The organism is Xanthomonas sp. NCPPB 2864, from assembly GCF_056675615.1.
The window spans coordinates 457,220-514,890 of the sequence record NZ_JBWWVS010000001.1; the positions used below are offsets into that span (position 1 = coordinate 457,220).

Annotated in this window: 45 protein-coding genes, 1 other RNA gene and 1 pseudogene (2 of these 47 running past the window's edge); 25 read left to right on the forward strand and 22 right to left on the reverse strand. The window is 66.6% G+C overall.

What is annotated here, in order from left to right; genetic code table 11:
• Both AC1KVE_RS01885 and AC1KVE_RS01890 read right to left on the reverse strand, forming a co-directional pair.
• Positions 1–136 carry the 5' portion of a YbdD/YjiX family protein gene (locus tag AC1KVE_RS01885; protein ID WP_016904074.1) on the reverse strand. 89 nt of this gene lie to the left of the window's left edge, so only the first 136 of its 225 coding nucleotides appear in the window; its start codon is at positions 134–136; the stop codon falls past the left edge of the window.
• Entirely contained in the window at positions 136–2,208 is a 2,073-nt protein-coding gene (locus AC1KVE_RS01890) for a carbon starvation CstA family protein (RefSeq protein WP_481091985.1), read from the reverse strand. Before AC1KVE_RS01890 ends, AC1KVE_RS01885 begins: the two co-directional genes overlap by 1 nt.
• A gap of 229 nt (positions 2,209–2,437) precedes the next feature.
• Here AC1KVE_RS01890 and AC1KVE_RS01895 point away from each other — a divergent pair, with 229 nt between their 5' ends.
• Together AC1KVE_RS01895 and AC1KVE_RS01900 are read left to right on the forward strand one after the other, a co-directional pair.
• Complete coding sequence (locus tag AC1KVE_RS01895; RefSeq protein WP_184613420.1) at positions 2,438–3,295, forward strand: pirin family protein; 858 nt, start codon at positions 2,438–2,440, stop codon at positions 3,293–3,295.
• A 34-nt stretch (positions 3,296–3,329) separates the two neighbouring features.
• Positions 3,330–3,761 (forward strand): OsmC family protein, encoded by a 432-nt coding sequence (locus tag AC1KVE_RS01900; protein ID WP_046343562.1) that lies wholly within the window; start codon positions 3,330–3,332, stop codon positions 3,759–3,761.
• Between the two features lie 90 nt (positions 3,762–3,851).
• Here AC1KVE_RS01900 and AC1KVE_RS01905 read toward each other — a convergent pair whose 3' ends face one another.
• From AC1KVE_RS01905 to nfi, 3 genes are all read right to left on the reverse strand, one after another.
• A complete protein-coding gene (locus AC1KVE_RS01905; RefSeq protein ID WP_054592994.1) occupies positions 3,852–4,313 on the reverse strand; it encodes a hypothetical protein in 462 nt (153 codons plus the stop codon).
• Between the two features lie 252 nt (positions 4,314–4,565).
• Positions 4,566–5,456 carry a pirin family protein gene (locus AC1KVE_RS01910; RefSeq protein ID WP_104609054.1) on the reverse strand — a complete coding sequence of 297 codons (891 nt, stop codon included), beginning with the start codon at positions 5,454–5,456 and terminating at the stop codon, positions 4,566–4,568.
• 424 nt (positions 5,457–5,880) lie between these two features.
• Entirely contained in the window at positions 5,881–6,594 is a 714-nt protein-coding gene (nfi, locus tag AC1KVE_RS01915) for a deoxyribonuclease V (protein WP_046343556.1), read from the reverse strand.
• Positions 6,595–6,697: 103 nt separating this feature from the next.
• Here nfi and gpmA point away from each other — a divergent pair, with 103 nt between their 5' ends.
• The 4 genes from gpmA to AC1KVE_RS01935 all read left to right on the forward strand — a co-directional run bounded on the left by gpmA (position 6,698) and on the right by AC1KVE_RS01935 (position 11,993).
• On the forward strand, positions 6,698–7,447 hold the full coding sequence (gpmA, locus tag AC1KVE_RS01920; RefSeq protein ID WP_016904068.1) for a 2,3-diphosphoglycerate-dependent phosphoglycerate mutase: 750 nt from the start codon (positions 6,698–6,700) through the stop codon (positions 7,445–7,447).
• Between the two features lie 165 nt (positions 7,448–7,612).
• On the forward strand, positions 7,613–7,930 hold the full coding sequence (locus AC1KVE_RS01925) for a hypothetical protein (RefSeq protein WP_104577166.1): 318 nt from the start codon (positions 7,613–7,615) through the stop codon (positions 7,928–7,930).
• Positions 7,931–8,179: 249 nt separating this feature from the next.
• Positions 8,180–10,279: a M13 family metallopeptidase gene (locus tag AC1KVE_RS01930; protein WP_481091984.1), complete on the forward strand. Its 2,100-nt coding sequence runs from the start codon at positions 8,180–8,182 to the stop codon at positions 10,277–10,279.
• Between the two features lie 151 nt (positions 10,280–10,430).
• The gene (locus AC1KVE_RS01935; protein WP_481091983.1) at positions 10,431–11,993 is read left to right on the forward strand and encodes a phospholipase D family protein; all 1,563 of its coding nucleotides are present in this window, start codon (positions 10,431–10,433) and stop codon (positions 11,991–11,993) included.
• A 25-nt stretch (positions 11,994–12,018) separates the two neighbouring features.
• On the opposite strand, the gene AC1KVE_RS01940 is transcribed toward AC1KVE_RS01935, so the two are convergent.
• From AC1KVE_RS01940 to AC1KVE_RS01985, 10 genes are all read right to left on the reverse strand, one after another.
• Positions 12,019–13,146 carry a protein-glutamate methylesterase/protein-glutamine glutaminase gene (locus AC1KVE_RS01940; RefSeq protein ID WP_026064711.1) on the reverse strand — a complete coding sequence of 376 codons (1,128 nt, stop codon included), beginning with the start codon at positions 13,144–13,146 and terminating at the stop codon, positions 12,019–12,021.
• On the reverse strand, positions 13,143–13,949 hold the full coding sequence (locus tag AC1KVE_RS01945; RefSeq protein ID WP_016904063.1) for a CheR family methyltransferase: 807 nt from the start codon (positions 13,947–13,949) through the stop codon (positions 13,143–13,145). The genes AC1KVE_RS01940 and AC1KVE_RS01945 overlap by 4 nt, the downstream gene beginning before the upstream one ends.
• 1 nt (position 13,950) lies before the next feature.
• Positions 13,951–15,234, reverse strand: a complete 1,284-nt coding sequence (locus AC1KVE_RS01950) for an EAL domain-containing response regulator (protein ID WP_046343551.1) — start codon at positions 15,232–15,234, stop codon at positions 13,951–13,953.
• Between the two features lie 28 nt (positions 15,235–15,262).
• Positions 15,263–15,790, reverse strand: a complete 528-nt coding sequence (locus tag AC1KVE_RS01955; RefSeq protein ID WP_211914085.1) for a chemotaxis protein CheW — start codon at positions 15,788–15,790, stop codon at positions 15,263–15,265.
• Positions 15,791–15,800: 10 nt separating this feature from the next.
• Positions 15,801–17,957, reverse strand: a complete 2,157-nt coding sequence (locus tag AC1KVE_RS01960; RefSeq protein ID WP_481091982.1) for a methyl-accepting chemotaxis protein — start codon at positions 17,955–17,957, stop codon at positions 15,801–15,803.
• A 68-nt stretch (positions 17,958–18,025) separates the two neighbouring features.
• Entirely contained in the window at positions 18,026–20,032 is a 2,007-nt protein-coding gene (locus AC1KVE_RS01965; protein WP_349778044.1) for a chemotaxis protein CheA, read from the reverse strand.
• A 16-nt stretch (positions 20,033–20,048) separates the two neighbouring features.
• A complete protein-coding gene (locus tag AC1KVE_RS01970) occupies positions 20,049–20,378 on the reverse strand; it encodes an STAS domain-containing protein (RefSeq protein ID WP_016905011.1) in 330 nt (109 codons plus the stop codon).
• A 505-nt stretch (positions 20,379–20,883) separates the two neighbouring features.
• Entirely contained in the window at positions 20,884–24,354 is a 3,471-nt protein-coding gene (gene mfd, locus AC1KVE_RS01975; protein ID WP_184456941.1) for a transcription-repair coupling factor, read from the reverse strand.
• 1,477 nt (positions 24,355–25,831) lie between these two features.
• A complete protein-coding gene (locus tag AC1KVE_RS01980; protein WP_039526258.1) occupies positions 25,832–26,374 on the reverse strand; it encodes a GNAT family N-acetyltransferase in 543 nt (180 codons plus the stop codon).
• Between the two features lie 192 nt (positions 26,375–26,566).
• A complete protein-coding gene (locus tag AC1KVE_RS01985; RefSeq protein WP_016902309.1) occupies positions 26,567–27,475 on the reverse strand; it encodes a 23S rRNA (adenine(2030)-N(6))-methyltransferase RlmJ in 909 nt (302 codons plus the stop codon).
• 34 nt (positions 27,476–27,509) lie between these two features.
• On the opposite strand from AC1KVE_RS01985, the gene creB reads away from it, so the two are divergent.
• Together creB and creC are read left to right on the forward strand one after the other, a co-directional pair.
• A complete protein-coding gene (gene creB / locus AC1KVE_RS01990) occupies positions 27,510–28,214 on the forward strand; it encodes a two-component system response regulator CreB (protein WP_181142508.1) in 705 nt (234 codons plus the stop codon).
• Positions 28,215–28,262: 48 nt separating this feature from the next.
• On the forward strand, positions 28,263–29,711 hold the full coding sequence (creC, locus tag AC1KVE_RS01995; protein WP_435003038.1) for a two-component system sensor histidine kinase CreC: 1,449 nt from the start codon (positions 28,263–28,265) through the stop codon (positions 29,709–29,711).
• Between the two features lie 4 nt (positions 29,712–29,715).
• Here the strand turns inward: creC and AC1KVE_RS02000 are convergent.
• Positions 29,716–29,791, reverse strand: a non-coding RNA gene (locus AC1KVE_RS02000) — sX9 sRNA.
• Between the two features lie 196 nt (positions 29,792–29,987).
• Positions 29,988–30,800 (reverse strand): C1 family peptidase, encoded by an 813-nt coding sequence (locus AC1KVE_RS02005; protein ID WP_481091981.1) that lies wholly within the window; start codon positions 30,798–30,800, stop codon positions 29,988–29,990.
• Positions 30,801–31,235: 435 nt separating this feature from the next.
• Between AC1KVE_RS02005 and creD the strand changes: the two genes are divergently transcribed.
• The 7 genes from creD to AC1KVE_RS02040 all read left to right on the forward strand — a co-directional run bounded on the left by creD (position 31,236) and on the right by AC1KVE_RS02040 (position 37,808).
• Positions 31,236–32,555, forward strand: coding sequence for a cell envelope integrity protein CreD (gene creD / locus AC1KVE_RS02010; RefSeq protein WP_104568207.1), 1,320 nt, complete (start codon positions 31,236–31,238; stop codon positions 32,553–32,555).
• Between the two features lie 7 nt (positions 32,556–32,562).
• A complete protein-coding gene (locus AC1KVE_RS02015; RefSeq protein WP_349778049.1) occupies positions 32,563–32,985 on the forward strand; it encodes a hypothetical protein in 423 nt (140 codons plus the stop codon).
• Positions 32,982–33,632 carry a GNAT family N-acetyltransferase gene (locus tag AC1KVE_RS02020; RefSeq protein ID WP_481092055.1) on the forward strand — a complete coding sequence of 217 codons (651 nt, stop codon included), beginning with the start codon at positions 32,982–32,984 and terminating at the stop codon, positions 33,630–33,632. Before AC1KVE_RS02015 ends, AC1KVE_RS02020 begins: the two co-directional genes overlap by 4 nt.
• A gap of 46 nt (positions 33,633–33,678) precedes the next feature.
• Positions 33,679–34,563 (forward strand): carbon-nitrogen hydrolase family protein, encoded by an 885-nt coding sequence (locus AC1KVE_RS02025; RefSeq protein ID WP_481091980.1) that lies wholly within the window; start codon positions 33,679–33,681, stop codon positions 34,561–34,563.
• 172 nt (positions 34,564–34,735) lie between these two features.
• The gene (locus tag AC1KVE_RS02030) at positions 34,736–35,827 is read left to right on the forward strand and encodes a DUF3616 domain-containing protein (RefSeq protein ID WP_054592982.1); all 1,092 of its coding nucleotides are present in this window, start codon (positions 34,736–34,738) and stop codon (positions 35,825–35,827) included.
• A gap of 67 nt (positions 35,828–35,894) precedes the next feature.
• On the forward strand, positions 35,895–37,298 hold the full coding sequence (gltX, locus tag AC1KVE_RS02035) for a glutamate--tRNA ligase (protein ID WP_024939898.1): 1,404 nt from the start codon (positions 35,895–35,897) through the stop codon (positions 37,296–37,298).
• Positions 37,299–37,313: 15 nt separating this feature from the next.
• Complete coding sequence (locus AC1KVE_RS02040; protein WP_167763960.1) at positions 37,314–37,808, forward strand: Fur family transcriptional regulator; 495 nt, start codon at positions 37,314–37,316, stop codon at positions 37,806–37,808.
• 208 nt (positions 37,809–38,016) lie between these two features.
• On the opposite strand, the gene rtcR is transcribed toward AC1KVE_RS02040, so the two are convergent.
• Positions 38,017–39,627 (reverse strand): RNA repair transcriptional activator RtcR, encoded by a 1,611-nt coding sequence (rtcR, locus tag AC1KVE_RS02045; RefSeq protein WP_481091979.1) that lies wholly within the window; start codon positions 39,625–39,627, stop codon positions 38,017–38,019.
• Between the two features lie 187 nt (positions 39,628–39,814).
• Here rtcR and AC1KVE_RS02050 point away from each other — a divergent pair, with 187 nt between their 5' ends.
• The 3 genes from AC1KVE_RS02050 (at position 39,815) to rtcA (ending at position 44,353) form a co-directional block, all read left to right on the forward strand.
• Complete coding sequence (locus AC1KVE_RS02050) at positions 39,815–41,365, forward strand: RNA-binding protein (RefSeq protein ID WP_481091978.1); 1,551 nt, start codon at positions 39,815–39,817, stop codon at positions 41,363–41,365.
• Positions 41,366–41,926: 561 nt separating this feature from the next.
• The gene (locus AC1KVE_RS02055; RefSeq protein WP_481091977.1) at positions 41,927–43,147 is read left to right on the forward strand and encodes an RtcB family protein; all 1,221 of its coding nucleotides are present in this window, start codon (positions 41,927–41,929) and stop codon (positions 43,145–43,147) included.
• Positions 43,148–43,177: 30 nt separating this feature from the next.
• Positions 43,178–44,353 carry an RNA 3'-terminal phosphate cyclase gene (gene rtcA / locus AC1KVE_RS02060; protein WP_481091976.1) on the forward strand — a complete coding sequence of 392 codons (1,176 nt, stop codon included), beginning with the start codon at positions 43,178–43,180 and terminating at the stop codon, positions 44,351–44,353.
• Between the two features lie 158 nt (positions 44,354–44,511).
• Here rtcA and AC1KVE_RS02065 read toward each other — a convergent pair whose 3' ends face one another.
• Positions 44,512–45,129: a TetR/AcrR family transcriptional regulator gene (locus AC1KVE_RS02065; protein ID WP_039526278.1), complete on the reverse strand. Its 618-nt coding sequence runs from the start codon at positions 45,127–45,129 to the stop codon at positions 44,512–44,514.
• Positions 45,130–45,259: 130 nt separating this feature from the next.
• Here AC1KVE_RS02065 and AC1KVE_RS02070 point away from each other — a divergent pair, with 130 nt between their 5' ends.
• Genes AC1KVE_RS02070 through AC1KVE_RS02085 form a run of 4 tightly spaced genes read left to right on the forward strand, consistent with a single transcriptional unit; the run spans position 45,260 to position 51,820 of the window.
• On the forward strand, positions 45,260–46,486 hold the full coding sequence (locus AC1KVE_RS02070; RefSeq protein ID WP_102256436.1) for an efflux RND transporter periplasmic adaptor subunit: 1,227 nt from the start codon (positions 45,260–45,262) through the stop codon (positions 46,484–46,486).
• Between the two features lie 16 nt (positions 46,487–46,502).
• On the forward strand, positions 46,503–49,646 hold the full coding sequence (locus AC1KVE_RS02075; protein ID WP_481091975.1) for an efflux RND transporter permease subunit: 3,144 nt from the start codon (positions 46,503–46,505) through the stop codon (positions 49,644–49,646).
• A gap of 1 nt (position 49,647) precedes the next feature.
• Positions 49,648–51,144 carry an efflux transporter outer membrane subunit gene (locus AC1KVE_RS02080; RefSeq protein WP_184456412.1) on the forward strand — a complete coding sequence of 499 codons (1,497 nt, stop codon included), beginning with the start codon at positions 49,648–49,650 and terminating at the stop codon, positions 51,142–51,144.
• Positions 51,137–51,820, forward strand: coding sequence for a TetR/AcrR family transcriptional regulator (locus AC1KVE_RS02085; protein WP_104607823.1), 684 nt, complete (start codon positions 51,137–51,139; stop codon positions 51,818–51,820). The genes AC1KVE_RS02080 and AC1KVE_RS02085 overlap by 8 nt, the downstream gene beginning before the upstream one ends.
• A gap of 510 nt (positions 51,821–52,330) precedes the next feature.
• Here AC1KVE_RS02085 and AC1KVE_RS02090 read toward each other — a convergent pair.
• Positions 52,331–52,980 (reverse strand): annotated as a pseudogene (locus AC1KVE_RS02090) (LysR substrate-binding domain-containing protein); the annotation flags it as partial.
• Positions 52,981–53,149: 169 nt separating this feature from the next.
• Between AC1KVE_RS02090 and AC1KVE_RS02095 the strand changes: the two are divergent.
• Positions 53,150–53,623, forward strand: coding sequence for a (R)-mandelonitrile lyase (locus tag AC1KVE_RS02095; RefSeq protein ID WP_024939905.1), 474 nt, complete (start codon positions 53,150–53,152; stop codon positions 53,621–53,623).
• Between the two features lie 113 nt (positions 53,624–53,736).
• On the opposite strand, the gene AC1KVE_RS02100 is transcribed toward AC1KVE_RS02095, so the two are convergent.
• A complete protein-coding gene (locus tag AC1KVE_RS02100; protein WP_043088272.1) occupies positions 53,737–54,645 on the reverse strand; it encodes an AraC family transcriptional regulator in 909 nt (302 codons plus the stop codon).
• Between the two features lie 223 nt (positions 54,646–54,868).
• Here AC1KVE_RS02100 and AC1KVE_RS02105 point away from each other — a divergent pair, with 223 nt between their 5' ends.
• Positions 54,869–55,072, forward strand: a complete 204-nt coding sequence (locus tag AC1KVE_RS02105; protein ID WP_126965909.1) for a hypothetical protein — start codon at positions 54,869–54,871, stop codon at positions 55,070–55,072.
• Positions 55,073–55,903: 831 nt separating this feature from the next.
• Here AC1KVE_RS02105 and AC1KVE_RS02110 read toward each other — a convergent pair.
• A complete protein-coding gene (locus AC1KVE_RS02110) occupies positions 55,904–56,818 on the reverse strand; it encodes a LysR family transcriptional regulator (RefSeq protein ID WP_104543398.1) in 915 nt (304 codons plus the stop codon).
• Between the two features lie 100 nt (positions 56,819–56,918).
• Between AC1KVE_RS02110 and AC1KVE_RS02115 the strand changes: the two genes are divergently transcribed.
• Positions 56,919–57,671, forward strand: partial view of an MFS transporter gene (locus AC1KVE_RS02115; protein WP_102251656.1) — the 5' portion only. The gene runs 459 nt beyond the window's last position; only the first 753 of its 1,212 coding nucleotides appear in the window; the start codon lies at positions 56,919–56,921; its stop codon lies beyond the right edge, outside the window.

Consider the following 57,671-nt stretch of genomic DNA (forward strand, 5'->3'; position numbering starts at 1 on the left):
GGTGTTTTTCCAGCATGTGGCGCACGTAGTTGTCGTAATCGGGAATGCCGCAGCACAGGCGTGCGGTCTGGATCAGCCGCCGCCAGATGCGGCGATGCACCTGGTATTGGCTGGCGAGAACGAGTTGGGTGCCCATTACAGATCCGCCATCTGGTGTGGCTGCAAGGCCACGTACGGGGTTTCGCGATCGCTACGCTGCGGATTGCGGCGCGCAATCACGATGGTCTTGATTGCGTAGATCAGGATCGAACCCACCACGAACAGGAACAGCACGGTCAGCCCGGTATTGACGTAGGCATTGGTGACGATCTGCTGCATCTGCGCCACCGTCTTGGCCGGCGCGGTGACGGTGTTGCTGGCGATGGCGTCCTGGTACTTGTGCGCCTGCGCCAGGAAGCCCTGCGCCGGGTTGCTGTCGAAGATCTTAATCAGCCCCGCATAGGTGGTGCAGATCAGCAGCCACACCGCCGGCACCAGGGTGACCCAGGCGTAGCGGTCGCGCTTCATCTTGAACAGCACCACCGTGCCCAGCATCAGTGCGATCCCGGCCAGCATCTGGTTGGAGATGCCGAACAACGGCCACAGGGTCTGGATGCCGCCGAACGGGTCGATCACGCCGGTGTACAGCAGGTAGCCCCACAACGCCACGCAACCGGCGGTGGCGATGATGTTGGCCGCCCACGATTCGGTCTTCTTCAACGCCGGGATGAAGTTGCCCAGCAGGTCCTGCAGCATGAAGCGGCCCGCACGCGTCCCCGCATCCACGGCGGTCAGGATGAACAGTGCTTCGAACAGGATCGCGAAGTGGTACCAGAATGCCATGGTGTCTTCGCCCGGCAGTAGCTGGTGCAGGATCTGCGCGATGCCCACCGCCAGGGTGGGCGCACCACCGGCGCGTGCCAGGATGCTGTGCTCGCCGATGTCGCGCGCCGTGGCTTCCAGCACCTCCGGCGTGATCGCAAAGCCCCATTCGGACACCTTGGCCGCCACCGCCACGGTGTCGCTGCCGACCAGTGAGGCCGGGCTGTTCATGGCGAAGTAGATGCCCGGCTCGATGATCGATGCGGCTACCAGCGCCATCACCGCCACGAACGATTCCATCAACATGCCGCCGTAGCCGATGTAGCGCATGTGGCCTTCATTGGCGAGCAGCTTGGGCGTGGTGCCCGAGGCAATCAGCGCATGGAAACCGGAAACCGCGCCGCAGGCGATGGTGATGAACAGGAATGGGAAGATACCGCCCTTCCAGACCGGGCCGTCACCGGTGGAAGCGAACTGGGTCAGTGCCGGCATCTTCAGATCCGGCATGACCACCAGGATGCCGATCGCCAGCGCCAGGATCGTGCCGATCTTGAGGAAGGTGGACAGGTAATCGCGCGGCGCCAGCAGCAGCCATACCGGCAACACCGACGCGACGAAACCGTAGCCGATCAGCATCCAGGTGATCTGCTTGGCGGTGAAGGTGAATGCCGGGCCCCAGCTCGGATCCGCCGCGACCTTGCCGCCCAGCCAGATCGCGCCCAGCAGCAGGATCAGGCCGACCACCGAGATCTCGCCGATCTTGCCGACCCGGATGTAGCGCATGTACACGCCCATCATCAGCGCGATCGGCATCGTGGCGATGACGGTGAACATGCCCCACGGGCTTTCCGCCAGCGCCTTGACCACCACCATCGCCAGCACCGCCAGGATGATGATCATGATCAGGAAGGCGCCGAACAGGGCGATGGTGCCGGGCACCTGGCCCATTTCCTCGCGTACCAGATCGCCAAGCGAGCGGCCGTTGCGGCGGCTGGACAGGAACAGCACCACGAAGTCCTGCACCGCGCCGGCAAACACCACGCCGACCACCAGCCACAGCAGGCCGGGCAGGTAGCCCATCTGTGCGGCAAGCACCGGGCCGACCAGGGGCCCGGCACCGGCGATCGCGGCAAAATGATGGCCGAACAGCACGTGCTTGTTGGTGGGCACGTAGTCCAGGCCGTCGTTGTTGGCCACCGCGGGCGTGGCGCGGGTGACGTCCAGCTGCATCACCTTGTCGGCGATGAACAGGCTGTAGAACCGGTAGGCGATCAGATAGATCGACACCGCCGCCACCACGATCCACAACGCGTTGATGTGTTCGCCGCGGCGTAGCGCCACGGTGCCCAGACAGAACGCGGCCAGCAGCGCCAGCGCGCCCCAGGCCAGCTTCGAGAACCCTTTCATGCATGCCCCTCAGGAACGATTCACCCAAGGGTCACCCTCTGCCCGCCCGGGGTCAATGGCGCCGTTCCGGGCCGGGGTAAAACTTTAGTTGTAGAGCGTCGTGGCGCCGCCTGCCGGATCGCGCGGCGGTGCCGGCGGGTTTTGGAACGATCGGTTGCGCCGGTCGCGGTTGGGCCGCGTGCCGGCTGCATCCATTATTCGAGCCAGTCATTCACGCAGGGAGAGGTCGATGAGCACCACCACCACCGCAGCGGCGCACGTGCTGCGCACCATCCGTGGCATGCCCGCCTCCGACGGTGCCGGAGTCAAGCTGACCCGCGTGATCGGCACCCAGCAGCTGCCGGACCTGGACCCGTTCCTGATGCTGGACGAGTTCGGCACCGACAAGGCCGAAGACTATCTGGCCGGGTTTCCCAGCCATCCGCACCGCGGCTTCGAGACGGTGACCTACATGCTGGACGGGCGCATGCGCCACAAGGACAACCACGGCAACGAGGGGCTGCTGACCCCGGGCAGCGTGCAGTGGATGACCGCCGGGCGCGGGCTGATCCATTCGGAAATGCCCGAGCAGGAATCCGGGCGCATGCGCGGCTTCCAGCTGTGGGTGAACCTGCCGGCGCGCGACAAGATGACCGAGCCCAAATACCAGGAGTACGCCCCGGAACGCATTCCGGTCGCCCAGCCGGCGCCTGGCGTCACGGTCAAGGTGATCGCCGGCGCGGTGGGCGAGGTGCGTGGCCCGATCGTGCAACCGGCCACCGAACCGGTGTACCTGGATATCGCACTGGCACCGGATGCGGCCTGGGACTATGTAATGCCCAGCGGCCACAACGCGTTTGCCTACGCATTCGAAGGCGCGGTGACGGTGGGCGAGGGCAATGCCGCGCGTGTGCTGCCGGCGCAGGAACTGGCGGTGCTCGGTGGCGGCGAGCGCCTGACGCTGCGGGCCGGTGCAGACGGTGCGCAGCTGATCCTGGTGGCGGGCCGCCCGCTCAACGAGCCGGTGATGCGGCACGGCCCGTTCGTGATGAACACCAAGCAGGAACTGATGCAGGCCTTCGTCGATTTCCAGGAAGGCCGGTTTTGAGCCGGCGCGCTACAGCCACCGCGGGGTTAGCGGCATGAGTGACCGGCCTGTCAGTGTCAGCACCGGCGCGGTGCCGTACACCGTGAGCATCCATGATGGTCGGCATAGCTGGAGCGGCGACACCCAGCCGGCCAATGGCGGCGCCGACGCCGGGCCGGATCCGGAGTCGCAGGTGCTGGGCGCCCTGGGTGCCTGCACCGCGATCACGGTGTCGATGGTGGCCGCGCGCAAGCAGTGGCCGTTGACGGCGGTGCATGTGCATCTGCATTACACCCAGCGCGGCGCTGCGGGCACGCGGATCACGCGGCAGGTCGAGCTGGAAGGCACGCTGGACGATGCGCAGCGTGCGCGCCTGCTGGAGGTGGCCGACAAGTGCCCGATCCATCGCCTGCTCACCGGCGAGGTGCGGATCGAGACGGCATTGCAGGGCGACGGCGACGCGTCAGCTGCGGCGGCAGGCGTCTGAAGCGCAGGCGAGCCGCATGCGGGTGCTCCGCCGGCTCGCCTGAAAGACCGCGTCAGGCGAGCCGGCCCTGGCGCGTCACGACCGCTTGCCTCAGCGCTGCAGTGCCAGGCTGGCCGGCTGCAGGTCCATGTTCTGCACCAGCGACTGCATCGAGGCCAGTTCCTCGCTGTTGGCGCCGTCGATCCATAGCTGCGCGTAGCGCTTCTTGCCCAGCTCGACCACGGTGACGCGGCGCGACTCCATGCCCGGCAGCTCGCGGCCGCCCAGGTCGAGCTTGTACCAGTAGAACTCCTCCTGCTGGATCTGGCCTTTCTCCGCGCGTCGGTCGCGCGCCAGCGTCATCGCCGGGTCGCGGGTGGTCAGCATCACCCCGACCACCTGGCGACCGTCGGCAGTCATGGCCTTGCAGACCAGATAGTCCGCGCCTGCAAGCTCGCTCCACTGCAGCCCGGAGGCTGGCGGCAGCGGCGGGCAGACCGGTGAGGTTTGGGCGTGAACGGTGGCGGCGGCCAGCAACAGGCTCAGGCCGACAAGGCAGGATGCGGACTTCATTCAAGTGTTCCCCGGCGTTGGATGTCTGCGCAGGGACAGCGTCGTCGCGCGTGTCGCCGCATCAGCCCCGTGCGCTCCCCGCCCGGCTGTGCCCGCACGCAACCTGTCCCCAACCTATGGGGACATCACTACCACAGGTGTGGCTGCAAGCTCAAGCGCAATTCGCAGGCTGGGCTGCAATCGGTCGTGCACACCGGCACTTCCGTTTCGAGACCTGGGTGGGTTGCGCGGCGCTCGCGCGACAGCCTGCGGTCAGGGGTAGTTGACCGGTTTGGGGGCCGGGGTTTCCGGCAGCGGAATGAATTCCTTGTCGTCGCCGGGAATGCTGCCGAAGCGACCGGCCTGCCAGTCGTGCTTGGCCTGCTCGATGCGCTCCTTTGAGCTGGAGACGAAGTTCCACCACAGGTGGCGCGGGCCATCCAGCGGCTCGCCGCCGAGCAGCATCGCCTTGAGCGGCGTCCTGGCGCGCAGGCGTCCGCGGCTGCCGGGCGAGGGCACGATCAGGTGGCGCGCGGGCACGTCGACGCCATCCAGCTGCGCCTCGCCTTCCAGGATGTAGAGCGCACGTTCGGCGTGGCCGGTGTCCAGGTCGATCTCCGCATCCGGCTGCAGATCCAGCGCGACATTGAGCGTGCCGCTGAACACCTGCACCGGCGATTCTTCGCCGTACGCACGGCCGGCGATCACGCGCAGCCACACGCCATCGCGGCGTTGCTGCGGCAGGCTGGCGGCGGCGTGGTGATGGAAGGCGGGCGCAGTTTCTTCGGCCGAGCGAGGCAGTGCGATCCAGGTCTGCATTCCGTGCAGCGCATGCGTGCGGGCGCGCTCGGGGCCGGGCGTGCGCTCGGAGTGGGCGATACCGCGGCCGGCGGTCATCCAGTTGACGTCGCCGGGGCGGATCACCTGGTCCGAGCCCAAGGTGTCGCGGTGGCCGATCTCGCCGGACCACAGGAAGGTGACCGTGGCCAGGCCGATATGCGGATGCGGACGCACGTCGATGCCGTGTTCCGGCTCCAGCACCGCCGGGCCCATGTGGTCGACGAACACGAACGGGCCGACGCTGCGCGCCTGCAACGTGGGCACGGCGCGGCGGACTTCCAGCCCGCCGATGTCGTGCACGCGGGGAGCGATCAAGGTGGTCATGGCGGCGGCTCGCGGTGGCTGGAGTGGTCGCCAGCTTTGCATGCGCGCACGCGGCCGGGCGAGCGCTCCACCAAGACAGATCGTCCCGGAGGCAGTGTCACGTACGAAGCGGGCGACGTGTTTTCAAGGGCGAGCGGTGCATGCCGCGCGATGGCAGTCGAGCCGCGTGCAGCGATGTGCTGCATTGATGGAAGGAATGAAATCCTTCGCGACGATGACGTGCCTCGTCGCAGCAAGCATCACCGCTCGATTGCGAAAGAGTTCGCGCCGGTATCGCTAGCGCCAATGCGCGCCAGGCCTGGATGCCGCGCGCTAGAACGTCGTTGCACGGCGCGCTGGCGGCCAGCGCGGGCGCGCCGAGCTCGTTCGTCGCGGACGACGGCTGCAGGCACGCAGCAGGTCGATCGCGATTGACCGTCGCGCGCTAGAACAGTTGTGCGGGCGCCGTGGTGTCCATGGCGATCTCGCCGCGCCGCGAGGCCAGCCGATCGGCCAGGCGCGTGGGCTCGGGCAGGCGGTAGGCGCGCAGGGTACGCAGCGTCCAGTCGAGCGCGCCCTGCATCGAGACGCGATGGCCAGGCGAGACGATCAGCGGATTGCAGCGCAGCTTGCTGCGCAACGCCCAGCCGATCTGCGTGCCGCCCAGCAGGATCGGGCTGTGGTCGCCGCGCTCGGGTCCCGGCTCGACGAAGCTGCCTGCCAGGCGTTGCTTGGCCACGCCGATGCTGGGCAAGCCGGTCACCACGCCAAAGTGCGCGGCGATGCCGAGCTTGCGCGGATGCGCGATGCCCTGGCCGTCGATGAAGACCAGATCGGGCGGGCGCGAGAGCAGTGCCAGCGCCTGCAGCAAGGCCGGCAGCTCGCGAAAGCTGAGCAACCCCGGTACGTACGGCATCGAGGTGGGCACGCGCGCGACATGCGTTTCCAGCGGCAGCAGCGTGTCTGCATCCAGCAGCACCGCGGCCGCGCGTGTGGTCTGGCCGTCGTCTTCGAAGCCGACGTCGAAGCCGGCGAGCAGCTGCGGTGTTGCGCCGGCCTGGTCCTGCAGCACCACGCGGTGTGCCAGTTGCTGTTGCAACTGTCGCGCCTGGATGACGCTGCCATCCCAACCGGCAAAGACGGGATCGATCGTTTGCATGGCTGCAGCATCGCGCGCCGGGCGTGGCGGTGTCGTGCACGCCTGCGATGCGCTGGCTGCCGTTACAATCGCAGGCAGATCGGCCCCCAATCGGAGAACCGTAGTGACCCGCAAACTCGTACTGCTGCGCCATGGCCAGAGCCAATGGAACCTGGACAACCGTTTCACCGGCTGGGTGGATGTGGAACTCACCGAGCAAGGCCGCCAGGAAGCCGCTGCGGCCGGCAAGCTGATGAAGGACGAAGGCCTGCAGTTCGATGTGGCGCACACCTCGGTGCTCAAGCGCGCCATCCACACGCTACAGGGCGCGTTGAAGGAACTCGACCAGGACTGGTTGCCGGTGTCCAAGAGCTGGCGCCTCAACGAGCGCCACTACGGCGGCCTGCAGGGGCTGGACAAGGCCGAGACGGCAGCCAAGCACGGCGAAGAACAGGTCAAGATCTGGCGCCGTTCCTACGACATCCCGCCGCCGGCGATGGACGTCAACGATCCGGGGCATCCGTGTCACGACCGTCGCTACGCCACGCTGGACCGCAATGCGTTGCCGGGTACCGAGTCGCTGGCGACCACGCTGGTGCGCGTGCTGCCGTACTGGCACGACGCGATCGCACCGCAGTTGAAGGCCGGGCAGACCGTGCTGGTGACTGCGCACGGCAACTCGCTGCGTGCGCTGTACAAATACCTCAACGATGTCTCCAACGAGCAGATCCTGGAACTCAACATCCCGACCGGCATCCCCTTGCTGTTCGAGCTGGACGACAACCTGCAGGTGCAAAGCTTCCGCTATCTGGGCGACCCGGAAGCGGCCAAGCGTGCCGCCGAAGCGGTGGCCAACCAGGGCAAGGCGAAGTAATCGCCGCATCCGCCGGCTGCGCTGCGTGCATGGCGCGCAGCGTGGCGTGGGTTTCGCAACGCGCGTTTGAACGAGGCGTGCGGGTTTGACACGCAGGCGGCGCCTGTTCGCGGATCGAACGGGTACCGCAGGGCAGCATGCGTGTGTTCTTGCAGGGGAGACATGATGTCCAGCAAGCGTAATAGGCAACAGATGAGTGCCACCTACTGCCGCGCATATTTGGTCACGTTGGGTTTGCTGTTGGCCGGTGGCAGCGCTGCGTTTGCGGTGCTGGCCTGGGGCAGCGTGTCCGCTTCGGCGATCGGCGTGGCGCTGCTGATCTGCGTCATGGGTGTGACGCTGCTGATGTTCGGTTTCCTGGGGCCGTCGCGGCAGATGGAATCCTGGGCGGAGGCAGCGTCCGGGCATGAGGTCGCGCTGGTGCTGATGGCACTGGCGTATCCGGTGTATCTGTTGATGGCGCCGGTGTACGCACGCAAATGATGGCAGTCGATGGCGCGCTGCTGCGCCGGACTGCTGGGTGGTTTCCGCGGCGGTAGATGGCGCTGGCACGCGCGTGCCCAGCTGACGCGCAGTGTCTTGTCGGTCGTTGTGCGTTCTTCGATAAGGCGCGGCACCGGACGTCAGGGCGTTGCGGTGCCGTTGCGATGATGGTGTGGTTGGTGTGTCTGCGCTGATTGCCTACTTTTTTGACTGCGTCCGACGCGGTCGTCTGCCTTGGAGAATGGAAAGATGTTGAGCAAATTCGCGCCACTGTCGCTTGCGGTGGCCATCGCGGTGACGCTCGCGGCGTGCGGCAGTTCCGACGACAGCGCCAAGCCGGCACCGGCCGCAACGCCGGCCGCACCGACCAGGGTGGATGTGTCCAAGCTCGATGCACCGATCGTGGCCTTCGGCATCAACGATCTGGATCCGGCCATCAACGCGTGCCAGGACCTCAACGGCTTCGTCAACGCCAAGTGGCTCAAGGCCAATCCGGTGCCATCGGACCGCACCAGCTGGGGCAGTTTCGAAGTGCTGGCCGAGCGTTCGCTGACCATCCAGCACGCGCTGGTGGAGCAACTGGCGCGCGGCAACCTGTCGGCCGGCTCGGTGGATGCCAAGATCGCCGACCTGTGGCGCACCGGCTCGGACGAAGCGGCGATCGACAAGGCCGGTATCACGCCGCTGCAGCCGCAGCTGAAGGCGATCGATGCGCTGACCGATGCGCCGTCCATCGCCGCGTGGTTGCGCGACAGCTATGCCAAGGGCCAGGGCTTCGTGTTCTCGTTCGGCGCCAATGCCGACTACAAGAATTCCGAACAGATGATCGCCTACGCGGGCCAGGGCGGTCTGGGACTGCCGGAAAAGGGCTATTACACCGATCCGGCGCAGGCCAAGATCCGTGAGCAGTACGTGGCCTACATCGCGCGCGTGCTGGAATTGTCCGGCGTTGCGCCAGCGCAGGCGGCAACCCAGGCCAAGGCGGTGATGGCGTTCGAAACGCGCCTGGCCAATGCCTCGCTGTCGCGCATCGAACTGCGCGACCCGGCCAAGCGCTACAACCCGGTCGATGTGGCCGGCGCCAATGCGGTCACGCCGCATTTCGACTGGCAGGCGTTCTTCAGCGCGCTCAAGGTGCCGGCCGGGACCTTCTCGCTGAGCCAGCCGGGTTACTTCGCCGAGCTCGATGCGATGCTGGCTGACACGCCGGTGGACACCTGGAAGGCCTACCTGCGTTTCCACAGCGTGGATGAGGCAGCGCCGTATCTGGCCAAACCGTTCGAGCAGGCCAACTTCGACTTCTATGCCAAGACGCTGCGTGGCCAGCAGGACATGCTGCCACGCTGGAAGCGCACCTTGAATGCGGTCAACCAAGCGATGGGCGAGGCCCTGGGCCAGTTGTACGTGCAGTCCGCGTTCCCGGCCGAATCCAAGCAGCAGATGCAGCAACTGGTGCAGAACCTCTCGGCAGCGCTCAAGGCGCGGCTGGAAAAGCTCGACTGGATGAGCGCGGAAACCAAGCAGCGCGCGCTGGAAAAGTGGGCCAGCTTCACGCCCAAGATCGGCTACCCGGATCAATGGCGCGACTGGTCGGGCCTGGAAACCCGTGGCGATGGGTTCCTGGCCAACATGCAGGCGGCGCAGGCATTCAACTACCGCTACATGCTGGACAAGATCGGCAAGCCGGTCGACAAGCGCGAGTGGCATATGACCCCGCAGACGGTCAATGCGTACTACAACGCCACGCGCAACGAGATCGTGTTTCCAGCGGCGATCCTGCAGCCGCCGTTCTTCGACCCCAAGGCCGACCCGGCGTTGAACTACGGCGGTATCGGCGCGGTGATCGGGCACGAGATGATGCATGGTTACGACGACTCGGGCAGCCAGTTCGATGCCAAGGGCAACTTCGATACCTGGTGGACCGATGCGGACCGCAAGCTGTTCACCCAGCGCACCGATCAGCTGGTGGCGCAGTTCGACGGCTATGAGGCGATTCCCGGCGTACATGTCAAAGGCAAGCTGACCCTGGGCGAGAACATCGGCGACCTGGGCGGCCTCACCGTGGCCTACGATGCGCTGCAGATGGCGCTGAAGGAACAACCCGACGCCGGCAAGGACATCGACGGTTACACCCAGGACCAGCGCTTCTTCATGAACTGGGCCACGGTGTGGCGCCGCAACTTCACCGACGGCGAACTGCGCGTGCGCCTGAACACCGATCCGCATGCGCCGGCCAATTTCCGCGCCAATGGCGCGCCGTCGAACATGCCGGCATTCGCGCAGGCATTCCAGTGCAAGCCCGGCGATGCGATGGTGCGTGGGGACAAAGAGCGCGTTGCAATCTGGTGATCGGCGCAACTGCAGCACGCGCGGCTGCGACCGCGCGTGCTGCAAATGCCTTGTTTTGGCGGCTTTGTAGAGCCTGCTTGCGGCTGCGTCTGCACATCGGGCTGCCGGTGCAGCGTCTAGACTGCCGCGCTCCGAATGGCAGGGAGCGGCAGTGACAAGGCGAAAGATCTTCAAGGCGATCGGGATCGGTGTGCTGATCCTGGTGCTGGGCAGCGTGCTGTCGTTGTACGGCTACGGGCGCTTTGCCGATCGTCAGCGCGGTGCGGTGAGCCATGCGCTGCCTGCCACGGCGATCGCCACGCCGATCGATCGGGTCGTCGCGCCGCTGCAGCAGGCACATGCCGGCCAGACCGGCATGGTGATCCTGCCCGACAATGTCGATGCGTTTGCGGTGCGCGCGCTGACCGCGCGTGCGGCCGGGCGCAGCCTGGATCTGCAGTACTACATCTGGCATGCGGACTTCACCGGCAACCTGCTGCACAATGAGTTGCTGCATGCTGCCGATCGCGGCGTGCGCGTGCGCCTGCTGCTGGACGACATGAACATCCACGGCAGCGATTCGGTGCTGGCGGCGCTGGACAGCCACCCGCTGATCGAGATCCGGCTGTTCAATCCCACCCGTGCGCGCGAAGGCACGCTGATGCGCGGCGTGGAGATGGTGCTGCGCATGTTCAGCATCAATCGGCGCATGCACAACAAGGCCTGGATTGCCGATGGCCGGATGGCGGTGGTGGGTGGCCGCAATGTCGGCGACGAGTATTTCGATGCGGCGCGCGACACCAACTTCATGGACATGGATGCGGCATTGATGGGGCCGGCCGTTGGCCAGGCCGAGCAGGTCTTCGATGCGTACTGGAACAGCCCCAATGCCTTGCCGCTGGACGCGCTGGTGACCGCACGGCCGCAGGCACTGGATGCATTGCGGGGCAGTCTGGATGCCGGCCTGGAATCGGCACGCGCGCATCCCTACGTGGAGCGGCTGCGCCAGTCGCCGAGCGTGCAGGCCCTGACGCAGGGCCAGCGCCAGGTGCACTGGCTGGAGCAGGCGCGCATCGTCTCCGACCCGCCGGAAAAGGCCGAAGGCGCACCACCGCAGGCGGACTGGATGACGCCAATCCTGATCGGCGAGATGGCGCGTGCGCAGCGCGAACTGAAGGTGATCTCGCCGTACTTCGTGCCGGGCGAGGAAGGCATGCGCTGGATCGGCCAGTTGCGCCGGCGCAATGTGCGCGTCAGCGTGTTGACCAATTCGCTGGCGGCAAACGACGTGGTTGCCGTCCACAGCGGCTACGCCGGTTACCGCGTGCCCTTGCTCACCCAGGGCGTGCGCCTGTACGAGCTCAAGCCGATGGGTAAGCCGGACGGCAGCCTGTTCGGGTCCAGCGGGGCCAGCCTGCACACCAAGGCTTTCGTGGTGGACGACAGCAGCGGCTTCATCGGCTCGTTCAATCTGGATCCGCGCTCGATGAACCTCAATACCGAGATGGGCCTGCTGTTCAACGATCGCGCAGTGGCCGCGCAACTGGAACAGGTCTACAACCGCAAGATCGGTGCGCCGGTGAGTTACCGCGTGACCCTGGAGCAGGGCGAGTTGCGCTGGCACGACGATGCGGCGCAACCGCCCGAGGTGTGGTCGCAGGAGCCGGCAGCCAGTGTGTGGCGGCGTGGCGCGGCGACGGTGATGGGCTGGTTGCCGCTGGAATCGCAGTTGTAGTTCCGCGGCGCGCGCGTGCAGCGCGCTACTGCAGCTGTGTCACGATCTCGCGCGCCATCGCGCCCAGCGGCAGGATGCGGTCGGCGCCGCCGCGTTTGATCGCTTCCTTGGGCATGCCGAATACGATGCTGGTGTGCTCGTCCTGCGCCACCGTGCGCGCGCCGGCCTGACGCATTTCCAGCAGCCCGGCGGCGCCGTCGTCGCCCATGCCGGTCATGATGATGCCCAGCGCATTGCTGCCGGCCGCGCGCGCGGCCGAGCGGAACAGTACATCCACCGACGGACGATGCCGGTTGACCGGCGGGCCTTCCATCACTTCGACAAAGTACTGCGCGCCACTGCGGCGCAGCAGCAGATGCTTGCCGCCGGGCGCGATCAGTGCGCGGCCCGGCATCACCCGGTCGTTGTTGGCCGCTTCCTTCACTGCGATCTGGCACAGGCCGTTGAGGCGCGCGGCGAAGGCGGCGGTGAATTTCTCCGGCATGTGCTGCACGATCACGATGCCGGGGCAGACGCGCGGCAAGGCGGTCAGCACTTCTTCCAGCGCCTGGGTACCGCCGGTGGAGGTGCCGATGGCGACGATGCGCTCGGTGGTCTGCGCCAGCGCGCGCCCGCTTTGCGCCGGCAGGATCACATCGGCGGTGTGCTTGACCTCCGCTTCCAGCGGCGCTGCGGCAACCCGCGCGGCCAGCCGTTTGACGTTGGCGCGTGCGGCGCTGCGCACCGTATTGACCAGTTCCTCGGCCGAGTCGGTGAGGAACTGCTTGAGCCCCAGCCGCGGCTTGGTCACCACGGCCACCGCACCGGCGGCCAGGGCGTCCATGGTGACGCGTGCGCCTTTTTCGGTGAGCGTCGAACAGATCACCACCGGGGTGGGGCGCTCGCTCATGATCTTGCGCAGGAACGTGATGCCGTCCATGCGCGGCATTTCCACGTCCAGCACGATCACGTCCGGCCATTGCTTGCGCATCTTCTCGATCGCCAGCAACGGGTCGGCCGCGGTGGCGATGACCTCGATGTCGGCCGCGTCGTTGAGCACGCCCACCAGCACCTGGCGCACCACCGCCGAGTCGTCGACGACCATGGCCTTGATGGGACTGGGGCTGGCGGCAGGGCGGTTGAGGGCTATCGACACGGCGGATCCTTGGCTCAGGCCTTGCGGAAGATCGAGGGTGCCACCTGGACCAGATCGATGTCGAGTTCGCTCAGGCTTTCCGAATGACCGATGCAGAAATATCCGCCCGACTTGAGGTTGGACAGCACGCGCAGGATGACCTCGCGCTTGGTCTGGCCATTGAAATAGATCATCACATTGCGCAGGAAGATCGCATCGAAGCTGCCCAGCATCGGCAGGGCCGTGTTGAGGTTGGCATGCACGAACTTGACCCGGTCGCGCAAGCGGCGCTCCACCAGCAAGGTGCCGTCGTACTCGCCCTGACCACGCAGGCAATAGCGCTTGAGATACGCCTGCGGAATGCCGTCGATACGTTGCAGGGCGTAGTGCCCGGTGCGCGCCTTGGCCAGCACGCGGGTACTGATGTCGCTGCCAACCACTTCGAACGGCCGCCCCTGCAAGGCGTCGTCCAGCACCATCGCCATGCTGTAGGCCTCTTCGCCGCTGGAGCTGGCCGCGCTCCAGCAGCGGAACGGCAGGCCGCCGCGATGTTCGCCGGCCAGCTTGCGCAGCAACTCGAAGTGCTTGGGCTCGCGGAAGAAGTAGGTCTCGTTGGTGGTCAGCAGATCGATCGCGGTCTGGATCTCGGCGCGGTCCTGGCGGCTTTCCAGCAATTGCAGGTACTGCGTGTAATTGCTGAACTGGTGTTCGCGCAGGCGCTTGCCCAGGCGGCCGCACAGCATGGCCTTCTTGCCCGAGGAAATGCTGATGCCGGCCGCTTCGAAGATGAAGCGCTGGAAGCGGCCGAATTCCTGTTCGGTGATGGCGGTGGCCGTGCTCATGTCAGGCGACATCCGCATCGCTGGGCAGTGCGTTGCCGCACAGGCGGGCGATGCGCACGGCGTGTTCGCGCCACCATTCCGACAGCATCGGCCCGGGCATCGGCGAGCCCATCAGGTAGCCTTGGGCCAGGTCGCAGCCCAGCTCGCGCAGCAGGCGCCAGTCGTCCGGGGTTTCCACCCCTTCGGCCACGGCGGTGAGGTCGAGCCGGTGCGCCAGTTCCAGCGTGGATTCGAGTACGGTGCGCTGGCTGCGGCTGCGATGGGCGGCATGCACGAAGCTGCGATCGAGCTTGAGTTCGGTGAAGGGAATGCTGGCCAGGCGCTGCAGCGAGGAAAACCCCGTGCCGTAGTCATCAATCGACAGGCCGAAACCATGCAGGCGCAAGCGCGCCAGCATGCTCAGGGCATTGGCTGGCTCGACGATGGCGCTTTCGGTGAGTTCCAGCACCAGATCGGCAGGGCTCAGCCCGTTGTCGCCCAGCTTGCCGCACAGTTGTTCGAGAAAGCCCTGCTCGCTGAGCAGGTTGGGCGACAGGTTCAAGGCCAGGCTCAGCTCGAAGCCTTCTGCGCGCCAGTCCACCAGTTGCGCAACCGCCAGGTCGATCACCTGCTGGGTCAAGGCATGGATCAGGCCTTCGCGTTCGGCCAGCGGAATGAAGCGCTCCGGCCCGATCATGTCGCCTTGCGGGCGGCGCCAGCGCGCGAGTGCTTCCACACCGCGCAGGCGACCATCCCTGAGATCGAGTTTGGGTTGGTAGGCCACGCGGATTTCGCCGCGGCGCATGGCCCGGTCCAGTCGCGATGCCGCCGCGCCGCCGCTGGACATCAGCGGCGATATCGCCGGCTGTGCAAACGCAGGCGCGTTCGTGGCCAGCCCCGGTTCGCACTCCAGCACATTGGCCAGGTCCTGCAGATGCATCGGCTTTTCGATGCCGCCGAGCACGCGCACCCCGGCGCTGCGGCTGAGCTGCATCACCGCATCGATCAAGGCGCCGCCGCGCTGCGAGACCACCACCACCGGCACGCTGTATTTGCCGCGTGCCAGCGCATCGAGCAGCTGCACGCCGTCCATGCCCGGCATTTCCAGATCGATCAGCAGCAGCGATGGTGAAATCGCACTGCCCAGCCAGGCCAGCGCGGCGTGGCCGTCGACCGCGCCATCGACCGCGACGGCGCCGAGCTGGCGGCACAGCGCCATCGCGTGTTCGCGCTGGACCACGCTGTCGTCGACGACCAACACGGGGCCGTCCAGCGCGCAGCTGCAGGAGAGAAGGGTGGGGCGCATGGGAGTCCTTGCGTGCATGCTGGACATGTCAGGCTGCCAGCTCGGCGACAGGCAGCTGGGCGAGTGCGTCGTTGCCCAGCACCGCGTCGGCATCGAGCAGGATCACGAAGCGCTCGCCGATCCTGGCCATCGCATGGATGCATTCGCGTGCGATGCCGGCGCCAAAACTGGGGGCGCCGGCGATGGCGTCGGGTGCGATCTCCAGCACTTCGCTCACCGCGTCCACCAGCAGGCCGAGCACCTGATGCGTCTGGCCATGGGCGATCTCCACGATCACGATGCAACTGCGCTTGGTGATCGTGCTGGCGTCGCGGCCGAAGCGTTGCTGCAGATCCACCACCGGCACCACCGCGCCGCGCAGGTTGATCACGCCGCGCAGGGCCGGCGGCATCATCGGCACATCGGTGGGCGCGCGGTATTCGATGATTTCCTTGATGCCGAGGATGCCCAGGCCGAACATCTCCGTGCCCAGCAGAAAGGTCAGGTATTGCTGCGGTGCCGTCGATGATGGCGCAACGGTGCGTGTGGTGGTGATGGCTGCGCTGTGCGGTTGCATCGTGGTTTCCTCAGAAGCTGGCGAACTGCGATTCGTCGATCGCATCGGCGGTGGTCGCCACCGCGCTGATCTGGCGCACGTTGCTGCGACGCGGCGGTGCACTGACCGCGGTGCTGCTGCCATGCGTTGCGATCCGGCGCGGCCCAGGCTTGCTGCTGGGCGCTGCCGTCGCACGCGAGCCGTTGCCGAGCCGGAAGAAGCCCATCAACTGCTGCAGCTGTTCGGCCTGCGCGCTCATTTCCTCCGAGGTGGCGGCCAGCTCTTCGGCATTGGCCGCGGCCGACTGCGTGGTCTGGTTCAACTGGCCGACGGCGGTGTTGATCTGGCTGACGCCGGCGGTCTGTTCCTCGGAGGCGGCGGCGATTTCCTGCACCAGGTCGGAGGTGCGGCGGATCGAGGGCACCATCTCGCCGAGCACGCGGCCGGCGCTTTCGGCCAGGTCCACGCTGGAGCCGGCCACCTCGCCGATCTCCTGCGCGGCGATCTGGCTGCGCTCGGCCAGCTTGCGCACTTCCGCCGCCACCACCGCAAAGCCCTTGCCGTGTTCGCCGGCACGCGCGGCCTCGATGGCGGCATTGAGCGCCAGCAGATTGGTCTGGTAGGCGATGTCGTCGATGATGCCGATCTTCTTGGCGATGTCCTTCATCGCCACCACGGTGGCGCGCACGGTGTCGCCGCCGTCGGCCGCTTCGCTGGCGGCCTTGGCGGCCATGCTGTCGGTGACGCGCGCGTTCTCGGTGTTCTGCGCGATGGAGGCGGTCATCTGCTCCAGCGAGGCGCTGGTCTCTTCCACGCCGGCAGCCTGTTCGCTGGCGGCCTGGGCCAGTGCCTGCGCGGTGGCACTGACCTGTTCGGACGCGCTGGCCAGGTTCTCGGCGTTGCGGTTGACCTCATCGACGATCTCGGTCAGCCGGCTCATGGTGGTGTTGACGTAGCGCTGCATGTCGGCGAAGGCGCCTTCGTAGCGGCCTTCCACGGTGTGGGTGAGGTCGCCGTCGGCCATTGCGCCCATCACCTGGATCACCTCGGAAATGCTGCGCAGGTTGCCGCGCGCACGCTCCACGGTGTCGTTGATGAAGGCCTTCTTGCCCGGCAGCTGCGCCAGCGGTGCCTCGAAGTTGCCGCGGCCGAACTCGGCCACCACGCCCATCGCCAGTTTCTTGACTGCGATATGCGCGCCCACCATCTGGTTGATGCCGGTGGCCATGCTGCGGAAATCGCCGTCGAAGCGACTGCTGTCGATCACCACGTCGATGTCGCCGGCCTCGTGCTCGGCCGACATGTGGTTGATCTCGGCGATCAGGCCGGTGAGGTTGCCGCGCACCTGTTCCAGGGTTTCGTTGATGAAGCGCTTCTTGCCCGGCAGCAACGGCAGCTGCGCGGTGAAGTTGCCGCGGCCGAATTCGGCCACGCAGGCGATGGCCTGCTTCTTGACCGCGATGTGGCTGGCCACCATCGCATTGATGCCTTCGGCCATGCGGCGGAAATCGCCGCTGAAACGCTGGGTGTCGATGACCACGTCGATATCGCCGGCGTCGTGCTCGGCCGCCATGCGGTTGACCTCGGCGACCATGCCGGTGAGGTTGCTGCGGATCTGCTCGACGATCTCGTTGATGAAGGCCTTCTTGCCCGGCAGGCGTTCCAGCTCGGCGGAGAAGTTGCCGCGGCCGAACTCGGCCACGCACGCCATTGCCTGCTTCTTGACCGCGATGTGGCTGGCGACCATGCGGTTGATGCCTTCGCCCATGGTGCGGAAGTCGCCGTCGAAACGCGCCACGTCGATGCGTGCATCGATCTCGCCGGCATCGTGTTCCTGCGAGACGCGATTGATCTCCTCATTGACGTGGGCGATGTTGCCTTGCACCTTGCGCAGCGCACGCAGCACCTCGCAGGCCTGCTCATCGCGCAGCTGCGGCAAGGCGACGGCGAAGTTGCCGCGCGCGAAGGCATCCAGCGTAGTGGTGGCAAGCTGCAGCGAGCCGGTCGCGCTGCGGATCGCATGGAACAGCAACGCGCCGCTGACGAGCGCGGCCAGGACGCTGGCGGCGAGCAGGGCGCCGTGCGACAGCGTCAGCGCAAAGCCGGCGACCACCACCGCGACGGGCAAGGCGAGGGCGAGGGCGGCGGTGAACCACAACTGCGTGGCGATCGGGAGACGGTGTGACATGGCGGCAGCTTCCTGGGCTCAGGGAACAACGAATGACGCGGTGATGTGGGGAGTGCTGGTGTGGTGACTCAGGCCGCCAGGGCGTCCTGATTTGGATGCAATTGCTGCAGCAGGCTGGGCACATCGAGAATCAGCGCGACATCGCCGCTGCCCAGGATGCTCGAGCCACTGATGCCCTTGACCTGCGCGAAGACCTTGGACAACGGCTTGATCACGGTCTGCCATTCGCCCAGCAAGGTGTCCACGACCAGGCCGAAGCGCTGGGCGCCCTGGCGGATCACCACGATGCTTTCGCGCGCCGGCGTCCTGCCGCCAAGCGCGAACAGTTCGCGCAGGCGCACATACGGCAGCACGCTGCCACGCAGGTCGATGTAGTCGCTGGCGTAGTCAGGGGTGAATTCCACGCATTCCTCCACCACGTCCAGCGGCACCACGAACACCGACTTGCCGACGCCGACCTGGAAGCCGTTGATGATGGCCAGCGTCAGCGGCAGCCGCACCGAGATGGTGGTACCCACGCCGGCGCTGCTGTCGATTTCCACGGTGCCGCGCAGCGCGGTGATGTTGCGCTTGACCACGTCCATGCCGACGCCGCGCCCGGACAGGTTGGTGACCTTTTCGGCGGTGGAGAACCCCGGCTCGAAGATCATCGCGAACACCTCGCGGTCGCTGAGCTGGCGGCCCGGCTCGATCAGGCCGCGCTCCAGCGCCTTGGCCAGGATGCGGTCGCGGTTCAGGCCGCCGCCGTCGTCGGTGATCTGGATGACGATGCTGCCGGAGTCGTGATACGCGTTGAGGCCAACCGTGCCGCGTGCGGGCTTGCCGCGCGCCACGCGCACGTCCGCCGGTTCGATGCCGTGGTCCATGGCATTGCGCACCAGATGGGTGAGCGGGTCGCCGATCTTTTCCACCACCGACTTGTCCAGCTCGGTGTCCTCGCCGGCCACCACCAGCGCGATGTCCTTGCCGAGTTCGCGCGCCACATCGTGCACCACGCGCTGGAAGCGGCTGAAGGTGCCGCCGATCTTGACCATGCGCAGTTGCAGGGCGCTTTCGCGCACCTCTTCCACCAGGCCGGCCAGGATCGAGGCCGATTCCAGCAACTGCGCGTCGCCGGTGCGCTGTGCGTTGGCATTGGTGCCGGCCACCGCGATGATGAGTTCGCCGACCAGATCGATCATGCGATCGAGCTTGTCGGCATCGACGCGGATCGAGCGCGCGTCGGGGTTGCGTGCGCCGGTGTCCTGCGGCGCGCGTGCCGGCGTTGCGGCCGGCACGGCAGCCAGCGCGCCGACCACCGGCGTGGCAGCCACGACCGGCTCGCTGGCAGGCACGGCGCTGGCGTCCATCGGTGCCGGCACCGAGAGGATCTCCAGGTCGCAGTCCTCGCGCACGAACTCGAACACGTCCTCGATCGCGGCACGGTCGGCATCGCTGCGCAGCAGGATCTGGAAGCCCAGGTAATTGGCTTCCGGATCGAGCGCTTCGAAGCTCGGCAGCTGGCTGACATCGGTGCTGATCGACTCGACCGAGCCCAGCCCGCGCAGGTTGCGGATCAGCTTGAGCGGCGAGTTGCCGTAGCGCAGCGCGTCGGCGAACAGTTTCAGCGTGATGCGCCAGTAACCGCTCTGTTTTTCCGGGGTGCTGTGCTGGATGGCGGAGGCGGTGACACCGCATGCGCTGGCCTGCAGGTAGGTCTGCAGTTGTGCCAGCAGGGGGTCGGCCTCTGCCGCCAGTGCGTCGGCATCGGCGTGAGCGGGGTCGGCGGCGGTTTCCACCAGGGCATGGATGTGGTCGCAGCACACCAGCAGCAGCGCGATCAGTTCCGAGCTCAGCGTCAGCGCGTCGTCGCGCACCAGGTCCAGCACGCTTTCCACGACATGGGTGAAGCCGACCAGCTGCGGCAGATCGAACAGGCCGCCCGAGCCCTTGATGGTGTGCGCCGCACGGAAGATCGCGTTGACCGCATCCGGCGAGGACTCGCCGCGCTCGGCTTCGAGCAGGTGACGTTCCATGTCTTCGAGCAGGTCCCGGCTCTCGGCCAGGAAGGTCTGCATCAGCTGGTTCATATCCATACGCGTTGCCGGTCCCTTAGTGAATGCGTTCGCCGATACCCGCAACCGCATGCGGGTACAAGGCTTCGAGCAGGCCGAGCAGTTCGATCACATCGACCACCGCGCGGCTGGAATCGGTCAGCGAAAACGGCCGGCCGTCGGCCTGGATCGCCTGCTTGGTCGCCAGCAGCAACTGCAGGCCGGTGGTGTCGATCTCGCTGACCGCCCCCAGGTCCAGGTGCAACCCGCCCGGATGCAGCAAGGCCGGCTGCAGCAGCGGCTTGAGTTCGGCAGCGCGACGGATGGTCATCTCGCCTTCCAGGGCGAGCGTCAGCGGCGCAGGTAGATCGGACAGTGGCGTGTTCATGGATGCCTCAAGCGATGCGGTGGCGCACGGATGCGTGCCTGACGCGGAAAAGGTCGCTCCGGCGCGGGGTCGCATAGGCAGCTCTGCACACGGCGATCACGTCGGTCCATGCAGGTATCGGCGCGCGGCAGGAATATTTAGGCCAAATTCACCGCGGTGACGGATTTGCGAAATCCATCACTTCCCGCGTATTAACTGCTCAGCTTTGTCGCAAGCAGACTCAGGAAGCCGGTGTCCCGGACAGTCGTGCAGGACACCGCGCTACCTTTCAGCCGACTTCTTCACTCGCTGCGTCGGGTGCATGTGCGTGACCGCAGCGGGGAACACGCATGAAACAGGCAACATGGGACCGCGCCGGCATCGTCTGCGGCGTTGGGCGCTAGTGAAAATGCCGCATCGGCTTGGATTCGCAGCGGCCCCCGCCTGCGACGCGCTCGACGCGTCCTTGCGTCCTGCACGGTCCAGCACGCTGCGTAAAGCAGGCGCAACCGCCCGGCGCGCGTTTCTACCTGGGTGCGAGCATCGTCAGCAGGCCGCGTGCGGCGTTGAAACGGTCCGCGCCTTCCGGCAGCGGCAGCTTGATGCGCAGTTTGTCCGGGCCGTCCATGGTGTAGATCTTGGGCTGCTTCTGGATCATCTGGATCACCGCGACCGGGTCGATCGCCGGTTTTGCCTCGAAGACCAGCCGGCCACCGTTCTCGCCCAGGTCCAGCTTGCGCACACCCAGCGCATTGGCCTGCAGCTTGAGCTCGGCAATCGCGAACAGGTGCTTGACCGGGTCCGGCAGCAGGCCGAAGCGGTCGATCATCTCCACCTGCAATTCGCGCAGCGCATCGGCATCGCGTGCGCTGGAGATGCGCTTGTACAGCGTCAGGCGCGTGTGCACGTCGGGCAGGTAATCTTCGGGAATCAGCGCGGCCACATGCAGCTCGACCTCGGCGCCGCGGACCTCCTCGCCGGCATCCAGGTCCGGCAGCTTGCCCTGGCGGATGCTGCGCACCGCGCGTTCCAGCAGCTCGGTGTACAGGCTGAAACCGACCTCGGCCATCTGCCCGCTCTGGTCTTCGCCCAGCAGCTCGCCGGCACCGCGGATCTCCAGATCGTGGGTGGCCAGGGTGAAGCCGGCGCCGAGCTCGTCCATGGAGGCGATCGCCTCCAGGCGCTTTTCCGCATCGGAGGTCATCGAGCGACGATCCGGCACCACCAGGTACGCATAGGCGCGGTGATGCGAGCGGCCGACGCGGCCGCGCAGCTGGTGCAACTGCGCCAGGCCGAAGCGGTCGGCGCGGTTGATGATGATGGTGTTGGCATTGGGGATGTCGATGCCCGATTCGATGATCGTGGTCGACAGCAGCACATTGAAGCGCTGCTTCTGGAAATCCAGCATCACCCGCTCCAGCTCGCGCTCGGGCATCTGCCCATGCGCGATACCGATGCGCGCCTCCGGCACCAGTTCGGACAGCTCGCGCTGCATGCGCACGATGCTTTCCACATCGTTGTGCAGGAAGTACAGCTGCCCGCCGCGACTGAGCTCGCGCTGGAAGGCCTCGCGCAGCAGCGCGTTGTCCCAGGCGGTGATGAAGGTCTGCACCGCCAGCCGGTTCGGCGGCGGGGTGGCGATGATCGACAGGTCGCGCAGCCCGGCCATGGCCATATTGAGCGTGCGCGGGATGGGGGTCGCGGTGAGCGTGAGCAGATGCACGTTGGCGCGCATCGCCTTGAGCGCTTCCTTCTGCCGCACACCGAAGCGCTGCTCTTCGTCGACCACGACCAGGCCCAGGTCCTTGAACTTGACGTCCGGCTGCAGCAGCCGGTGCGTGCCGATGATGACGTCGATCTCGCCGCTGGCGACCTTCTCCAGCTCGGCCTTGATCTCCTTGGTGCTCTTGAAGCGCGACAGCACTTCCACCTTCATCGGGTAATCGGCGAAGCGGTCGCGGAAGTTGCGGTAATGCTGCTCGGCCAGCAGCGTGGTCGGCACCAGCACGGCGACCTGCTTGCCGGCGCTGGCGGCGGCAAATGCGGCGCGCACGGCCACCTCGGTCTTGCCGAAGCCGACGTCGCCGCAGACCACGCGGTCCATCGGCTGGCTGCTGCCCAGATCGCGCAGCGTCGCATCGATGGCCGCCAGCTGGTCGCCGGTTTCCTCGAACGGAAAGCCGGCCGCGAACGGCTCGTACATCGCCCGGTCCACCTGCAGCGCCAGGCCGGCACGCGCACGTCGGCGGGCCTGGATTTCCAGCAGTTCGGCCGCCACGTCGCGGACCTTTTCGGCCGCCTTGCGCTTGGCCTTGGTCCATTGCTCGCCGCCCAGCGAATGCAGCGGCGCGGTCTCGGCCGAGGCGCCGGAATAGCGGCTGATCAGATGCAACTGCGCCACCGGCACATACAGCCGGTCGCCCTTGGCATATTCGATTTCCAGGAACTCGCCGGGCATGCCGCCGGCGTCGAGCACGATCAGGCCGCGGTAGCGGCCCACACCGTGGTCCTCGTGCACGATCGGCGCGCCTTCGGACAGCTCGCCCAGATCGCGGATGATCGCTTCCGGCTCACGCCCGACCCGGCGGCTGCGGCGCGGCTGGTTGGCGCGCTCGGGAAACAGCTGGCGCTCGGTCAGCACCGCAATCTGCGGGGCGTCCAGCGCAAAGCCGTCTTCCAGCGGCGCCACGGTGATACCGAAGCGCAGCTTGGGCGCGGCCAGGAAGGCGGGCAGGTCGGCGACGACCTCCGGCTTCAGCTGCGCGGCGGCCAGCACTTCCATCAAGGCTTCGCGCCGGCCGGCGGTATCGGCGGCCACCAGCACACGGCCGGGGTAATGGTCCAGGAACGAGGCCAGCGCCTGACCGGCCGGGGCGTCTTTTGCCGCCACCGGCAGCGGCGGCAACGGCTGGTCGCCCAGCGCGGCGGCCTCGTCGATGCGCGGATGGTCGCTGGCCCAGACTTCGATGCGCGCCAGCTTGTTGAGCCGCTCGCGCAGTGCGTCCGGCGACTGATACAACTCGTCCGGTGTCAGCAGCGGGCGCTCCACATCGTGGCGGCGTTGCTCGTAGCGGTCCTGCGCCTGCGCCCAGAACGTGTCCGCCGCATTGGAAACGCCGGTGGCGACCAGCGGCAGCACGCGCTTGTCCAGATAATCGAACAAGGTGGCGGTCTTGCTGAAGAACATCGGCAGGTAATACTCCACCCCCGACGGCGCCAGCCCCGACTTCAGATCCTGGTACAGCGCGCTGCGCCGGGTATCCACGTCGAAACGCTCGCGCAGGCAGGCCAGCACACGTTCGACGCTAGCATCGTCCATCGGCACCTCGCGGCCGGGCAGCAGCTTGACGGCCTCGACCTTGTCCAGCGAGCGCTGCGATTCCGGGTCGAAGGCGCGGATCGAGTCGATATCCTCGTCCAGCAACTCGATCCGCAACGGCGTGGCTTCGCCCATCGGGAACACGTCGAGCAGGCCGCCGCGCACTGCAAAATCGCCCGGGTCCATCACCTGCGGCACGTTGCGGTAGCCGGCGCTTTCCAGACGGCGTTTTTCTGCATCCAGATCCAGCCGCTGGCCGACCTTGAGATCGAAACTACCGCCGACGATGTAGCTCAGCGGTGCCAATTGCTGCATCAGCGTCTGCACCGGCACGATCACCACGCCACGGCTCAGTGCGGGCAGCCGATGCAGTGCGGCCAGGCGTTGGCTGATGATCTCCGGGTGCGGGCTGAACTGGTCGTAGGGCAGGGTTTCCCAATCGGGAAACGGCACCACCGGCAGCGTCGCATGCTCGCCGAGCAAGGCATGCAGATCCGCCTCGATCTGATGCGCACTCTGGTTGTCGCGGGCGATCACCAGCAGCGGGCCGGCATGCGCCTCGGCGGCGCGTGCGATCGTCCAGGCCAGCGCAGTCGGCGAAGACGGAGCGCGCCAATAGGCGCGGAGCTGGCCGGACTTGGGCAGCGGCGGAGAGGGGAAGGTGGTTGGCGACGGCATCAGCCGGCAATTTTATCAGAGCACCCACCGCGGCCGGTCCATCCGGCGTGAAAGCCGGCGTCGGGCCACCTGCGCCGCCTTGGTCGGATGTGCGGCGCTCTCGCCATCTACATACCGACCATCCCGACAGGTCCTTGCCCGCTCACCGTCGCGGGACCTTGAGCGGCATGGATGCCGCGCGAGAGCCTAACAGGGACGTACTTGCGGCGTGTCCTGCGATGGTGGGCGGGCAGGGGCCCTGCAGCCAAGCGACAGATCAACAATCAAAGCCGGGTGAGTCGGTGGCGCGGCGTCCTCACCGCTCGCGGGACACGCCGTGAATCCATCCGTGGAGGCTCGGTGGCGGCATCCATGCCGCCACACGGTCCCGCAATCGGCGAGGACACCGCCCCAGACAGTTGGTCGGTTGTTTGAAAAGCTGGTCCGCTGCCCTGGCTTTCTTGCGGAACGAGCCGACGCGTTCTTGCCTGACACCGTGCTGCTCGCACTATGCGGACCGACCATCCCGACAGGTCCTTGCCCGCTCACCGTCGCGGGACCTTGAGCGGCATGGATGCCGCGCCAGAGCCTACAGGGACGTACTTGCGGCGTGTCCTGCGATGGTTGGCGGGCAGGGGCCCTGCAGCCAAGCGACAGATCAACAATCAAAGCCGGGTGAGTCGGGGGTGCGGCGTCCTCACCGCTCGCGGGACACGCCGTGAATCCATCCGTGGAGGCTCGGTGGCGGCATCCATGCCGCCACACGGTCCCGCAATCGGTGACGACACCGCCCCAGACAGTTGGTCGGTTGTTTGAAAAGCTGGTCCGCTGCACTGGCTTTCTTGCGGAACGAGCCGACGCGTTCTTGCCTGACACCGTGCTGCTCGCACTATGCGGACCGACCATCCCGACAGGTCCTTGCCCGCTCACCGTCGCGGGACCTTACGCGGCATGGATGCCGCGTAAGAGCCTACACGGACGTACTTGCGGCGTGTCCTGCGATGGTGGGCCGGCAAGGGCCCTGCAGCCAAGCGACAGATCAATAATCAAAGCCAGGTGAGTCGAGGGTGCGGCGTCCTCACCGCTCGCGGGACACGCCGTGAATCCATCCGTGGAGGCTCGGTGGCGGCATCCATGCCGCCACACGGTCCCGCAATCGGCGAGGACACCGCCCCAGACAGTTGGTCGGTTGTTTGAAAAGCTGGTCCGCTGCACTGGCTTTCTTGCGAAAACGAGCGGACGCTTTCTTGCCTGACACCGTGCTGCTCGCACTATGCGGACCGACCATCGCGACAGGTCCTTGCCCGCTCACCGTCGCGGGACCTTGAGCGGCATGGATGCCGCGCCAGAGCCTACACGGACGTACTTGCGGCGTGTCCTGCGATGGTGGGCGGGCAAGGGCCTTGCAGACAAGCGACAGATCAACAACCAAAGCCGGGTGAGTCAAGGGCGCGGCGGCCCTCCCAATCCCCAATCCCGAATCCCGAATCCCAGCCCCTCAGGCATCCAGCTCGAGAACCATCCGCACCAACTCCGGCGACTCCGGATGCGGCTGTGGCTTGAAGCCCAGCGACTCGGCCAGCTGCAGCATCGGCACATTGCTTTGCAGCACGTCGCCGAACAGGCAATCCAGGTATTTGCGCCGTGCCCACTTGACCAGCTTGCGCATCAGCTGCCGTCCCAGGCCCTGGCCGGCGACGAAGCTGCTGACCAGGATGGTGTACTCGGCCTGGCGGGTGCCCGGCACCAGCGCCGCGCGCGCCACCGCGCCCACCAGCGCCTCGCCCGGCGGCAACTGTTCGGCGGCCACCAGCACGATTTCGCTCTTGGGGTTGGGATGGGTCAGGCGCTGCACCATCTCCGGGGTGATTTCGGCGGAGGAACGCACGAAGCGCGCGCGGATTTCCTCCGGCCCCAACAGGCTGAAAGCACCCTGCAGCGGCGGACCGTCCTCGGGACGGATCGGACGGAGCAGGAGTGTGCGGCCATTGGGCAGACTGAAGTTTTCATGCCAGGGAGGCATGCGATTGCGAATGGCCATGACCGGTGTTCCTTAAAGATCGGAAGATTCTGGCACCCGCCCAGCGCACAACCGTGAATGAATCCGGTGCGCCGCTGGGGGTCGTCAGGGGGTGGCAGTGCTTCCCTGATCACTGTACCGAGCGATACCGTGATCCAGTCGTGAGTATGCAGCCGCGTTCGCCAGCGCGAGCAGGCGCCCGGTACAGGCAACTCAGGCGTCCTGGCGCAGCCACTCCAGCCGGGTCGAGGCACCTGCCTCGCCCAGGTGCTGCTTCAGCACCGGCAGCGCGGGCGCCAGCACCTGGTCGAACTGCCATGGCGCATTGACGATCAGCAGCCCGCTGCCGGTCAGGCGCAGCGGCGAGTCGTCCGGGCGCACCTGCAGCTCGGCCACCAGCACCGACTTGGCCGGCAGCGTGGCCGCCTTGCGCATGAACGGCTGCAGGCTGCGGCGCAGCTTGATCGGGTACCACACCATGCAGATCGCCTGCGGCCAGCGCGCCAGCGTCTCGCGCACGCTATGGATGACCTGCGGGTACTCGGCTTCCTGCGCTTCGTAGGGCGGGTCGATCAGCACCAGCCCGCGGCCGATCTTGGTCTCGCCCGCGCGCGGCGGCACGAAGGCGCGAATCGCCTCGTAGCCATCGCCGGCATGCACGCGCACGCGGCTGTCCCTGGCGAACAGGCGCTTGAGCGCCTCGGCCTCTTCCGGCTGCAACTCGCAGAACGCCATGCGGTCCTGTTCGCGCAGCGCCTGCGCCGCCAGCAACGGCGAGCCGGGGTAATGGTTGATCTGGATGCCGGCGGTGGGGCGCGCCGGCTTCTGGCCGGGCGTGGCCGGGCGGGCGACGGTGTGGTTGTCGGCCTGCACGGCGCGCAGATAGCGTTCGACCACCTCGGGCAGGGTCGACTCGGCCATCAGCCGCATCACCCCGGCATCGGCTTCGTTGGTCTTGCGGCTTTCCTCGCCGCCGAGCTGGTAACGCCCGCGTCCGGCATGGGTGTCGAGCACGAAGAACGGCGTGTCCTTGCGCTTGAGGGTGTCGATCAGCGCCAGCAAGGCGATGTGCTTGAGCACGTCGGCATGGTTGCCGGCATGGAAGGCGTGGCGATAGTTCATCGCGGCAGTGTACGGGCCGCGCCAGCATGCGGCTATGCTGCGCGCCATGTCCGAGTCCCCCGCCCGCGTGCTCGTCGTCGAAGACGAAGCCGCCATTGCCGATACCGTGCTGTACGCGCTGCGCAGCGAAGGCTATGCGCCCGAACACTGCCTGCTGGGCCGCGACGCGTTGGCGCGCCTACGTGCCGACCCGGCCGATGTGGTGGTGCTGGACGTGGGCCTGCCGGATATCAACGGCTTCGAGGTGTGCCGCACGCTGCGCGGGTTCAGCGACGTGCCGGTGATCTTCCTGACCGCGCGCAACGACGAGATCGACCGCGTGCTCGGCTTCGAACTGGGCGCCGACGACTACATGGCCAAGCCGTTCTCCCCGCGCGAGCTGGTGGCGCGGGTGCGCGCGCGGCTGCGTCGTCGCAGTGTGGCGGCCGTGGCGGAGCCGGGCTGGCAGCCGCATGGCGCGTTTGCGATCGACCGCGAGGGCAGCCGCATCCGCTACGGCGATGCGCTGCTGCCGCTGACCCGCTACGAGTACGCGCTGCTGTCGGCGCTGTTGCAGCGCCCCGGCGCGATCCTGAGCCGCGCGCAGCTGATGGACCGCGGCTGGGACGCCACTGCCGACAGCGCAGACCGCACCGTGGACACCCATATCAAGACGCTGCGCGGCAAGCTGCGCCAGGCCGGCGTGCCGGCCGACCCGATCCGCACCCACCGTGGCCTCGGCTACGCGCTGGAGCTATAGCCATGGCCGCGCGCAGGCATCGCGTTGTTCTCCGGATCGGGGCCTGAGATGCGGCTCGGTCTCAAGCTGTTTCTGGGCTTCTTCCTGATCGTCGGGCTGGCCGCGTTCTTCGTGATGCGGGTGTTCGTCAACGAGGTCAAGCCGGGTGTGCGCCAGGCGATGGAATCCACGCTGGTGGACGCGGCCAATGTGCTGGCGGAAATGGCCAGCAGCGAGCTGGCTGCCGGCACCATCGCCAGCGGCAGCTTTGCGCGCAACGTGGCGCAGGCGCAGCGGCGCGACCCGAAGGCCTGGGTATGGCGGTTCCGCAAGAACGATGTGGCCTATCGCGTCACCGTGACCGACGCGCGCGGCGTGGTGGTGTTCGACTCGCTGGGCCGCGATGTAGGCCGCGACAATTCGCGCTGGAACGATGTCTATCGCACCTTGCGCGGCGAATACGGCGCGCGTTCCAGCCCCGAGGTCGATGGCGACCCGACCGCCACGGTGATGCATGTGGCCGCACCGATCTACGCACCGAATGACCCGGCCAAGTTGATCGGCGTGCTGACGCTGGCGCAGCCCAATCGCAGCATCGACCCGTTCATCGAGGCCAGCCAGCGCAACATCCTGCAGCGCGGTGCCTGGCTGATCGGCATTTCCGCGCTGATCGGCATCTGGATGACCTGGTGGCTGATGCGCGGCATCGGCCGGCTCAATCGCTACGCACAGGCGGTGAGCGCCGGCGTGCCGGTGCCGCCGCCGGAGCCGCGCGGCGATGAAATCGGCGACCTCGGCCAGGCGCTGGAAAGCATGCGGCGCAAGCTGGAAGGCAAGGCCTACGTCGAGCAGTACGTGCAGTCGCTGACGCACGAGATGAAGAGCCCGCTGGCGGCAATCCGGGGTGCGTCCGAACTGTTGAGCGAGCCACTGCCGGAAGCCGATCGCCAGCACTTTGTCGCCAGCATCCGCGCGCAGGAGCTGCGCCTGACCGAAACCATCGACAAGCTGCTCGCACTGGCCGAGGTGGAACAGCACGGCTGGCTGCAGACGCGCGAGCGCATCGCGGTGGCTGGACTGCTGCAGGCGGCCGTGGATGCCGTGCTGCCGCGCGCGGCAGCGGCCGGCGTGCTACTGGAACGCGATGCCGCATCCGACACCGCGCGCGGGCAATACGTGCTGGGCGATGGATTCCTGCTGCGCCAGGCGCTGATCAACCTGCTGGAAAATGCCATCGCGTTTTCACCGCAGGGCAGCACCATCCAGCTGCGTACGCAGGTGCTGGAGGAACAGCTGCAGCTGGTGGTCGAGGACCGCGGCAGCGGCGTGCCGGACTACGCACTGGAACGGGTGTTCGAGCGTTTCTATTCGCTGGCCCGCCCGCAGACCGGACAGCGCAGCTCCGGCCTCGGCCTGCCGTTCGTACGCGAAGTCGCGCGCCTGCATGGTGGCGAGGCCACGCTGGGTAACCGCGAGGGTGGCGGCGCGATCGCGACCCTGCGCCTGCCCATCGGCTAAGCGCGGCTAACAAACCGTAGTGCGCAGTCGTCAGGTAGGTGAGGACGGCGAGGAGCAACCGGAGTGGACGAGTGGTACGCGCCGATTCCGCGCGCCGTCCGCGCCCGCCTGGCGGCTGTGCAGCAGGTGTGTCGGCGGCTCTGAACCGCATTGCGTGCCGTCAGTGCACAGGCCTGCGGCCGACGGCGGCGGCATCGCGGTGGCACGCAAGCGGCATGCGCCAGGCACATGCCGCATCCGTGTCCGCCGCGCCTTACCGTGCGCAGCCGCTGTGTGTCAGTGCACCACGTCGGCCCCGATGACGTCCTTGGCGACCACCGACCAGGACAGCTTGCCAAAGCCCTTGTTGCCCCATTCGGTGCCCCAGCTGTTTTCGACGAGCAGCCCTTCGCTGTCGTAGCCCAGCGCGATCACCGCGTGCCCGCCCAGGATCGGCGTCTTGGTGTCGTAGTCGACCTGGTTTGTTGGCGTGAGGTCTTCGAACCCCTGCCTGACATAGAAGCCGATCGCCACCGGCGTGGACGAGGCCAGCGCAAGTTTGATCTGTTCGATCAGGGCCCGCCCGCCATTGCCGTCGCCCGAATACAGCACGGTGTACTTGCGGTACGGCGTGCGGTTCTTGGCGGCGTTGGCGCGGTCGGCCGCGGTGGGTGGGTTCTTCCAGTTGTAGTTGCCCCACGAATAATGCTGCTCGGTGTCGATGCCTTGGGCCAGCGCGACGTCCAGCGGCGCTTCCAGCGTGGAGCCCTCATCGACGCCGCCGTTGACCTGGCTGTAGAGATACATCGGGGCAAAGCGGGTTTGCGCCTGCTTGTTGGCGTTGGCATACCAACCGGTCAGGGTGTGGGCGGTTGCCCATGACGCACACGACCCCACCTGGCCCTGGTCGCCCGGGGTAATTGCCCAGGCCGTCAGGTCGACCGTGGCGGGCAGGGGTTTGGCGGCGCTGGCAATGCCGAACAACGGAGTGACCGGCTGCATCAACGACGAGGGTTTCAGGCCCATCCCGTGCATTGCCGCCTGTGCGGCGGCGGAGGACAGGCTCAGGGCAGCGAGCAGGCAGAGCGTGAGCGAACGTTGCTTGGTCATGAAGGCAAACTCCAGGCGAGAGAGGAATGCAGTCGTGCGCGTTTCTGGAACCATGACCGGCAGGCGGGCATGCGTGTGCGACACCGCCGCTGCGGCGCGTAACGTTGAATGCGGATGCCGCGGAACCACGGAACTGCAACGCCGTGATCAACACAGACTCGAGAAAAGCAATGGCCCCGTGATGCGCAACTGCACTGGCATCGTTGCGCCTGGCGGCGAAGCGCGCGGCGGTGATGCGAAGCCTTGGCGATGCAACGGAAGCGTGTCCTGGGCCTCTGTTGCATTTTTGCAGGGCAAAACCTGCATTTCCTAACGGGATCACAGTGCCGGCCGCCGAGCCTGCCGATCGCCCACTTCACATTCGCTTCAAATTCGCCTCAAACCTGCGACACCGGCGCAAAGCACCCTGGCGACCTCCCAGACTGAGGAAGGTCGATGAAATCCCTGAAACTGTTGTTGCGTTTCGCCACCATTGGCGGATTGATCCTGTTGCTGCTGATTCCATTGCTGCTGATCCGCGGCACGGTGCAGGACCGTGCGCGTTATCGCGACGAGGCGGTGGAGCGGGTGGCGCAGAGCAAGGCCGGCGAGCAGCAGTTCATCGCGCCGGTGCGGGTGCTGCCGTTTACCGAGGACGTACAGGTCACCGAGCCGGACGAGCAGGGCAACCCGCGCAAGGTCTGGCGCAAGCGCGATGGCCAGTTGCTGCAGACCCCGCGCACGCTCACCCTGAGCGGCGAGCTGACCCCGTCCGAGCGCAAGATCGGCCTGTTCCGTGTGCAGGTGTATTCGTGGAAGGCCAGGCTCAAGGCTGAGTTCGACCCGTTCGAGTATCCGGCCGTGGCCGGTCGCCGCTATGGCCGGCCGCATCTGGCGGTGGGCATTTCCGATGTGCGCGGCCTGGTCGGCACGCCGAGCCTGCGGGTGGACGGCCGCAGCTTGCCGCTGGAGAGCGGGGCGGGCGGCCTGGTGGGGCGCTCGGCCGGTATCCATGCCGATCTGCAGCCGCTGGGCGATGCGCTGGCCGGCACGCTGGGCGATGGCAAGCTGGTGGAGATGTCGTTCGTGCTGGATGGCACCCGCAGCCTGGCGATCGCACCGATTGCCGACAACAACGACATCGCCTTGCGCTCGGCCTGGCCGCATCCGCTGTTCGGCGGGCGCTTCCTGCCGAATGCGCCGACGATCGGTGCGCGCGGTTTCGATGCGAGCTGGTCGTTGTCGTCGCTGGCCACCGGTGCACAGAGCCAGCTGCAGTCCAGCCAGTCGTCGCTGGACACGCTGGAGGTGCGGCTGGTCGATCCGGTGGACGTGTATACCCAGGCCGACCGCGCCAGCAAGTACGGCATCCTGTTCGTGGTGCTGACCTTTGTGGCGTTCGTGTTGTTCGAGTTGATCAAGCGTCTGCCGATCCATCCGCTGCAATACCTGCTGGTGGGTCTGGCGCTGGCGATCTTCTTCCTGCTGCTGCTGAGCCTGTCCGAGCACATCGCGTTCTGGCAGGCGTACCTGGTCTCTGCCGCGGCATGTATCGGCCTGCAGTTCTTCTATCTGTCCGGGGTGTTGCGCAGCTGGGCGCGTGCAGCCGGGTTCTCGGCGATGCTCACGGCGTTGTACGGGGTGCTCTACAGCCTGTTGATCTCCGAAGACAACTCGCTGCTGATGGGATCGTTGCTGCTGTTCGGCATCTTGGCCAGCATCATGTGGGTGACCCGCAAGCTCGACTGGTACGAGCTTGGCAACAGCCTGCGCTGAGGCCGACATGCGCACGCACGCACAGTTGCACCGGCGGGCGCAGCGTTTGCTGCCCGCCGGGATCGACACGGTGGCGCTGCTTCCCGCAGCGCTGCCGCAGTATTGGGACGCTTCGCCGTTGTCGGCCTTGCCCTTGCGCCGCGACGGACGCCGCGGCGTGATCGGCCTGCGTCTGCATGCAGGCACCGCGCAGGCATTGCGCCTGGGCGGCAGCGGCTTCCTGCAGGCGGCGCGGCGGCAGGACGCGGCGGCAGGCAACGCGCGTCCGCGCCGCTACGGGCCGTGGCAGCGGTTGAGCAACGGCAGCTACTGGGCGCGCAGCACCGATGCACTGCTCGGTGTGCTGCTGGCCAGCGAGGAGGCGGCGGTGTGGTTGCTGTGGCAGCAGCCGGCTGCGGCGGCTCCGGGCAATGGCGGCTGGCTGCGCTGACGTACGGCGGCGCAGCTGCGCCAGGCTGGCTTACCATGGCCGGCATGAGCGGCTCCTCCCTGATCGTTGAAACGGTGCGCGGCACGCAGGTGCTGCCGCATCTGGCTGCGGTGGCGCAACTGCGCATCGCGGTGTTCCGCGCCTGGCCGTATCTGTACGACGGCGACGCCGATTACGAGCGCGGCTATCTGGCCGCCTACGCGGCCTCGCCGGACAGCGTGTTCGTGCTGGCACGCGATGGCGATGCGGTGATCGGCGCCTCCACCGGGCTGCCGCTGCTCGACGACAGCGAAGCCTTCCATGCGCCGTTCCGTGCCGCCGGCATCGACCCGGCCAGCGTGTTCTATTTCGGCGAATCGGTGCTGCTGCCGGACTATCGCGGGCAGGGAATCGGCCACGCATTTTTCGACCAGCGCGAGGCGCATGCGCGTGCACTGGGCCGCTTCGCGCTCACTGCGTTCTGCGCGGTGGAACGCGCAGAAAACGATCCGCGCAAGCCGGCCGACCATCGACCCAACGACGTGTTCTGGCGCAAACGTGGCTATGCACCGCAAGCGGACATGCGCGTGCAATTGGCGTGGGCGGAGTTGCAACACGGCGAGATCGACCACAGTCTGCGGGTATGGACGCGGCCACTGCCGCCGTGACCGAGTCACTTCTTACCCCATTGATCACCCGCAACCAGGCCCGTAGATGAAAATTGCCGTCGCCAAATATCCGATCGGCAAACCTGCCGACTTTGCCACATTCGCCGCACGCCAGTCCGCGCTGGTGGGTGAGGCTGCTGCCGCCGGCGCACGCCTGCTGGTGCTGCCGGAGTATCTGTCGCTGGAGCTGGGCGCGACCTTCGGTACGCAGATTTCCGCCGGGTTGCCGGAGTCGCTGGCGGCGATCCAGGCGCTGCGTGCGCCGTGGCTGGAGCTGTTTGCCGGCCTGGCGCGCCAGCATCAGCTGCATCTGGTGGCCGGCAGCTTTCTGCTGGACCTGGGCCAGGGCCGTTACCGTAATCGCAGCGACTGGTTCACCCCCGATGGCCGGCATGGCTGGCAGGACAAGCTGCAGCTGACCGGCTTCGAAAAGGCCACCGGGCTGATCGAGCCGGGCAATGCGCTGAAGGTGTTCGACCTGGATGGCGTGCGTGCGGCGATCGCGATCTGCTACGACAGCGAGTTCCCGCTGCCGGTGCGCGCGCAGTATGAGGCCGGCGCGCGGCTGTTGATCGTGCCCAGTTGCACCGACACCGCCGCCGGGGCGATGCGGGTACGTGTCGGCTGTCTGGCGCGCGCGCTGGAAAACCGTGTGTTCGTCGCGCAATCGGTCACGGCCGGGCAAGCACCGTGGAGCCCGGCGCTGGACGTCAATACTGGCGAAGCGGCGGTGTTCGCACCGATGGATGTCGGCTTCCCGGCCGATGGCGTGCTGGCGCAGACCCAGGGCACTGCCGTGTGGGCCTATGCGGAGCTGGATTTCGCCGCCTTCGAGGCCAGTCGCGCGCAGGCGCAGGTCGCCAACGATCGCGATTGGGTCGGTCAATTGGGCGCTCACGTTGCACGTGCCAGGCTGGCCACGTTCGACTGATAGAGCGTGGTCCTCAAAGGACGATGTTCATCGTCGGGCGATCGCAGCCGGTGTTCGCGACGGCACTGCCATACGTACGCTGCAACGTTCACGCGCCGTGCCTCAAGTGGTGACCGCGCGCTACGGTACCTCAGCCACTTTCATCCCTTGCAATACCTCCCACCAGGTTCCCATGGCCAAGAAAACCCTGATTCCGCACAGCGTCCGTCTCGAGTTCGCGCCTGGCGCGCTGGTGCACAGCAATCTGTCCGGTGCGGCCTTCACCGACGACTGGCTGTGGGTGGCCGGCGACGAGGCCTGCGCGGTGGATCGCCTGCGCAGGCTCGACCCCGTGCAGCGCGAGACGCTGCGCTTCGGCCAGGGGCAGAGCTTTGCGCTGGCCGAGTTGCTGGACCTGCCCGGCGAGGCGGCCGAGGAGGCGGATCTGGAAGGCATGGCGCTGTCGGAGGGATTCCTCTGGGTGATCGGCTCGCATGGGCTCAAGCGCAAGAATGCCAAGCGCAGTCGCGACGATGCCGAAAACGCCAAACGCCTGACCAAGCTCAAGCTCGACGCCAACCGCCGCCTGCTGGCCTGCCTGCCGATCGAGCGCGATGCCGACGGCACCCCGCGCCTGGTGCGCGAAGCCGCCGACGGCCGTCGCGCGCTGCGGCTCAAGGGCGATGCCAAACACAACCAGCTCACCGAGCTGCTGGCCGACGACCCGCACTTCGGCCCGTTCCTGAAGATCCCGGGCAAGGACAACGGCTTCGATATCGAAGGCATCGTGGTGGACGGCGAGCGCCTGCTGCTGGGCCTGCGCGGGCCGGTGCTGCGCGGCTGGTCGGCGCTGCTGGAGATCCGGGTGCAGGCGCATGGCGACCACCTGCGCCTGGCGCCGCTGGACGAGGACGGCACGCTGCTGCGCAAGCACTTCCTGCAATTGGGCGGGCTGGGCATCCGCGACCTGCATTATTCCGGCGACGACCTGTACCTGCTGGCGGGCCCGACCATGGTGCTGAACGGCGAAATCCGCCTGTTCAAATGGCCGGGCGCGCGTGCGGTGCTGGCCGCCAACCAGGCGCCGGTGCGCTTTCAGCACGCGCTGCTGGAATCGGCGGTGTTGCCGCACGGCACCGACAGCGACCGCGCCGAGGCGATCTGCAATCTTCCCAGCCACCTGGCCGGCGACACGCCCAGCTGGCTGGTGCTGTACGACGCGCCCGGCCCGGCGCGCAGTGGCGGCGATGACGTGGTCTACGGCGACCTGTTGCGCAACCGCTGAGCCGCGCGCGGGCAGGCCTGCGCTGGTCAAGGTAAAATCGGCCGACTCCCGTTTTGCCGAGCGCTCCATGACCTGCCGCACCCGTTTTGCCCCCAGCCCCACCGGTTACCTGCACATCGGTGGCGCCCGCACCGCCCTGTATTGCTGGCTGGAGGCGCGCCGCCGCGGCGGGCAGTTCGTGCTGCGCATCGAAGACACCGACCGTGAGCGCAGCACCCAGGCCGCGATCGACGCCATCCTGGAGGCGATGGAATGGCTGGGCCTGGGTTACGACGAAGGCCCGATCTACCAGACCCAGCGCGTCGCCCGCTACCAGGAGGTCGCCGAGCAACTGCTGGCCCAGGGCAAGGCCTATTACGCCTACGAAACCCGCGAGGAGCTCGACGCCATGCGCGAGGCCGCGATGGCCAGGCAGGAAAAGCCGCGCTACAACGGCGCCGCCCGCGAGCAGAACCTGCCGTACCGTGACGATCCCAACCGGGTCATCCGCTTCAAGAATCCGGTCGGCGGCACGGTGGTGTTCGACGACCTGATCAAGGGCGTCATCGAGATCGCCAACAGCGAGCTCGACGACATGGTGATCTTCCGCCCGGACGGCTTCCCCACCTACAACTTCGCGGTGGTGGTGGACGACTGGGACATGGGCATCACCGAGGTGATCCGCGGCGACGACCACATCAACAACACGCCGCGCCAGATCAACATCTATGAGGCGCTGGGCGCCCCGGTGCCCAAGTTCGCGCACATGCCGATGATCCTGGACGAGCAGGGCGCCAAGCTGTCCAAGCGCACCGGCGCGGCCGACGTGATGCAGTACAAGGACGCCGGCTATCTGCCGCATGCGCTGATCAACTACCTGGCCCGTCTGGGCTGGTCGCACGGCGACCAGGAATTGTTCAGCCGCCAGGAACTGCTCGACCTGTTCGACGTCAAGGACGTCAATTCCAAGGCCGCACGGCTGGACATGGCCAAGCTGGGCTGGGTCAACCAGCACTACCTCAAGACCGACGACCCGGCCAGCATCGCCCCGCAGCTGGAATACCAGCTCGCCAGGCTGGGCATCGATGTCGCCGCCGGCCCGGCCGCCGCCGATGTGGTGGTGGCGCTGCGCGAACGCGTGCAGACCTTGAAGGAAATGGCCGAAAAAGCCGTGGTCTGGTACCAGCCGCTGGAAACCTACGACGAAGCGGCGGTGATGAAGCACCTCAAGCTGGGCGCAGAAGTGCCGCTGGGCAAGGCGCGCGAACTGCTGGCGGCACAGAGCGAATGGAGCGTGGAGACCGTCTCGGCCGCGTTGCACGACGCGGCCGCCGCGCTGGAGCTGGGCATGGGCAAGGTGGCTCAGCCGCTGCGCGTGGCCATCACCGGCACCCAGGTCAGCCCGGACATTTCGCAGACGGTGTACCTGGCCGGACGCGAGGGCGCCTTGAAACGCATCGATGCGGCACTCATCAAGATAGGGGCGGGCTGACCGCCGGAGCCTGTGATGAAAACCAACGAACACGCCTGCACTGCACCGCATCACCATGTCGACGACGCCAACGGCTTCGTGCGCGCGGTGGAGCGCGCCTGCAGCGAGCGCGGCCTGCGGCTGACGCCGATCCGCGCCAATGTGCTGCGGCTGATCGCCGACGCCGGCAAGCCGGTCAAGGCCTACGAACTGCTGGACTGGGTGCGCGAAGGCAAGGGCGTTGGCGCCGACGCTCCGCCCACGGTGTACCGCGCGCTGGATTTCCTGATGGCCAACGGCTTCGTGCACAAGCTCGAGTCGGTCAACGCCTTCGTCGCCTGCCACCACCCCAACAGCGCCCAGCACTCGGTGCCGTTCTTGATCTGCGACCGCTGCCATAGCGCGGTGGAACTGGAAGACCGCGAGGTGGTGGCGCAACTGGAAGCGCGCGCCAAGGCGCTGGGCTTCCAGCCGCAGGCGCAGACGCTGGAAGTGCACGGCCTGTGCGCCAAGTGCGCGGTGGCCGGCTGACCGCTGGCGCGCGGCAGTCGCTGACCGACAAAGTTGTCGTTGTCGTGGGCAGGCGGTGCCTGGTTCTGCTGCGGCAATGCCGAGCAGAGTGCGATTCCGGGTGCAGCGTGTAGGTAGCGCGCGCCCGCGTCCCGGAAATCACGGGGGCATTACAGGGCGAGTGATGCTCGCGCAGCAGCTTGCCTCGCAACGCTGAGGCCTTGTGGCCTCAGCGTTGCGCTGTGGTATCTGGACTCGTCCTCACCTGTTCCCAGTCCAGGCCGAAGCGCGCCAGGTACTTGCGCAGGCGATCGGCGTCGTTGGTGCTGGCGCGCTGTCCGCGCGAAACCGCGAACAGCTCGCGGCCAGCCTGCGACAGCGACCTGCTGCGCGCACACAGGCGCACCACGTCTTCCAGCTGTACGCGATCGAAGCGATCCAGCTGCTCCACGCCATCGCCCAGCAAGGCCTCCAGCGGCGACGCCGCTTGTGCACCATTCCATTGCTGGCGCAGGCGAATGATTTCCTCGTCCACCAGTTCGGTTTGGATACGGCCGGCATTGGCCAGGGTCGCCAGGCGCATGACCGAGGCGCTGAGGTCGCGAAAGTTGCCGTTCCAGCGCGCTTCTGCGCTGGTCGCGAAGGCCAGGTAGCGCGCACGCGCCTCGCGGTTGAAGGCGACCCGCTGATGCTGTTCGCGCGACCACCGCTCCAGTTCGAAATCGATGTTCGGCTCGATGTCCTCCATGCGCTCGGCCAGCCCCGGTAAGTGGTAGGTCCACAGATTCAGGCGTGCCAGCAGGTCGTCGCGGAAGCGCCCTTGCAGCACCTGCTGCTGCAGGTCGCGGTTGGTCCCGGCGATCAGTTGAAACTCGCTGTCCACCTCCTTGTCGCTGCCGACCGGCAAAAAGCGCTTCTCCTCCAGGGCGCGCAACAGCATGGCCTGTTCGTCCAGCCCAAGTTCGCCGATTTCGTCCAGGAACAGCAGCCCCTGGTGGGCGGAGCGCAATAATCCGGGGCGATCGCTGATCGCGCCGGTGTAGGCGCCCTTGGTGTGGCCGAACAGCGTGCTCATGGCGCCATCGCCGCGCAGCGTGGCGCAGTTCACCTCAACGAAGCGTCCGCCCAGCTGGTGTTTGAGTTTCTTCAGCTCGAACACGCGCTTGGCCAGCTGGCTCTTGCCGGCGCCCGTGGGTCCCATCAGCAGCATCGGCGCCTTGGAGCGCGTGGCCACCGTCTCGATCTGCTCGATCATCCGGTTGAACGCGGGGTTGCGCGTGGCGATGCCGCTCTTGAGCAGGGCGCGGTCCTGCATCTGCTGTTGCGCGAAACGCTGCGCAATGCGGTCGTAGCGGGAGAGGTCGAGATCGATCACCGCATAGCTGCCCGCCTCCCCGCTGCCTTGCTTGCGGGGCGGTGAGGTCTGCAGCAGCCGGCCGGGGAAGTGCCGGCTCTCGGTCAGCAGGAAGCAGCAAATCTGGCTGACGTGGCTGCCGGTGGTGATGTGCAGGTAATAGTCCTCATCTTCCGGCGCAAACGTATAGCTGGCAAAGAAGTCGTGCAGGGTGGCGTACACGCCCTCGAAGTCCCAAGGGTCGGCCAGGTAGGTGTCGTGCTGTTGCACCTGGGTGTCTGGCGACACCTGGGCAAGATCATTGCAGACCACGCTCGCCAATTTTGCATGGCGGCGCGCATCGGCGAGCAGTTCGACGCGGCCAACCAAAAAGTCGTCGTGCATGCCCAGTGACACGGTGGGTCTCCACTTTTCCCAGCGTCCCGGCCCGGTGCCGGCATCCAGCTGCACGCCGAGCATGCCGAAAATGACCTTGGTCCTGTCCATATCCATCCAGATAAATAGCGCGCCTGGAGTATACGAAAAATATCAAACTCGCCGTGCCGGCGTGTCATGGAAATAAAATTAAACCCTTGCAAAACAGTGCCTTATGCATTGGCTGCCAAAGTTGGCACGCGCATTGCTGAGTATGGCTCATCGCCCCACCGTGGGCAGTTCCCGCCAGGAGCCCAACATGGCCAATCTTCAACTCTTCTCCTCGCCGCGTGGCGCATTGCTGCCCAAGGCGGCTGCCCAGAACGAGGCCGGCGGTTGCGCCTATGAGCGCACGCCGCGTGGTGCGCTGGCGTTGTATGCGGCTACCGGCTGCTTGAACGGCACCTACTATGCGAGCGCCGACGCGCAGTTGCAGCAGATGCTGACCTTGTGCGAGCGGGTCCCGCCGGCATTCGTTGCGCAGACCGCGATCTATGCACGTCAGGTAGCGCACATGAAGGACATGCCGGCATTGTTGCTGGCGACGTTGACCACCCGCGACGCGGAGGTCTTTGCCCGTGCGTTTCCCCGCGTGGTCGACAACGGCCGGTTGTTGCGCAACTTCGTGCAGATCATGCGCAGCGGTCAGGTCGGGCGCAAGTCGCTGGGTTCGCTGCCCAAGCGCATGGTGCGGCAGTGGTTGCAGCAGGCGTCGGTGGCCACCATCGTGCAGGCGGCGATCGGGCAGCAGCCGTCGCTGGCCGACGTGATCCGCATGGTGCACCCGAAGCCGGCCGATGCGCAGCGCGAGGCCCTGTATGCATGGGTGATCGGCAAGCCCTACCAGGAGACCGCATTGCCGGCGGTACTGCAGGCGTACGAGGCGTTCAAGCGTGCGCCGGGCGAGGCGTTGCCGGATCTGCCGTTCCAGTACTACACGGCAGTGGCGTTGACGCGGGCGCACTGGGCACTGCTGGCAGAGCGGGTGTCGTGGCAGACGTTAAGGATGAACCTCAATACGTTTGCGCGTCATGGCGTGTTTGCCGATGCGACGATGGTGGCCAAGGTGGCCGCACGCCTGCGCGATCCGGAGCAGATCCAGCGTGCCCGTGTGTTTCCGTATCAATTGCAGGTGGCCTACACCGCGGCCAGCCAGTTGCCGCCGCAGATCGGTGCTGCCTTGCAGGATGCGATGGAAATCGCGACCCGGCAGGTGCCGGTGCTGGAGGGCAAGGTGGTGGTGGCGGTCGATGTCTCGGGATCGATGGCATCGCCGGTCACCGGCTACCGCAAGGGGGCGACCACCAGCGTGCGTTGCGTGGATGTGGCGGCCTTGATCGCCGCGTGCGTGCAGCGTACGAACCCGCAAGCCACAGTGCTGCCGTTCGACACGCAGGTGCGTTCGCTGCGGTTGAATCCACGCGACAGCGTGCTCACCCAGGCGCAGCAGTTGGCGGCGCAATGCGGTGGCGGCACCAGCGTCAGTGCGCCGCTGGCGCACTTGAACGCAATGCGGGCTCAGGTGGATCTGCTGGTGTTGGTGTCGGACAACGAAAGCTGGCGCGATACCCGCAGCGGTGCGGCAACGGCAACCATGCAGGAATGGACGCGGTTGAAGGCGCGTTGTCCGCAGGCCCGCATGGTGTGCATCGACTTGCAGCCGGTCGCGACCAGCCAGACGCTGGAGCGCGACGACATCCTGCATGTCGGCGGTTTCAGCGATGCGGTGTTCGACCTGATCGCGACGTTCGCAGCGCAGGGTGCGGGTGCGACGCGCTGGGTCGAGCGGATCGGCTCGATCGAGCTGTGAGCACACACGGACGTGTGCAGACCCGGCGGGCAATGGGGCCCGCCGGGTGGTGGCAGGAATGCTATGTGTTGAACAAGCGGTAGCAACTGACCTGGCAGCAGTGTCATGGTCTGGCTGCCACCTACAGGTTTCGCCGTCGGTGGTCACGAATGCCGATGAAACTACAGCCTCTTACGCTCCAGGTCGCGGGTTCGAGTCCCGCCCACCCTGTGTGGGGTGGTAGCTCAGCTGGTTAGAGCAGGATGTTTCATCTCCGTTGTCGTGGTCGCCGTCGGTCTTGTTGTCTGCGTTGTCGTGCGAATGCAAGTGAAACTCCATTGTCGCGGGTTCGAATCCCGCCCGTCATGACGGTAGCTCAGTGGTAGAGCGTGCGTTTCATTGATCTTGTCGCAGGCAGCGTGGTTTGGTTTTGCGGTGAATGCCGATGGAACTACTTTGGTTCCCCTGATTGGGTTGGGTTCGATTCCCGCTGTGTCACGCCGGTTAACGCCGGCGTTCCGCAGAGCGTTCCATCACTTTTGTCACCGCGCTTTTATTCAGTCATTTACAAGGAGTATCTCCATGAGCATCGAACACTACGATGTGATTGCCCAGCCGGGTGCGGCTCCGATCAAGCTGTGGACGCGCGGCGTTCCGCTCGAGGACGAAGCACGCCAGCAGTTGCAGAACATCGCCAAGCTGCCTTTCATCCACCGCTGGATCGCGGTCATGCCCGACGTGCATTTGGGCAAGGGGGCCACGGTGGGGTCGGTGGTGCCGACTATCGGCGCGATCGTGCCTGCCGCAGTCGGCGTGGATATCGGGTGCGGCATGATCGCAGCGCGTACCACGCTGGTGGCCAGCGACCTGCCGGACAACCTGGCCGCGATCCGCAGCGTGATCGAGCGCGCGGTGCCGCACGGGCGCACGCCGGGTGCGCGCGACAAGGGGGCATGGCAGACCCCGCCGGGCCATGCAATCGATGGCTGGTCGCAGCTTGCGAGCGATTTTGCGTTGATCTGCGAGCGCCATCCGCGGTTGCAGAAGACCAATAACCTGCAGCACCTGGGAACGCTGGGAACCGGCAACCATTTCGTCGAGGTCTGCCTGGATGAGGCGCAGCGCGTATGGTTCATGCTGCACTCCGGATCGCGCGGCGTCGGCAATGCCATCGGCAATCATTTCATCCAGCTGGCCAAGAACGAAATGCGGCGCTGGATGATCAACCTGCCGGACCAGGACCTGGCCTACCTGCCGGAAGGCAGCGAGCACTATGCCGACTACGTGTTTGCAGTGGATTGGGCGCAACGCTATGCGCGGATCAATCGTGAAATCATGATGCGGCACGTGGTGGCGGCCGTGCGCACGGTCATCGCCAAGCCGTTCGAGGCGCAGGCGGAGGCTGTCAACTGTCACCACAACTACGTCAGCCGCGAGCACCATTTCGGCAAGGACGTGTTCGTGACGCGCAAGGGGGCGGTGAGTGCCCGCAAGGGCGAGCTGGGCATCATTCCCGGCAGCATGGGGGCCAAGAGCTTCATCGTGCGCGGGCTCGGCAATGCCGACAGCTTCCATAGCTGCAGCCATGGTGCCGGCCGGGTCATGAGCCGCACCGAGGCCAAGCGGCGCATCAGCCTCGACGACCACATCAAGGCCACGGCGCATGTGGAGTGCCGCAAGGATCAAGACGTGGTGGACGAGTCGCCTGCGGCTTACAAGCCGATCGAGGCGGTGATGCATGCACAGCGCGACCTGGTGGAAATCGTGCATACGCTTCGGCAGGTGGTCTGCGTCAAGGGATAGGCCTGTGCATCGGTTGCCGCAGCGCTAGCGATGCGTTGCATCGACGCTGCGGGATCGGACACTCCGCTGCAGTGCAGGTGCAGCCAGCGGGCGCGGCCTGGATGCTGGATCCACCTACACTGCGCCGGCAAGGCATTGACAGCCCCGATCTCGACATCGGGGCGTTTATTTGAATGGACGTGCGTCATGGACATGATTGAAATCGATGGAGCGGCAGGCGGTGGACAGTTGTTGCGCACCGCATTGACGTTGAGCCTGTGCACCGGGACCGGCTTTGTCATGCACAACATCCGCGGAGCGCGTTCACGCCCGGGCTTGATGCGTCAGCACCTGACGGCCGTCAATGCGGCGGCGGCGATTGGTCAGGCGCGGACGCATGGCGCGCAGATCGGTGCGACGGCATTGCGGTTCGAGCCGGGCCAGGTGTTGCCGGGGACGTATCGCTTCGCGACCGGAAGTGCGGGCTCTGCCACCCTGGTGTTGCAGACGGTGCTACCTGCGCTTTGGCAGGCAGCGACTCCTTCCAGCCTGACGTTCGAAGGCGGGACGCACAACCCGTTGGCGCCGAATGTGGACTTCATCGCTGACTGCTATCTGCCTGCCTTGCAGCGAATGGGCGTGCGCGTGTCGGCGGTGCTGGAGCGCCATGGCTTCTATCCGGCCGGCGGCGGAGTGCTGCAGGTGGCGGTGGAGCCTTGTGCGCAGCTCCAGCACGCCGTGTTCGATGCACGTGGGGCGTTGGAATCGATCGAAGCGAAGATCCTGATTTCCGGGTTGTCGACCAAGATTGGGCATCGCGAGTTGCGCGTGTTGGCTGCACGTCTGGGCGTGGACCCTAGCCCGCGCCATGTGGAAAGCGTGCGTCCTGCGCTGGGACCGGGCAATGTTGCGCTTGTGCGTGTGCGCCATGCAGCGCATGTCGAGACCTTTGCCGGCTACGGCGAGCGCGGTGTGCCCGCCGAGCGGGTGGGCGAGCGCCTTGCCGATCAGGTGCAGCGGTATCTCGATGGTGGCGCCTGCGTTGGCGAGTATCTGTCGGACCAGTTGCTGCTGCCGATGGCGCTGGCCGGCAGTGGCGGGTTCACGACCGATGCCATCAGTAAGCATCTGGCCAGCAATGCCCGGCTGATCGAGAAGTTCCTGCCGGTGGAGATCACCTGGCTGCCGATGGCAGATGGTCAGTGGCGCGTGTCTGTGTATCGCTGAAGTGGGGCAGGCGTGGCGTTGCCGGCAGCGCCTGCGCGCCCGGCGTGGGACACCTGAAAACCAGTGTCATGCACAAAGGCATTGCCGCACTGGGCGATGCCCTTTAACGAGCGTGCGCAGTGCAGGAGTGCGCTTTCGCGCCATGCCTGCCCCATGCATCAACCCGGTGCCGACTCGAGCGCATACGCCGCCAGGAACATCTCCACCGCGCGCTGCGCGGCGCCGCGCAGATACTCGGGCGAGGGGTCCTTGAGTGCGCCGAACAGGCAGGGCATCAGGGTTTCCGCCTCCAGCAGCCCGCCGAACTGCCTTGACGCGATCAGGACGTCGGCGCAGCGAATCGCGCCGCGATCCATCTGCGTCTGCAGATAGTCGGCCATGCGTTGCACGCCTTCTTCCGGACCGGAATTGAAGAACAGCGCGCCCACGTCCGACCGCCCCGACACGCCGATGATGGTCTGCCAGATGGTGATCGAGCTGGGCGCGCACAGGAAACCGAGGATGTCCTCGCCGAAGCGCTGCAGGGTCTCGGCGACCGGGCCGTTGCTCTGCGAAAGCGCGTCCAGCAGCGGGTCAATGTAGCGGTCGGACATGTCCTTGGCAAACGCCACGAACAACTCCTCCTTGGACGGGAAATAGCCGTAGAGCGTGCGCTTGGAGCCGCCGACGCGGGCGGCGATCTGCGACATCGAGGCGCCTTCGAAGCCCAGTTCGAGGAACACCTCGCTGGCCGCCTGCACGATGGCGTCGCGTTTTTCTTCGGTTCTGACCCGCATCCACTGGCTCCCTTGGGTACTTAAGTATACCGACTGGGCAGGAATGCTTGACGGCCACGGATGCGCTTATTAGGATACCGAACCGTACCGTTTAGATTTAACCATCCTGCGTCCCGTCGGAGACCTCCTCGTGCGTCCTCATGCCTCGTTTCGCCTGCCCCTGCTCGCTGCTGCCGTTGCTGCCACCGTCCTGCTCAGTGCCTGCGGCAGCCCGCCAGGCGGCCCGCCGCCGGAGGAGGGCATGCCCGAAATGGGCGTACTGACCGTCAAGCCGCAGCCGGTGACGCTGACCACCGAGCTGCCCGGACGCACGGTTCCCTACCTGATCGCCGAAGTTCGCCCGCAGGTGGGTGGCATCGTGCAGTCGCGCCAGTTCACCGAGGGCGGCGACGTCAAGGCCGGGCAGACGCTGTACCAGATCGATCCGGCGACCTACCGCGCCAGCTATGCCAGCGCCCAGGCCACCCTGGCCAAGGCGCAGGCCAACCTGCGCACCGCCAGGCTCAAGGCCGAGCGCTACACCGAACTGGTGCAGATCAAGGCCATCAGCCAGCAGGACGGCGACGACACCGCCGCCGCGCTGGGCCAGGCCGAGGCCGATGTGGCCGCCGGCAAGGCCAGCGTGGAAACCGCGCGCATCAACCTGGCCTTCGCGCGCCTGGACGCGCCGATCTCCGGCCGCATCGGCCGCTCCAGCGTCACCCCGGGCGCCTTGGTGACCGCCAACCAGGCCACCGCACTGACCACCATCCAGCAACTGGACCCGATCTACATCGACGTCACCCAGCCCAGCGCGGCCTTGCTCCGCCTCAAGCAGGCGATGGCGCGCGGCGAGCTGGAGAAGGCCGGCGACGACGCGGCCAAGGTGTCGCTGCTGCTGGAAGACGGCAGCACCTATCCGCTGCAGGGCCACCTGGCGTTCTCCGATGTCACCGTCGACCAGAACACCGGCTCGATCACCTTGCGCGCGGTGTTCCCGAACCCGAATGCGGAGTTGTTGCCGGGCATGTACGTGCGCGCGGTGCTGCAGGAAGGCATCAAGGAGCAGGGCGTGCTGGTGCCGCAGCAGGCGGTCTCGCGCAACGGCGCCGGCAAGCCGACCGCGTTCGTGGTCGGCGCCGACCACAAGCTGCACCTGCGCGTGCTGGAAACCGACCGCGAAGTCGGCGACCAATGGCTGGTGCGCAGCGGCCTGAAGGCCGGCGAGCAGCTGGTGGTCGAAGGCGTCTCGCGCGCCCGCGACGGCATCGAGGTCAAGACCGTGCCGTGGCAGCCCAAGGGCACGCCGGCTGCCGGTGCCGGCAATGCAGCCGCCGGCACTCCTTCCGCCCCGACCGCACCGCGTGCGGCCAACTGAGGCGGGATCACACGTCATGGCACGCTTCTTTATCGATCGTCCGATCTTCGCCTGGGTGTTGGCCATCATCGTGATGCTGGCCGGCATCCTGTCCATCGCCACCTTGCCGATTGCGCAATACCCCAGCATCGCGCCGCCGGCCGTCGCCATCACCGCCAACTATCCGGGCGCCTCGGCGCAGACCCTGGAAGACACCGTCACCCAGGTCATCGAGCAGAAGATGAAGGGGCTGGACCACCTCAGCTACATGGCCTCCACCAGCGAATCCAGCGGTGCGGTGACCATCACGCTGACCTTCGACAACGGCACCGATCCGGACACCGCGCAGGTGCAGGTGCAGAACAAGTTGTCGCTGGCCACGCCGTTGCTGCCGCAGGAAGTGCAGCAGCAGGGCGTGATGGTGACCAAGTCGGCCACCAACTTCCTCAACGTGCTGGCCTTCACTTCCGAAGACGGCAGCATGAGCGATTCGGACCTGTCCGATTACGTGGCGGCCAACGTGCAGGAAACCATCAGCCGCGTCGAAGGCGTGGGCGACACCACCTTGTTCGGCTCGCAGTACGCGATGCGGGTATGGATGGACCCGAACAAGTTGAACAACTTCAGCCTGACCCCGGTGGATGTGCGCACCGCGATCCAGGCGCAGAACGCGCAGGTTTCCGCCGGCCAGCTCGGCGCGTTGCCGGCGGTGCCCAACCAGCAACTCAATGCCACCATCACCGCGCAGACCCGGCTGAAGACCGCCGAGGAGTTCGAGAACATTTTGCTGCGCACGCAGTCCGATGGCTCGCAGGTGCGCCTGCGCGATGTGGCACGCATCGAACTGGGCAGCGAGAGTTACAACACGGTGGGCCGCTACAACGGCAAGCCGGCCGCCGGTCTGGCGATCAAGCTGGCCACCGGCGCCAATGCGCTGGATACGGTGCGCGCGATCGACAAGAGCCTGGAGGAGCAGGAGAAATTCTTCCCTCCCGGCATGAAGGTGCAAAAGCCGTACGACACCACGCCGTTCGTGCGCATCTCCATCGAGCAGGTGGTGCATACGCTGATCGAAGCGGTGGTGCTGGTGTTTCTGGTGATGTACCTGTTCCTGCAGAATTTCCGCGCGACCTTGATCCCGACCATCGCGGTGCCGGTGGTGTTGCTCGGCACCTTCGGCGTGCTGGCGGCGTTCGGTTTTACCATCAACACGCTGACCATGTTCGCGATGGTGCTGGCGATCGGCCTGCTGGTGGACGATGCCATCGTGGTGGTGGAAAACGTCGAACGCGTGATGGGCGAGGAGCAGTTGTCGCCCAAGGACGCCACGCGCAAGTCGATGGACCAGATCTCCGGCGCGCTGGTCGGCGTGGCCCTGGTGCTGGCCGCGGTGTTCGTGCCGATGGCGTTCTTCGGTGGTTCCACCGGTGTGATCTACCGGCAGTTCTCGATCACGATCGTCTCGGCCATGACCTTGTCGGTGCTGGTGGCGATGATCCTGACCCCGGCCCTGTGCGCCACCTTGCTCAAGCCGGTGGAGAAGGGCCATGGTCTGGCGACCACCGGGTTCTTCGGCTGGTTCAACCGCGTGTTCGATCGCGGCAACAACGGCTACCAGGGTGTGGTGCGGCACATGCTGGGCAAGGGCTGGCGCTACATGCTGGCCTACGCGGTGTTGCTGGCGTTGGTGGTGTTCGGCTTCATGAAGCTGCCGGTGGGCTTCCTGCCGGACGAGGACCAGGGCACGCTGTTCGTGCTGGTGCAGTTGCCGCCCGGTGCCACCGATGCGCGCACCGGCGAGGTGCTCAAGCAGGTGGAGCATCACTTCCTGGTCGATCAGAAGGACTCGGTTGCCGGCATCTTTGCCGTCTCCGGTTTCAGCTTTGCCGGTACCGGCCAGAACGTGGGCTTTGCCTTCGTCAAGTTGCGCCCGTGGGACGAGCGCACCGGCAAGGGCCAGAGCGTCACCGACGTGGCGGGCAAGGCCGGTGCGTTCTTCAGCACCATTCGCGATGCCAAGGTGTTTGCGTTCGCACCGCCGGCGGTGTCGGAGCTGGGCAATGCGACCGGCTTCGACCTGATGCTGCAGGACCGCGCCAACCTCGGCCACGAGGCCTTGATGCAAGCGCGTAACCAGCTGCTGGCCGAGCTGTCGCAGGACAAGCGGCTGGTGGCGGTGCGCCCGAACGGGCAGGAAGACACGCCCGAGTTCAAGCTGGAAATCGATTCGCACAAGGCGCAGGCCATGGGCGTGTCGATCGCCGATATCAACAACACCTTCTCCAGCGCCTGGGGCAGTACCTACGTCAACGACTTCATCGACAAGGGCCGCGTCAAGAAGGTGATGCTGCAGGCCGATGCGGTGTACCGCATGAATCCGCAGGACATCGACCGCTGGTTCGTGCGCAACAGCGCCGGCACGATGGTGCCGTTCAACGCCTTCGCCACTGCCAGCTGGAGTTCCGGCTCGCCGCGTCTGGAGCGCTACAACAGCGTGCCGTCGGTGGAGATCCTGGGCATGGCGATGCCGGGTGCTGCGTCCAGTGGCGAGGCGATGCAGATCGTCGAAGCGGCGGCGGCCAAGTTGCCGCCGGGCATCGGCTACGAGTGGACCGGGTTGTCGCGGCAGGAGAAATCCTCGACCGGCCAGACCGGCTTGTTGTACGGGTTGTCGATCCTGATCGTGTTCCTGTGTCTGGCCGCGTTGTACGAAAGCTGGGCGATTCCGTTCTCGGTAATCCTGGTGGTGCCGCTGGGCGTGTTCGGCACGCTGCTGGGCGCAATGCTGACCTGGAAAATGAACGATGTGTACTTCCAGGTGGGCCTGCTCACCACGATTGGCCTGGCATCGAAGAACGCGATCCTGATCGTGGAATTTGCCAAGGAACTGCATGAAAGCGGCAAGAGCCTGATCGAGTCCGCATTGGAGGCAGCACGCATGCGCTTGCGGCCGATCCTGATGACATCGCTGGCCTTCATCCTGGGCGTGGTGCCGCTGGTGCTCGGCAGTGGTGCCGGTGCAGGCGCGCAGCATGCCTTGGGCACCGCGGTGATCGGCGGCATGTTGTCCGGCACGATTCTGGCGATCTTCTTCGTGCCGTTGTTCTTCGTGCTGATCAGCGGCTTGTTCACCCGCCGCGCACAGCCCACTTCGCCCGCACCGCAACCGGCAGGACACTGAGATGACACCGATCCGCATGACATTGACCGCGATCGCGGTGGCCGGCGTGCTGTCCGGATGCACGCTGATGCCGCGCTATGCACGGCCCGACGCACCGGTGCCCGAGCGCTTTGCCGGCACCGAGCTCTCGACGGCATCCACTACCACCGATACGGCCAGCCCCGCGCAGGCGATCGATATCGCCAACATCGGCTGGCGGCAGGTGTTCACCGACCCGGCGCTACAGCAGGTGATCGCGCTGGCACTGGAGAACAATCGCGACCTGCGCGTGGCCGCGCTCAACATCGAGGTGGCACGTGCGCAGTACCGGGTGGAGCGCGCTGCGCTGCTGCCCGCCGTGCAGGGCACCGGTACCGCCAATAACGCGCGCACGCCGTCGGAGCTGGCCATTCCGGGCCAGCCGCAGGTGTTCCGGACCTACAGCGCCAATATCGGCGTCAGTGCGTACGAGCTGGATCTGTTCGGACGTGTGCGCAGTCTCAAGGAACAGGCGCTGCAGCAGTTCCTGTCCACCGCCGAGGCACGCCGCAGCACGCATATCAGTCTGGTGGCCGAAGTGGCCACCGCCTATCTGACGCTGGCGGCCGATCAGCAGTTGCTGCAGCTGGCGCAGTCCACCTTGAGCAGCCAGGGCGACAGTTATCGCCTGCAGCAACGCAGCTTCGAGCTGGGTGTGGCCTCGCAGCTCAGCTTGCGCCAGGCGCAGACCACGGTGGAATCCGCACGCGTGGATGTGGAGCGTTACACCGCGCAGGTGGCGCAAGACCGCAACGCATTGGTGCTGCTGGTCGGCACGCAGGTGCCGGCGGAGCTGTTGCCGCAGGCCTTGCCCGACGGCGCCAGCGTGGACGGCAACGTGCTGGCCAGCGTGCCGGCCGGGCTGCCGTCGCAGTTGCTGCAGCGCCGCCCGGACATCCTGGAGGCCGAGCGCAACCTGCGTGCGGCCAATGCCAACATCGGTGCGGCGCGCGCGGCGTTCTTCCCGAGCATCAGCCTGACCGCATCGACCGGCTCGTCCAGCAGCAGCCTGTCCAACCTGTTTGATTCCGGCACCCGCGCCTGGAGCTTCGTGCCCGCGCTGACGCTGCCGATCTTCAACGCCGGGCGTAATCGCGCCAACCTGGACATGGCCAAGGCCAACCGCGATATCGAAGTGGCGCAGTACGAAAAGGCGATCCAGAGCGCGTTCCGCGAGGTTTCCGATGCGCTCGCGCAACGCGAGACCCTGGGCCGGCAATTGCAGGCGCAACAGGCCCTGGTCGATGCCACTGCCGACAGTTACCGGCTGTCGCAGGCGCGCTTCGAACGCGGCGTGGACAGCTACCTGCAGGCGCTGGATGCGCAGCGCGCGCTGTACAGCGCGCAGCAGAACTTGATCACCACGCAGCTGTCACGCTTCACCAATCTGGCGACGTTCTACAAGGCGATGGGCGGCGGTTGGCTGCAATCGGCCGACCCGGCGGTGGCCACGACGGCGACGGGGCAGCCACGTGGATGACGCCGCTGCCGAGGTCCCGGCGCCCAGGCGCGCGCCGCACGACAAGCGTGGCGCGATCCTGCGCGCGGCAGCCGAGCTGTTTCCACGCCAGGGCTTCGACAAGACCAGCATGGACAGCATCGCCGAGCGCGCAGTGGTGTCCAAGGCCACGGTGTATGCGCACTTCGCGTCCAAGGAGGTGCTGTTCCGTACCACCCTGGAGGCGCTGGCGCACCAGTCGCCCAATCCCTGGGAGGCGCTGTTGAACATGCGCGGGCCGCTGCCCGTGCGTCTGCTCGCCATCGCCGACGCGGTCGTGCGCATGGCGGCCAGCAATGCGCTGGGCGATGCCGCCTACGGCCTGGTGCGGCCGCCGGCACTGCCCAGCCAGATACGCGAGGAGATGTGGACGCTGGGCTTCGAACGCTACGACACCACGATGCGTGCGGTGTTGGCGCGCGAAGTGGAGCAGGGCAGCCTGGTCATCGACAATCTGCCGGATGCCTCGGTGCATTTCTTTGGATTGATGACCGGGATGCCGGCCAATGCGGCGCTGCGTGGCGACACGTGGCAGGCACCGGCTGCCACGCAGCACGGGTATGTCGCCAGTGCGGTGGCGCTGTTCCTGCGCGCGTATCGGCCGCAACCGCCGGTGGTGACAGCGGAAGGCAAGCGCGAGGTGCCGAGCGGGTTCTAGCGGCGGCGGCAGGGCAGCGCAATGGGCGTTAACGAGAAGGCCTAGTCGCGCGCAGGCACGCTCCTACGCGGGCGTGTCACCGCAACGGATCGTGTCGCAATGCGTCGATCATCTCTTCAAACCCGTCCGCAAGCCGACGCTGTCGTAGGAGCGTGCCCGCGCGCGATGGGGCGTTACCGAGAAGGCCTCGTCGCGCGCAGGCACGCTCCTACACAAGCGTGTCACCGCGCCGGAGCGCGCCGCAACGCGTCGATCCCCCCCTTCAACCCGTCCGCAAGCCGACGCTGTCGTAGGAGCGTGCCCGCGCGCGATGGGGCGTTACCGAGAAAGGCCTGGTCGCGCGCAGGCACGCTCCTATACGGGCGTGTCAGCGCGTCAGATCGTGCCGCAACGCATCGATCACCCCCTTCAACCCGTCCGCAAGCCGAGGTCGTCGTAGGAGCGTGCCCGCGCGATGGGGCGTTACTGAGAAGGTCTGGTCGCGCGCAGGCACGCTCCTACACGGGTGTGTCAGCGCGCCAGGTCGTGCCGCAACGCATCGATCACTACCTTGAGTGCGCGCGAGGATTGGCGGCGGCTGGGGTAATAGGCGTGAGCCATCGAACGGCTCGCACCAGTCCTCCAGCACGCGGCGTAGCCGGCCGGCGGCGATGTGCCCTAGCGCCATGGTTTCCGGCAAGAACGCGGGTCCGCCGCCGGCCAACGCGGCACGCAGGATGGCGCTGCTGCCGTTGAAGGTCCATTGGCCTTCCACGCGCACCTTGACCTCGCGGCCGTCCTTTTCGAAATCCGAGGGCAGCAGGCCACCATGGGTGGGCAGGCGCAAGCCGATGCAATTGTGCCGGGCCAGCTCGGCCGGCGCGGCGGGGATGGTGTGGTGCACGAACGTAGTCCGGCAGCGCCACCACCGCCATGCGCTGCATCGGGCTGATCGGTACCGCGATCATGTCCTTGGCGACCTGGTCGCCCAGCCGGATGCCGATGTCGTAGCGCTCGGCAACGATGTCGGCCAGCCCGTAATCGACGGTGACCTCGATCTTGAGGTCGGGATAGTCGGGCAGTACGTTCGACAACGCCGGCCAGATATAGGCATCGGCGGCGTGGCCGGCGGTGGTGATACGGATGGTGCCGGCCGGCTTGTCGCGGAAGTCGGTGAGCGCGCATGCCATTCATGCCGCTGCATGCTGCGCGATGGTGCGTGACGGCTTCAAATCCGAGATGTCATTGCCGCATTGATGCGCTGTGTTTCTAGGTGCATGCGCGGTTGCCCGGGTAATGCCGGCGCACACGCGCGCTACAGTGCAGGCACTTGGATTGAGGAGCACTGCCATGAATCTGTTCGCAACTGCGATGTCGCTGTCGATGATGGCCGCCGTCACGCCCGGTGGTGAAGAGCAACAGGCGATCAGGGTGAGCAAGGCCGGTGGCGCCGCATCTGCGGCCGGCCCGGCCGACTATTTCACCGGCAAGGTGCGCATCGATGCGCCCTTCCAGGCCGACGCGCCGGCGCGGGTGGGCGGCGCCACGGTGACTTTCGAACCTGGCGCGCGCACCGCCTGGCACACCCACCCACTGGGGCAGACGCTGATCGTCACCGCCGGTGCCGGGCGCGTGCAGGAATGGGGCAAGCCGGCGCAGCAGATCCGCCCGGGCGACATCGTGTGGATTCCGCCGGGCGTCAAGCACTGGCACGGTGCCAACGCCACCGTGGCGATGTCGCATATCGCCATCGCCGAAGCGCAGGACGGCTCGCCGGTGACCTGGCTGGAGCAGGTCAGCGAGGCGCAGTACGCGGCCGAGTGACACGGCGCTCAACGGTGACGTGGTGCGGTCTGCCGCGTCATCGTAGGTGATGCATGTCGCTTAGTGCAGGAGCGCGTGACCAGGCTCCGCTGCGTCACTGCGCACGAATGAGCTTACGCCGCTTGTGTCGCAGCCTGTGCCCCGGCACGCAACCGTTGTGCGTCACGTGCGGGCGGCGCGCCAAGAATGCGTGCGTAGTCGCGACTGAATTGCGAGGCGCTCTCGTAGCCGACGCGAAAGCCGGCATCGGCGGCATTCAGCGCTTCGGCCAGCATCAGCCGGCGCGCTTCGTGCACGCGCAGATGCGAGCGGTATTCCAGCGGCGTCATCGAGGTGACCGCCTTGAAATGCGCATGAAAGGTGGAGCGGCTCATTGCCGACAGATCGGCGATCTGCTCGATGCGGAAGCGCTGTGCGTAATGCTCGCGCAGCCAGACAATGGCTTTGGAAATCTGGTTGAGCCGGCTGTCGGCGATGGCCATCTGGCGGACCACCGCATTGGCCGGATCGGCCATCAGCCGATAGAGCACTTCGCGCAGGACCAGCGGTGCCAGCGCGGCGATCTCCTGCGGTTGATCGAGCAGACGCGCCAGCCGCACTGCAGCGTCCTGCAATGGCGGGGTGCTGTGGTTGAGCAACAAGCCGGCCTGCGCCGCATCGCGTTGCGGCTCGACCAGCTCCGGGTGGCTGACGGCCAGGTCGCTCAGCACGGCGGTGTCCAGATCCAGGCAGAAACACAGATACGGCTGCGCGGCGCTGGCCTCGATCACCGAACCGACGATCGGCAGATCCACCGAGGCCACCAGATACATCTGCGGGTGATAGAGATACGCCGCCGCGCCCAGCATCGCCTGCTTGCGGCCTTGCGCCACCAGGCACAACATCGGCGTGTAGACCGTGGGCACCGACACGGTGGGCGAGGCGCTGCGCATGATCTGCAGCCCGGCAATCCGGGTGGCGTGCATGCCGTCGCCAGGAGCATGGCGCAGCAGGATGTCGGTCATCTCGGTCAAGGCGGACATGCAGGACTCGGCGGTGGCACCAGGCGGCTCGGCCGCGATGCCGTCGATCGTACAAGACCCACCGTCATGGAGCCCGCATGCCGGCCGCAGCAGCGGCAAGTTGGCGCCGGCACAGGCTGTCAGGCCTGCGCGCCCGACGCCCGACAATCGCAGGCCAGACACGATCCTGCGCTCACACACGCGCCGTATCATGGGTGTCTGTTCCCGTGACCACCCCCGTCCCATGCCCGCAAAACGTTCGACCATCCCCGCACCGGCAAGCCCGGCCGACTGGAAGGCGCTCGAGGCCGCCGCCACGGCCGAACTTGCGCGCCGCACGGCGCAAGCGCATCGGCAGATTCTGGGATTGTTGAACACGCATGGGCATCTGCTCAGCGAAGCGCAGCGGCGTGGATTGCACCGGCGCTTGCTGCGTGCGGGACGCTAAACGGAGCCGCTAGGACGCCAACCACATCCTTGACGCTAGAGCGACGGTGTCAACGTGCCGGCCGCACGCGCTTTATTCATTGGTGAGTCGAGTGTGCGGTGCCCTCACCACTTGCGGGACACGCCGTGAATCCATCCGTGAAGACTCCTTTGCGGCATCCATGCTGCCAAGGGTCCTGCAAGCGGCGAGGACACCTCACCAGAAAGGTGGTCGGTGCTCGCATAAGAGCTGCTTGTCGCGCGAAGTGCATTGGTCGTTGACTGTTGGGCCGCGCAGGTACATCGCTATCCAAATGCACATGGCGCACTGCGCTTGCCCATGCGCACCGACCATCCCGACTGGTTGTCGTTAGAGATGCATCGGGCGTTGAGCTGGCACATCGGCATCAAACAACGCGCACCTGGCACTGCTTTTAATCGTGCACACCGACCATCCAGACAGGTCCTTGCCCGCCTACCGTCGCGGGACCTTACGCGGCATGGATGCCGTGTAAGAGCCTACAGGGACGTACTTGCGGCGTGTCCTGCGATGGTAGGCGGGCAAGGGCCCCGCAGCCAAGCTGCAGATCGCCTGCTTTACAGCTGACCTATCTGCAATGCCGTGGATTGCCCACCCTGCCTCGAAGCATGTCCTGCGATGGTGGGCGGGCAAGGGCCCTGCAGCAAAGCGGCAGATCGCCTGCCTTACAGCTGATCTATCCGCAAACCCGCATATCGGGCTCTCCGCCTTGCAACGTGCCATCCAGCCACTAACCAACCAAGACGTCGCCTCGCAGCCACGCATCGATCCGCGTCCAGCAAGGACCGGCAAACGCAAGCAACGCGCTCGCGTTCAACCGCCCAGCTCCCACGGCGGCACGTCGCCCAGGCGTTCCTGCAGAAAATCCACGAATGCACGCACACGCGGTGGCTGCAGCTGGCGCGCCGGCATCACCGCGTTGATCTGCGAGGTTGGCGGCGGGTAATCGGGGAGTACCTCGACCAACCGGCCGTTGCGCAGCTCCTCGGCGATATGCCAGTACGAATGCAGCGCGATGCCTTGGCCGGCGACGGCCGCATCGCGGATCAACTCACCGAAATTGCTTTCGAAGCGGCTCTGCATGCGGACGCGCACCAGGCCGCCCTCCGGTGTTTGCAACTGCCAGACATCCTGGCGGCCGTCGCGGCCCATCAGCAGCACGCCGGCATGCCCGGCCAGGTCGTCCGGCGTGCGCGGGGTGCCATGGCGCTGCAGGTAATCGGGCGAGGCGGCGAGGGTGCGGCGGTTGTCGGCGATGCGCCGCGCCACCAGCCCGGAGTCGTCCAGCGGGCCGATGCGGATCGCCAGATCGAAGCCTTGCCTGACCAGGTCCACCAGGTCGTCGCTCAGGTGCGCACTGATATGCACGCGCGGATGACGGGCCTGGAATTCCGGCAGCAGCGGCGAGACGTACTGCCGTCCGAACGAGGCCGACATGGTCATGCGCAGGATGCCGCCGACCGCGTGTGCACTCTCGCGCAGATCGTCGGCCAGCGCGTCCAGATCCTGCACCAGCACGCGGCCGCGCTCGGCCAGACGCTGGCCTTCGGGGGTCGGGTGCAGCCGGCGTGTGGTCCGGTGCAGCAGGCGCACGCCCAGGTCGCGCTCCAGCCGCTTCAGGCGCTGGCTGGCGACCGCCACCGACAGGTCCAGGCTGCGCGCGCCGGCAGTGATCGAGCCGGAGTCGAGCACGCGCAGGAACAGCGCGATATCGCCGAGGCGGTCCATGCGATTCTCAATGATTGCTTGATAGTGAATCAGGATAACAGGGGTTTTTGCTAAGGACGCTGGAGCGCAGGCTGTGGGTTGTCCTCCCTGGTCCATGCCCATGTCCGCTTCCGCGCGTTCTTCCCGTTTTCCGCCAGCGCTGCTGGCGCTGACCATCGGTGCCTTCGGCATCGGCACCACCGAGTTCGTGATCATGGGCCTGCTGCAGCAGGTGGCCACCGACCTGGGCGTGTCGCTCAGCGCCGCCGGCCTGCTGATCAGCGGCTATGCACTGGGCGTGTTCGTCGGGGCGCCGGTGCTGACCCTGGCCAGTGCGCGGCTGCCGCGCAAGGCGGTGCTGGTCGGCTTGATGGCGATCTTCACCCTGGGCAACGTGGCCTGCGCGCTGGCGCCGGACTACACCAGCCTGATGGTCGCGCGTGTGCTGACCTCGCTGGCGCACGGCACCTTCTTCGGCGTGGGCGCGGTGGTGGCCACCTCGCTGGTCCCGGCCGAGCGCCGTGCCTCGGCGATCTCGCTGATGTTTGCCGGCCTGACCGTGGCCACCCTGTTGGGCGTGCCGGCCGGCGCCTGGCTGGGTCTGCAGCTGGGCTGGCGGGCGACGTTTTGGGCGGTTGCGGTCGTCGGCGTGCTGGCCACGGCCGCGGTGGCGCTGTGGGTGCCGGCGAACGCAGGCGCGGCCGCGCCGGTGTCGTGGCGCCAGGAAGTGGCGGTGCTGGGGCGCGGGCAGGTGCTGCTGGCCCTGGCGATCACGGTGGTGGGCTATGCCGGCGTATTCGCGGTATTCACCTATATCCAGCCGTTGCTGGTGGACGTGAGCGGTTTTGCGCAGACGGCGGTATCGCCGGTGTTG

Excerpts from the sequence above, each read along its gene's own strand:
- AC1KVE_RS01890 (WP_481091985.1), bottom strand. The coding sequence starts at position 2,208 with ATGAAAGGGTTCTCGAAGCTGGCCTGGGGCGCGCTGGCGCTGCTGGCC.
- AC1KVE_RS01895 (WP_184613420.1), top strand. The coding sequence starts at position 2,438 with ATGAGCACCACCACCACCGCAGCGGCGCACGTGCTGCGCACCATCCGT.
- AC1KVE_RS01900 (WP_046343562.1), top strand. The coding sequence starts at position 3,330 with ATGAGTGACCGGCCTGTCAGTGTCAGCACCGGCGCGGTGCCGTACACC.
- AC1KVE_RS01905 (WP_054592994.1), bottom strand. The coding sequence starts at position 4,313 with ATGAAGTCCGCATCCTGCCTTGTCGGCCTGAGCCTGTTGCTGGCCGCC.
- AC1KVE_RS01910 (WP_104609054.1), bottom strand. The coding sequence starts at position 5,456 with ATGACCACCTTGATCGCTCCCCGCGTGCACGACATCGGCGGGCTGGAA.
- nfi (WP_046343556.1), bottom strand. The coding sequence starts at position 6,594 with ATGCAAACGATCGATCCCGTCTTTGCCGGTTGGGATGGCAGCGTCATC.
- AC1KVE_RS01925 (WP_104577166.1), top strand. The coding sequence starts at position 7,613 with ATGTCCAGCAAGCGTAATAGGCAACAGATGAGTGCCACCTACTGCCGC.
- AC1KVE_RS01930 (WP_481091984.1), top strand. The coding sequence starts at position 8,180 with ATGTTGAGCAAATTCGCGCCACTGTCGCTTGCGGTGGCCATCGCGGTG.
- AC1KVE_RS01945 (WP_016904063.1), bottom strand. The coding sequence starts at position 13,949 with ATGAGCACGGCCACCGCCATCACCGAACAGGAATTCGGCCGCTTCCAG.
- AC1KVE_RS01950 (WP_046343551.1), bottom strand. The coding sequence starts at position 15,234 with ATGCGCCCCACCCTTCTCTCCTGCAGCTGCGCGCTGGACGGCCCCGTG.
- AC1KVE_RS01955 (WP_211914085.1), bottom strand. The coding sequence starts at position 15,790 with ATGCAACCGCACAGCGCAGCCATCACCACCACACGCACCGTTGCGCCA.
- AC1KVE_RS01960 (WP_481091982.1), bottom strand. The coding sequence starts at position 17,957 with ATGTCACACCGTCTCCCGATCGCCACGCAGTTGTGGTTCACCGCCGCC.
- AC1KVE_RS01965 (WP_349778044.1), bottom strand. The coding sequence starts at position 20,032 with ATGGATATGAACCAGCTGATGCAGACCTTCCTGGCCGAGAGCCGGGAC.
- AC1KVE_RS01970 (WP_016905011.1), bottom strand. The coding sequence starts at position 20,378 with ATGAACACGCCACTGTCCGATCTACCTGCGCCGCTGACGCTCGCCCTG.
- mfd (WP_184456941.1), bottom strand. The coding sequence starts at position 24,354 with ATGCCGTCGCCAACCACCTTCCCCTCTCCGCCGCTGCCCAAGTCCGGC.
- AC1KVE_RS01980 (WP_039526258.1), bottom strand. The coding sequence starts at position 26,374 with ATGGCCATTCGCAATCGCATGCCTCCCTGGCATGAAAACTTCAGTCTG.
- AC1KVE_RS01985 (WP_016902309.1), bottom strand. The coding sequence starts at position 27,475 with ATGAACTATCGCCACGCCTTCCATGCCGGCAACCATGCCGACGTGCTC.
- creB (WP_181142508.1), top strand. The coding sequence starts at position 27,510 with ATGCTGCGCGCCATGTCCGAGTCCCCCGCCCGCGTGCTCGTCGTCGAA.
- creC (WP_435003038.1), top strand. The coding sequence starts at position 28,263 with ATGCGGCTCGGTCTCAAGCTGTTTCTGGGCTTCTTCCTGATCGTCGGG.
- AC1KVE_RS02005 (WP_481091981.1), bottom strand. The coding sequence starts at position 30,800 with ATGACCAAGCAACGTTCGCTCACGCTCTGCCTGCTCGCTGCCCTGAGC.
- creD (WP_104568207.1), top strand. The coding sequence starts at position 31,236 with ATGAAATCCCTGAAACTGTTGTTGCGTTTCGCCACCATTGGCGGATTG.
- AC1KVE_RS02015 (WP_349778049.1), top strand. The coding sequence starts at position 32,563 with ATGCGCACGCACGCACAGTTGCACCGGCGGGCGCAGCGTTTGCTGCCC.
- AC1KVE_RS02025 (WP_481091980.1), top strand. The coding sequence starts at position 33,679 with ATGAAAATTGCCGTCGCCAAATATCCGATCGGCAAACCTGCCGACTTT.
- AC1KVE_RS02030 (WP_054592982.1), top strand. The coding sequence starts at position 34,736 with ATGGCCAAGAAAACCCTGATTCCGCACAGCGTCCGTCTCGAGTTCGCG.
- gltX (WP_024939898.1), top strand. The coding sequence starts at position 35,895 with ATGACCTGCCGCACCCGTTTTGCCCCCAGCCCCACCGGTTACCTGCAC.
- AC1KVE_RS02040 (WP_167763960.1), top strand. The coding sequence starts at position 37,314 with ATGAAAACCAACGAACACGCCTGCACTGCACCGCATCACCATGTCGAC.
- rtcR (WP_481091979.1), bottom strand. The coding sequence starts at position 39,627 with ATGGACAGGACCAAGGTCATTTTCGGCATGCTCGGCGTGCAGCTGGAT.
- AC1KVE_RS02050 (WP_481091978.1), top strand. The coding sequence starts at position 39,815 with ATGGCCAATCTTCAACTCTTCTCCTCGCCGCGTGGCGCATTGCTGCCC.
- AC1KVE_RS02055 (WP_481091977.1), top strand. The coding sequence starts at position 41,927 with ATGAGCATCGAACACTACGATGTGATTGCCCAGCCGGGTGCGGCTCCG.
- rtcA (WP_481091976.1), top strand. The coding sequence starts at position 43,178 with ATGCGTTGCATCGACGCTGCGGGATCGGACACTCCGCTGCAGTGCAGG.
- AC1KVE_RS02065 (WP_039526278.1), bottom strand. The coding sequence starts at position 45,129 with ATGCGGGTCAGAACCGAAGAAAAACGCGACGCCATCGTGCAGGCGGCC.
- AC1KVE_RS02075 (WP_481091975.1), top strand. The coding sequence starts at position 46,503 with ATGGCACGCTTCTTTATCGATCGTCCGATCTTCGCCTGGGTGTTGGCC.
- AC1KVE_RS02080 (WP_184456412.1), top strand. The coding sequence starts at position 49,648 with ATGACACCGATCCGCATGACATTGACCGCGATCGCGGTGGCCGGCGTG.
- AC1KVE_RS02095 (WP_024939905.1), top strand. The coding sequence starts at position 53,150 with ATGAATCTGTTCGCAACTGCGATGTCGCTGTCGATGATGGCCGCCGTC.
- AC1KVE_RS02100 (WP_043088272.1), bottom strand. The coding sequence starts at position 54,645 with ATGTCCGCCTTGACCGAGATGACCGACATCCTGCTGCGCCATGCTCCT.
- AC1KVE_RS02105 (WP_126965909.1), top strand. The coding sequence starts at position 54,869 with ATGCCCGCAAAACGTTCGACCATCCCCGCACCGGCAAGCCCGGCCGAC.
- AC1KVE_RS02110 (WP_104543398.1), bottom strand. The coding sequence starts at position 56,818 with ATGGACCGCCTCGGCGATATCGCGCTGTTCCTGCGCGTGCTCGACTCC.